This window comes from Longivirga aurantiaca (assembly GCF_042660085.1).
Classification (GTDB): domain Bacteria; phylum Actinomycetota; class Actinomycetes; order S36-B12; family CAIYMF01; genus Longivirga; species Longivirga aurantiaca.
Genome location: NZ_JBHSTI010000008.1, coordinates 1206725 through 1262914 on the forward strand (window position 1 = coordinate 1206725; position 56190 = coordinate 1262914).

The 56190-nt window shown below is 72.1% G+C and carries 51 protein-coding genes and 2 pseudogenes (2 of these 53 only partly in view); 28 read left to right on the forward strand and 25 right to left on the reverse strand.

The annotated features are described in order from the left end of the window. Window positions 1-295, reverse strand: partial view of a lysophospholipid acyltransferase family protein gene (locus tag ACFQGU_RS09565; protein WP_386766060.1) — the 5' end (the start) only. 470 nt of this gene lie to the left of the window's left edge; 295 of the gene's 765 nt are visible here — the first part of the coding sequence; it begins with the start codon at window positions 293-295; the stop codon falls past the left edge of the window. 22 nt (window positions 296-317) lie between these two features. Here ACFQGU_RS09565 and ACFQGU_RS09570 point away from each other — a divergent pair, with 22 nt between their 5' ends. The 3 genes from ACFQGU_RS09570 to ACFQGU_RS09580 all read left to right on the forward strand — a co-directional run bounded on the left by ACFQGU_RS09570 (window position 318) and on the right by ACFQGU_RS09580 (window position 2377). Then, window positions 318-827: a DinB family protein gene (locus ACFQGU_RS09570; RefSeq protein ID WP_386766062.1), complete on the forward strand. Its 510-nt coding sequence runs from the start codon at window positions 318-320 to the stop codon at window positions 825-827. Between the two features lie 40 nt (window positions 828-867). Next, complete coding sequence (locus ACFQGU_RS09575; RefSeq protein WP_386766064.1) at window positions 868-1140, forward strand: hypothetical protein; 273 nt, start codon at window positions 868-870, stop codon at window positions 1138-1140. Between the two features lie 100 nt (window positions 1141-1240). Beyond that, window positions 1241-2377 carry a DUF4192 domain-containing protein gene (locus ACFQGU_RS09580; RefSeq protein WP_386766066.1) on the forward strand — a complete coding sequence of 379 codons (1137 nt, stop codon included), beginning with the start codon at window positions 1241-1243 and terminating at the stop codon, window positions 2375-2377. On the opposite strand, the gene ACFQGU_RS09585 is transcribed toward ACFQGU_RS09580, so the two are convergent. Next, complete coding sequence (locus ACFQGU_RS09585) at window positions 2319-3464, reverse strand: 1-acyl-sn-glycerol-3-phosphate acyltransferase (RefSeq protein ID WP_386768219.1); 1146 nt, start codon at window positions 3462-3464, stop codon at window positions 2319-2321. The genes ACFQGU_RS09580 and ACFQGU_RS09585 overlap by 59 nt on opposite strands. Window positions 3465-3476: 12 nt before the next feature. Continuing rightward, entirely contained in the window at window positions 3477-4358 is an 882-nt protein-coding gene (locus tag ACFQGU_RS09590) for a patatin-like phospholipase family protein (RefSeq protein WP_386766068.1), read from the reverse strand. Between the two features lie 134 nt (window positions 4359-4492). Between ACFQGU_RS09590 and ACFQGU_RS09595 the strand changes: the two genes are divergently transcribed. Further along, window positions 4493-5368 (forward strand): hypothetical protein, encoded by an 876-nt coding sequence (locus ACFQGU_RS09595; protein ID WP_386766070.1) that lies wholly within the window; start codon window positions 4493-4495, stop codon window positions 5366-5368. Between the two features lie 6 nt (window positions 5369-5374). Here the strand turns inward: ACFQGU_RS09595 and ACFQGU_RS09600 are convergent, their stop codons facing one another. Then, the gene (locus ACFQGU_RS09600; protein WP_386766072.1) at window positions 5375-6214 is read right to left on the reverse strand and encodes a hypothetical protein; all 840 of its coding nucleotides are present in this window, start codon (window positions 6212-6214) and stop codon (window positions 5375-5377) included. A gap of 118 nt (window positions 6215-6332) precedes the next feature. Here ACFQGU_RS09600 and ACFQGU_RS09605 point away from each other — a divergent pair, with 118 nt between their 5' ends. The 5 genes and pseudogenes from ACFQGU_RS09605 (at window position 6333) to ACFQGU_RS09625 (ending at window position 11502) form a co-directional block, all read left to right on the forward strand. After that, window positions 6333-6743, forward strand: a complete 411-nt coding sequence (locus tag ACFQGU_RS09605; RefSeq protein ID WP_386766074.1) for a universal stress protein — start codon at window positions 6333-6335, stop codon at window positions 6741-6743. 78 nt (window positions 6744-6821) lie between these two features. Further along, entirely contained in the window at window positions 6822-7424 is a 603-nt protein-coding gene (locus ACFQGU_RS09610) for an HhH-GPD-type base excision DNA repair protein (protein ID WP_386766076.1), read from the forward strand. Between the two features lie 77 nt (window positions 7425-7501). Beyond that, window positions 7502-9079 (forward strand): RNA polymerase sigma factor, encoded by a 1578-nt coding sequence (locus ACFQGU_RS09615; RefSeq protein WP_386766078.1) that lies wholly within the window; start codon window positions 7502-7504, stop codon window positions 9077-9079. 333 nt (window positions 9080-9412) lie between these two features. Next, a pseudogene (locus tag ACFQGU_RS09620) lies at window positions 9413-9835 on the forward strand (WS/DGAT domain-containing protein); the annotation flags it as partial. Window positions 9836-9936: 101 nt separating this feature from the next. Next, window positions 9937-11502 (forward strand): flavin monoamine oxidase family protein, encoded by a 1566-nt coding sequence (locus tag ACFQGU_RS09625; RefSeq protein ID WP_386766080.1) that lies wholly within the window; start codon window positions 9937-9939, stop codon window positions 11500-11502. A 751-nt stretch (window positions 11503-12253) separates the two neighbouring features. Here ACFQGU_RS09625 and ACFQGU_RS09630 read toward each other — a convergent pair. Together ACFQGU_RS09630 and ACFQGU_RS09635 are read right to left on the reverse strand one after the other, a co-directional pair. Next, the gene (locus tag ACFQGU_RS09630; protein ID WP_386766082.1) at window positions 12254-13873 is read right to left on the reverse strand and encodes a cyclic nucleotide-binding domain-containing protein; all 1620 of its coding nucleotides are present in this window, start codon (window positions 13871-13873) and stop codon (window positions 12254-12256) included. Window positions 13874-14265: 392 nt separating this feature from the next. After that, on the reverse strand, window positions 14266-14718 hold the full coding sequence (locus ACFQGU_RS09635; protein WP_386766084.1) for a hypothetical protein: 453 nt from the start codon (window positions 14716-14718) through the stop codon (window positions 14266-14268). 564 nt (window positions 14719-15282) lie between these two features. On the opposite strand from ACFQGU_RS09635, the gene ACFQGU_RS09640 reads away from it, so the two are divergent. The 7 genes and pseudogenes from ACFQGU_RS09640 (at window position 15283) to ACFQGU_RS09670 (ending at window position 21958) form a co-directional block, all read left to right on the forward strand. After that, the gene (locus ACFQGU_RS09640) at window positions 15283-16638 is read left to right on the forward strand and encodes an FAD-binding oxidoreductase (RefSeq protein ID WP_386766086.1); all 1356 of its coding nucleotides are present in this window, start codon (window positions 15283-15285) and stop codon (window positions 16636-16638) included. Between the two features lie 161 nt (window positions 16639-16799). Next, window positions 16800-17768, forward strand: a complete 969-nt coding sequence (locus tag ACFQGU_RS09645; protein WP_386766088.1) for a hypothetical protein — start codon at window positions 16800-16802, stop codon at window positions 17766-17768. Between the two features lie 87 nt (window positions 17769-17855). Beyond that, complete coding sequence (locus ACFQGU_RS09650) at window positions 17856-19169, forward strand: ABC1 kinase family protein (protein WP_386766090.1); 1314 nt, start codon at window positions 17856-17858, stop codon at window positions 19167-19169. Between the two features lie 240 nt (window positions 19170-19409). Further along, entirely contained in the window at window positions 19410-19907 is a 498-nt protein-coding gene (locus ACFQGU_RS09655) for a hypothetical protein (RefSeq protein WP_386766092.1), read from the forward strand. 304 nt (window positions 19908-20211) lie between these two features. After that, window positions 20212-20349: pseudogene (locus ACFQGU_RS09660) on the forward strand (sigma factor-like helix-turn-helix DNA-binding protein); the annotation flags it as partial. Window positions 20350-20401: 52 nt separating this feature from the next. Continuing rightward, window positions 20402-20779 (forward strand): nuclear transport factor 2 family protein, encoded by a 378-nt coding sequence (locus ACFQGU_RS09665; protein WP_386766094.1) that lies wholly within the window; start codon window positions 20402-20404, stop codon window positions 20777-20779. Window positions 20780-21010: 231 nt separating this feature from the next. Next, window positions 21011-21958, forward strand: coding sequence for a carbon-nitrogen hydrolase family protein (locus ACFQGU_RS09670; RefSeq protein ID WP_386766096.1), 948 nt, complete (start codon window positions 21011-21013; stop codon window positions 21956-21958). A 25-nt stretch (window positions 21959-21983) separates the two neighbouring features. Here the strand turns inward: ACFQGU_RS09670 and ACFQGU_RS09675 are convergent, their stop codons facing one another. After that, a complete protein-coding gene (locus tag ACFQGU_RS09675; RefSeq protein WP_386766098.1) occupies window positions 21984-23246 on the reverse strand; it encodes a ferritin-like domain-containing protein in 1263 nt (420 codons plus the stop codon). A 393-nt stretch (window positions 23247-23639) separates the two neighbouring features. On the opposite strand from ACFQGU_RS09675, the gene ACFQGU_RS09680 reads away from it, so the two are divergent. From ACFQGU_RS09680 to ACFQGU_RS09715, 8 genes are all read left to right on the forward strand, one after another. Continuing rightward, window positions 23640-24647 (forward strand): LLM class flavin-dependent oxidoreductase, encoded by a 1008-nt coding sequence (locus ACFQGU_RS09680; protein WP_386766100.1) that lies wholly within the window; start codon window positions 23640-23642, stop codon window positions 24645-24647. Between the two features lie 129 nt (window positions 24648-24776). Beyond that, the gene (locus ACFQGU_RS09685) at window positions 24777-26105 is read left to right on the forward strand and encodes a C69 family dipeptidase (protein ID WP_386766102.1); all 1329 of its coding nucleotides are present in this window, start codon (window positions 24777-24779) and stop codon (window positions 26103-26105) included. Window positions 26106-26136: 31 nt separating this feature from the next. Beyond that, window positions 26137-27405, forward strand: a complete 1269-nt coding sequence (locus ACFQGU_RS09690) for a class-III pyridoxal-phosphate-dependent aminotransferase (RefSeq protein WP_386766104.1) — start codon at window positions 26137-26139, stop codon at window positions 27403-27405. Continuing rightward, window positions 27402-28346, forward strand: a complete 945-nt coding sequence (locus tag ACFQGU_RS09695) for a DUF6206 family protein (protein ID WP_386766106.1) — start codon at window positions 27402-27404, stop codon at window positions 28344-28346. The genes ACFQGU_RS09690 and ACFQGU_RS09695 overlap by 4 nt, the downstream gene beginning before the upstream one ends. A gap of 142 nt (window positions 28347-28488) precedes the next feature. After that, complete coding sequence (locus ACFQGU_RS09700; protein WP_386766108.1) at window positions 28489-29136, forward strand: 4Fe-4S dicluster domain-containing protein; 648 nt, start codon at window positions 28489-28491, stop codon at window positions 29134-29136. Further along, window positions 29133-31061 carry an anaerobic carbon-monoxide dehydrogenase catalytic subunit gene (gene cooS / locus ACFQGU_RS09705; RefSeq protein WP_386766110.1) on the forward strand — a complete coding sequence of 643 codons (1929 nt, stop codon included), beginning with the start codon at window positions 29133-29135 and terminating at the stop codon, window positions 31059-31061. Before ACFQGU_RS09700 ends, cooS begins: the two co-directional genes overlap by 4 nt. Continuing rightward, window positions 31058-31888, forward strand: a complete 831-nt coding sequence (locus ACFQGU_RS09710) for an ATP-binding protein (protein WP_386766112.1) — start codon at window positions 31058-31060, stop codon at window positions 31886-31888. Before cooS ends, ACFQGU_RS09710 begins: the two co-directional genes overlap by 4 nt. Next, the gene (locus tag ACFQGU_RS09715; RefSeq protein ID WP_386766114.1) at window positions 31885-33135 is read left to right on the forward strand and encodes an NAD(P)/FAD-dependent oxidoreductase; all 1251 of its coding nucleotides are present in this window, start codon (window positions 31885-31887) and stop codon (window positions 33133-33135) included. Before ACFQGU_RS09710 ends, ACFQGU_RS09715 begins: the two co-directional genes overlap by 4 nt. A 23-nt stretch (window positions 33136-33158) precedes the next feature. Here the strand turns inward: ACFQGU_RS09715 and ACFQGU_RS09720 are convergent, their stop codons facing one another. The 10 genes from ACFQGU_RS09720 to ACFQGU_RS09765 form a co-directional block, all read right to left on the reverse strand. Continuing rightward, window positions 33159-33917 carry a DUF6390 family protein gene (locus tag ACFQGU_RS09720; protein WP_386766116.1) on the reverse strand — a complete coding sequence of 253 codons (759 nt, stop codon included), beginning with the start codon at window positions 33915-33917 and terminating at the stop codon, window positions 33159-33161. Further along, on the reverse strand, window positions 33914-34834 hold the full coding sequence (locus tag ACFQGU_RS09725; protein WP_386766118.1) for a DMT family transporter: 921 nt from the start codon (window positions 34832-34834) through the stop codon (window positions 33914-33916). The genes ACFQGU_RS09720 and ACFQGU_RS09725 overlap by 4 nt, the downstream gene beginning before the upstream one ends. Continuing rightward, the gene (locus ACFQGU_RS09730; RefSeq protein ID WP_386766121.1) at window positions 34831-35052 is read right to left on the reverse strand and encodes a HypC/HybG/HupF family hydrogenase formation chaperone; all 222 of its coding nucleotides are present in this window, start codon (window positions 35050-35052) and stop codon (window positions 34831-34833) included. Before ACFQGU_RS09730 ends, ACFQGU_RS09725 begins: the two co-directional genes overlap by 4 nt. Next, entirely contained in the window at window positions 35052-35510 is a 459-nt protein-coding gene (locus ACFQGU_RS09735; protein ID WP_386766123.1) for a hydrogenase maturation protease, read from the reverse strand. The genes ACFQGU_RS09730 and ACFQGU_RS09735 overlap by 1 nt, the downstream gene beginning before the upstream one ends. Further along, a complete protein-coding gene (locus ACFQGU_RS09740) occupies window positions 35507-36814 on the reverse strand; it encodes a Ni/Fe hydrogenase subunit alpha (protein WP_386766125.1) in 1308 nt (435 codons plus the stop codon). Before ACFQGU_RS09740 ends, ACFQGU_RS09735 begins: the two co-directional genes overlap by 4 nt. Continuing rightward, entirely contained in the window at window positions 36811-37608 is a 798-nt protein-coding gene (locus tag ACFQGU_RS09745) for an NADH-quinone oxidoreductase subunit B family protein (RefSeq protein WP_386766127.1), read from the reverse strand. Before ACFQGU_RS09745 ends, ACFQGU_RS09740 begins: the two co-directional genes overlap by 4 nt. A gap of 1 nt (window position 37609) precedes the next feature. Continuing rightward, window positions 37610-38416 carry an FAD/NAD(P)-binding protein gene (locus ACFQGU_RS09750; protein WP_386766129.1) on the reverse strand — a complete coding sequence of 269 codons (807 nt, stop codon included), beginning with the start codon at window positions 38414-38416 and terminating at the stop codon, window positions 37610-37612. Between the two features lie 40 nt (window positions 38417-38456). Further along, window positions 38457-38930: a cyclic nucleotide-binding domain-containing protein gene (locus ACFQGU_RS09755; protein WP_386766131.1), complete on the reverse strand. Its 474-nt coding sequence runs from the start codon at window positions 38928-38930 to the stop codon at window positions 38457-38459. Window position 38931: 1 nt separating this feature from the next. Beyond that, window positions 38932-40104, reverse strand: a complete 1173-nt coding sequence (locus ACFQGU_RS09760) for a 4Fe-4S dicluster domain-containing protein (RefSeq protein WP_386766133.1) — start codon at window positions 40102-40104, stop codon at window positions 38932-38934. A gap of 204 nt (window positions 40105-40308) precedes the next feature. Continuing rightward, entirely contained in the window at window positions 40309-40872 is a 564-nt protein-coding gene (locus tag ACFQGU_RS09765) for a hypothetical protein (protein WP_386766135.1), read from the reverse strand. Window positions 40873-40987: 115 nt separating this feature from the next. Here ACFQGU_RS09765 and ACFQGU_RS09770 point away from each other — a divergent pair, with 115 nt between their 5' ends. Then, window positions 40988-42262, forward strand: a complete 1275-nt coding sequence (locus ACFQGU_RS09770) for a wax ester/triacylglycerol synthase domain-containing protein (protein WP_386766137.1) — start codon at window positions 40988-40990, stop codon at window positions 42260-42262. 318 nt (window positions 42263-42580) lie between these two features. Continuing rightward, window positions 42581-43366: an LLM class F420-dependent oxidoreductase gene (locus tag ACFQGU_RS09775; RefSeq protein WP_386766139.1), complete on the forward strand. Its 786-nt coding sequence runs from the start codon at window positions 42581-42583 to the stop codon at window positions 43364-43366. A 127-nt stretch (window positions 43367-43493) separates the two neighbouring features. Here ACFQGU_RS09775 and ACFQGU_RS09780 read toward each other — a convergent pair whose 3' ends face one another. The 3 genes from ACFQGU_RS09780 to ACFQGU_RS09790 all read right to left on the reverse strand — a co-directional run bounded on the left by ACFQGU_RS09780 (window position 43494) and on the right by ACFQGU_RS09790 (window position 46116). Then, complete coding sequence (locus tag ACFQGU_RS09780) at window positions 43494-44111, reverse strand: DUF2510 domain-containing protein (RefSeq protein ID WP_386766141.1); 618 nt, start codon at window positions 44109-44111, stop codon at window positions 43494-43496. Between the two features lie 188 nt (window positions 44112-44299). Further along, on the reverse strand, window positions 44300-45283 hold the full coding sequence (locus tag ACFQGU_RS09785) for a DUF2510 domain-containing protein (RefSeq protein ID WP_386766143.1): 984 nt from the start codon (window positions 45281-45283) through the stop codon (window positions 44300-44302). Window positions 45284-45606: 323 nt separating this feature from the next. Then, the gene (locus ACFQGU_RS09790) at window positions 45607-46116 is read right to left on the reverse strand and encodes a DUF3224 domain-containing protein (protein WP_386766145.1); all 510 of its coding nucleotides are present in this window, start codon (window positions 46114-46116) and stop codon (window positions 45607-45609) included. Between the two features lie 299 nt (window positions 46117-46415). On the opposite strand from ACFQGU_RS09790, the gene ACFQGU_RS09795 reads away from it, so the two are divergent. Next, window positions 46416-49187, forward strand: a complete 2772-nt coding sequence (locus ACFQGU_RS09795) for an AAA family ATPase (RefSeq protein ID WP_386766146.1) — start codon at window positions 46416-46418, stop codon at window positions 49185-49187. 47 nt (window positions 49188-49234) lie between these two features. Here the strand turns inward: ACFQGU_RS09795 and ACFQGU_RS09800 are convergent, their stop codons facing one another. Next, window positions 49235-49885, reverse strand: coding sequence for a hypothetical protein (locus tag ACFQGU_RS09800; protein WP_386766148.1), 651 nt, complete (start codon window positions 49883-49885; stop codon window positions 49235-49237). A gap of 90 nt (window positions 49886-49975) precedes the next feature. Here ACFQGU_RS09800 and ACFQGU_RS09805 point away from each other — a divergent pair, with 90 nt between their 5' ends. Next, window positions 49976-50368 (forward strand): hypothetical protein, encoded by a 393-nt coding sequence (locus tag ACFQGU_RS09805; RefSeq protein ID WP_386766150.1) that lies wholly within the window; start codon window positions 49976-49978, stop codon window positions 50366-50368. Between the two features lie 299 nt (window positions 50369-50667). Here ACFQGU_RS09805 and ACFQGU_RS09810 read toward each other — a convergent pair whose 3' ends face one another. The 4 genes from ACFQGU_RS09810 to ACFQGU_RS09825 form a co-directional block, all read right to left on the reverse strand. Beyond that, window positions 50668-50865 carry a hypothetical protein gene (locus tag ACFQGU_RS09810; protein ID WP_386766152.1) on the reverse strand — a complete coding sequence of 66 codons (198 nt, stop codon included), beginning with the start codon at window positions 50863-50865 and terminating at the stop codon, window positions 50668-50670. Window positions 50866-50886: 21 nt separating this feature from the next. Beyond that, window positions 50887-53046: an aryl-sulfate sulfotransferase gene (locus tag ACFQGU_RS09815; protein WP_386766154.1), complete on the reverse strand. Its 2160-nt coding sequence runs from the start codon at window positions 53044-53046 to the stop codon at window positions 50887-50889. An 86-nt stretch (window positions 53047-53132) separates the two neighbouring features. Further along, window positions 53133-55490, reverse strand: a complete 2358-nt coding sequence (locus ACFQGU_RS09820) for a putative bifunctional diguanylate cyclase/phosphodiesterase (RefSeq protein WP_386766156.1) — start codon at window positions 55488-55490, stop codon at window positions 53133-53135. Window positions 55491-55674: 184 nt separating this feature from the next. Further along, on the reverse strand, window positions 55675-56190 hold the 3' portion of the coding sequence (locus ACFQGU_RS09825; RefSeq protein ID WP_386766158.1) for a helix-turn-helix domain-containing protein. The gene runs 234 nt beyond the window's last position; the window shows 516 of its 750 coding nt (coding positions 235-750); its start codon lies beyond the right edge, outside the window; the stop codon is at window positions 55675-55677.

Below are 56190 nucleotides of genomic sequence, written 5' to 3' on the forward strand. Positions count from 1 at the left end.
AGGACTCGGCGCCGGCGGTGCGGTCGACCGGGATGTGCTTCATCCCGCGCATGAGGGGGCCGGCCACCGGGTTCTTCCAGATCGAGTCCTTGGCCATGAAGCGCACGTAGCGCCCGGCAGGGTTCGCGCCGAGTCCGGCGAAGATGAAGTCCATGTAGCCGATGTGGTTGCTGGCCAGCACCGCGCCGCCGGACCTCGGGATGTGCTCCGTCCCGCTCAGGTCGATGTGCAGGCCGAGGCCCTTGAACAGCGCCTTCGCGGTGATAACGACGGGGGCGTAGACCGGCTCGACCATGCGGTGACACTACCCTCGCGGCATGGCCGACGACCTGCACGTCACAGTGTTCGCGGACGACTCACGCATCGAGGCGCTGTCGGCGTACACCGACAGCATCGAGGAGCTCGCGGCGGTGTTCGCCGACGCGAACGTCGGCGACGGCGAGCTGCTCGACCGCCGGCCCGCCCCGGACTCCTGGTCGGTGGGAGAGGTCCTGCACCACCTGGCCGACGCCGAGCTGCACCAGGCCGTGCGCCTGCGCCGCATGCTGGCCGAGGACCGGCCGGTCTGGGAGCCGTGGGACGAGGAGGAGTACGCCGCCTCGCTCGGCTACGACATCCGTCCTGCCGCGGACGCCCTCACGCTGGTGCTCTCGCTCCGGCACGTGAACGCCCGGCTGCTCGCGTCGCTCTCGCCGGAGCAATGGGCGCGGACGGCGGTGCACCCGAGCGAGGGCGAGATCGACGTCGCCGGATGGGTGACGGTGGCTGCGGACCACCTCAAGCTGCACGTGCTGCAGGCGCGACGCGCCGTCGTGGGGATGATCTGAGCGCGCGGTTCGTCGGTCGGTCGTCTGGAAGGGTAGGGACATGCAGCAGGACGAGGCGGAGAAGGTCGTCGCAGCTCTCAGCGAGCTGCGCCTGTTCGCCCACCTCTACCGCGGTGGGGTCAACCGGTTCGGCGTGCGCGTCGTGCTCTCGGACGGCCGCGAGGCCCTCTGGGACGTCGACGGCGCGGCCGGGCTCGAGGCGCAGGTCATGGCCAACGGGGTGCTCGTCGGCTTCGTGCCGAGGATCCCGGGATCGGAGACCTTCACGATCGAGCAGACCGTCGCGGCCATCGCGACGGCGACGTACACGTAGGGGCCCGGCAGCCGTCCACAGGGCGGCCGGGCGGCGAGTCGTCCCCAGGCGGCGGGTGCCGCTGAGCGAGCCCACGGGTGGTGCGATCGACGGTGGCGCCATGACGCCACCTGCCGATCCTTACGTCCCGCCCCAGCCTGACGACGCGCCGGACCTCGTCGCGCGCGGCCCCGAGTCGCTCCCGATCGTGGTGCCGCACCTCGTCGGATTCGTCCCCGAGCACTCGTTCGTCGTGCTCGGGCTCGACGACGCCAGCAACCGTGCGGCCGTCACGCTGCGCTTCGACATCCCTCCCGCCGGGCTCTCCGACGACGAGCTCCTGCGGGCGCTCGAGGCCTGGACGTACGCGTTCGAGGCGCTGAGCCGGTCGGGGGCGGCCGCCGCCACAGTCGTGATCTACCCCGCCGACGCGGGGGAGCAGTGGTCCGACGTCATCGTCGACGAGCTGCCCTACCGCGAGCTGGCCGAGCTGCTCGAGGAGATGCTGACCGCCGCGGAGCACGACGTCCGTGAGGTGGTCTGCGTGGTCGGGGACCGCACGAGGTCGTACCTCTGCGAGAACCTCGGGTGCTGCCCCGTCGAGGGCCGTGCCCTCGACCCGTCCGAGGCACTGCGCATCAGGGCCTCGCTCGTCGAGCGCGGGTCGGCGCCGATGAGCCGTCGGCAGTCGCTGGTGGACGCCCTCGACGCCCGGCCGGACGACGACCCGGTTCGCGCCGCTGTCCTGCACGCGCGCCCGGGGGCGCTCGCCCGTCAGTCGGGCGAGGTCGTGGCGGACGTCGAGGCGTTCCTGCACGCGGTGGCGCACTGGGGGCACAACCGCGACGGCGCCGCGAGGCGGTTCACCCGGCTCGTCGCCACCGCGGGTCTGCTGGTGCTCGACATCCCGCCGCGCGACTACCTGCTGCGCGAGCTCGCGGTGGAGTGCGACCGGCCGATCCTCGAGGCCGTGCGCACGGTGCTGTCCGAGGCGGTCCGGTGCGCACGGGACGACGAGGTGGCAGCGCTCGCCGCTGTGCTGGGGGTATCCGCCTGGCTCTCGGGGGACGGCGCCGCGGCACGCATCGCGCTGGACCGGTCGCTCGCGGCGGACCCGTCGTACTCGCTCGCCCACCTCATGTCGGCGGCGCTCGACGCCGGCATCCCCCCGTGGTCGTGGCGGGAGTCGATGCGCGACCTCACCGCCGAGGCGATCCTCGCCGCCGCCCGACCCGGCCAGGCGCGTTCGCCGGCGTGATCTCGCCGAACGGCGGCACGTCGTCGACCTCGACCCGGGTGGCATCGACGCCCAGCGCCTCGACGGCGTCGATCCAGGCGTCGACCTCCTCCCAGCGGTCGAACAGCCACGTCGACAGCTCGGGGACGGTCGTGGGGACGGAGGGCCCGGCATGCACCTGCCACCCGACGTAGAGCGTCTTGTCGGTGGGGATCTCGCGCCAGATGGTGCGCACGTCCGTGAGCCGGTCGAGCCCGGTGTGCGCGACCACCACGACGTCGGCGCCGGGCTGCGCGAGGAGCACGCGGCGCACGCCGCCCGGCCGGGGTGCCAGCACGTGCTGCATGCGCTCCGCCCGGTCGGCGGCCTCGTCGTGGCCCGCCGTGCGCAGCCGGTCGATCCGTGTGGACCGGCGTCCCTCGGTGAAGTTGCCGCCCTCGGGGAAGATCAGCAGCGCGTCGTCCGGGCCCATGCCCGCGGCGAGCTCCTCGATCGCACGGGTGGCCGCCTCGGGATCGGCGGGGTTGGGGTCGATGAACGCCACCGGCAGCCGGCCGAGCAGGACGTCGATGATCGGGTCGATCTGCAGGGTGTCCTTGAGCACGATGCGCGGACGGCGCCCCGTCCAGCTGAGGATCTCGCGGACGAGCAGGAACGAGTCGCCCGGGCCGGCATGGCGGCTGAGCACGAGCCTGGGCCGGTCGTCGCGGGCGCCGTCGCCGTCGAGGTCGTCCATGTCCATGGACCCCGCGCGGACCACGGTGAGGCAGAAGAAGCGACGACCGAAGACGAACAGCGTCTCGAGGAGCCCACGCAGCAGGCCGTAGTGCAGGCGGGTGAAGAACTCGTTGCGGATCTTCCAGCCGAACCCGCTCGCCACCCAGGTGAGGAACAGGATCGTCAGGCCGACGACCTCGAGGCCGAGGTAGACGATCGCGAAGCCCAGCACGCGCAGCGGCTTGAACCACGGGGGGAGCGCGAACGACACGAGCACCAGCAGCAGGAGGATCCAGGGGATCGCGAACAGGATGAGCCACACCCCGAAGAACCACACGAGCGGCGCGACCACGATCCGACGGAGCCAGTACGGCGGCAGCCAGAGGTTCATCACGTCCCCCAGTCAGCCGGTGATTCCGAGGTCGGCGAGGTAGGCGGTCGACGCGTTGCGCGCGGCCGCGATCCGCTCCGGGATCCGGCTGGTGTCGCGGTACCCGAGCGAGGCGCGCTCGTTGTAGCGCGGCGCCGTGCCCCCCGTGGGCAGCACGTGCACCTCGAGCTCGCCCTGGCTGCGTGCGAGCGAGGCGGTGAAACGGGCGCGCCGCGCGACCTCGAAGGCGACCAGGCCGACCTCGAGCGGGTTGGTGGCGGGGGAGAGCGGCTGCTCGACCCGGCCCACCTGCAGCACGAACACCCGCTCGGCCCCCGCCTTGCGGGCACGGTCGAGCGGGATCGAGTTGACGATGCCGCCGTCGATGAAGTGCTCGCCGTCGATCTCGTACGCCGGGAAGAGCCCGGGCACCGCCGAGGACGCCAGCACCGCCGGCACGATCGGCCCGGAGGTGAACCAGTGCTCGGCCGCCCGCTCGATCGACGCAGCGCAGCACATGAACGGCACCTGGAGGTCCTCGATGAGCGTCACGGTCAGGTGCCGCTCGACCAGCACCTGCAGCGCCTTGTGGCCGTAGAGGGCGGTGCGGGTGCGCCACGCGGTCCGGGTGACGGTCTGGGCCCGCTCGAGCCACGAGCCCGAGAACGGGCCCTCGTCGGCGTCGGACCAGAGCGCCTCGAGCCGGTCGACACCCGCCATCGTCGGGTCGTCGGCGACGAGCGCGCCGTTGGCGGCCCCGATCGACGTGCCGATCACGAGGTCGGGCCGCACGCCCGCCTCGACGAGCGCCCGCAGCATCCCGACCTCGGCGGCGCCGAGCAGTCCGCCTCCACCGAGGACGAACGCCGTCCGCGGCCGCTGCGTCGGCGGCTGCGCGTGGGGCTCCGAGGTCACCCCGGCATCGTGGCACGCCGTACCCCGTGTGGCGCGTGTGACGCCGGAGCCCAGCGGGGCGCAGGTGGGGGAGGTTCCTCCACAGGCGCTCACGACGGGTGGCACAGGGCGGGTCCGATCCCTACCGTCGTGTCGTGCGGTCCCCGTCACGGGCCTCGGCAGGACGCCGTCGCCGTCACATCCGGCCCCTCACCCGCATCGCGGCTCTCGCCCTGGCCGCCCTGACCTGCACGACCGCACCGGCCCTCGTCACGACGGGCCCGGCGCACGCCGTCGACGTGATCGGCGACGACGGCTCCGACATCTACACCGGCACCGGCGGGGTGGTCTTCCCGTCGTCCACCTGGCGCGGCGACGAGACCGGTCGGTCGGACGCCGCGGCCTGCGACGGCTGCACCTGGAGCATCACCGCGTTCTGCACCCGAGCCGACTTCGACCTCGGCAGTTGCACGGCGAGCCACCTCGACTGCCCGGCCGACCTCATCCGGGTGCGCGTCTGGCTGGCACAGCCGGGGGAGCCGCGCCGGTTCGTCGGCGCAGCGTGCATCGGGGGTACGCCGCCGCCCACCAGGACGGAGATCGGGGCCGCCGTCCGCGAGGCGGCGTCGCAGGCGCTGCCTGCCCTCCGTGCGGGGGCGCAGCCGGCCGACGGCGCTCTGATCGGGGTGCCGGCCGTGTTCCGCACCGGTCAGCCCGTCGGAGGGCTCGTCGGCGCCGATCTCTCGCTGCTCGGCCTCGACGTGCGCCTCGACGCCCGCCCGCGCTGGTGGTGGGCCTGGGGCGACGGCGGCAGCAGCTGGACGGCATCGCCGGGCGGCCGGTGGCCCGACGCCTCGGTCGCCCACACCTACCGCGCGCTCGGGGCCCAGACGGTCCGGGTCACGGCGGTGTGGCGCGGCAGCTACGTCGTGGAGGGGCTCGGGCCGTTCCCGGTGCCCGGAGACCCGCTCACGCAGGACGACGTGATCACCGTCGACGTGCGCGAGGCGCGCGCGCTGCTCGTGGGCTGAGCCGGGTCAGCGGGGCACGGAGGACACGGCGCCGACGAGAGGCCCGCGGGCGGTGGTCGCGCCGAGCTCGAGCGCGAGGTCGAGGTCGGCCTGGGTCGAGACGCCGACGGCGAGGACGGCGGCACCGGCGTCGCGTCCGGCGTCCAGGAGGCGGCGCGAGGCCACCTCGTCCCGGTGCGGGCGCGACACGTCGACCTGGACGTACGCCGGACGCAGCGTTCCCATCATCGATTCGGCCGTCGCCGACGCGTTCGTGCCGGAGACGTCGGCCACGACGAGGTGCCAGCCCCAGCCGGTCATCTCCTCGGCGGCCGCCTGCAGCCGGGTGAGGTCGGCGAAGGCGTCCTCGTGCAGCTCCGCGCAGATGTTGAGGGCCCGCCGGCCGCGCAGCCAGGCTACGGCCAGCCGCGGGGGGCACGCGCCCCCGAAGGTCTCCGGCTCGGGCGTCAGGTGCAGCTCGCCGGTGAGGCCGGCGTCCATCGCGACGTCGAAGGCGTGGCAGCGGAACGCCCAGTCGAGCCGCTCGACGAGGCCGAGGCTGCTCGCCTGCTCCAGGAGGCTGAGGGTGTCCGCCACATCCGTGCCGGGAGCACCGCGGCCGACTGCCTTCCAGCCCACGAGCGGGCCGGACGCCGGCGTCGGGCCGTCGAGCCGGCGGACGGGGGAGAAGTCGGGACCGAGCAGGGAGGGCTCGGCGATCAGCTGCTCCACCTGCTCGCGCACGCGCCTGTTGCGGTCCAGCCCCGCGGACAGGATCTCCGAGGGCCGGGGATGCGGTGCGGGGGCCCCGGCACGTCCGCTCGCGGGCAGGCCGGAGGAGGCGCGCGCGGGCGGAATGAGCGTCACCTACAAGTCGTCGGCACCATCGGCGTCGTCTTGAGCGCATCCCGCCTCCGGGCGTACTACGTTCCGGGTGCGGGCGGCGATGGAGCCGCCGGCACGTGCACGCGCCGAGGAGGAACGCATGGGTGGCATCGGGAGCCCGATCGTGGTCGGGTACGTCGAGACGCCGGAGGGCCAGGCAGCCCTGGATCGCGCGGTCACCGAGGCGCAGCAGCGCAGCGCCAAGCTCGTGGTCATCAACTCGCAGAAGGGCGGCCGGAGCCTCAGCCCCGAGCACGCCGTCGAGGTGGACGACGAGATGAACGCCCTCCACTCCCGGCTGCACGAGATCGGCGTCGAGCACGAGGTGCGCCAGCTCGTCCGGGGCAGCGACCCGGCGGAGGACCTCATCGCCGTCGCCGACGAGGTGGACGCCGACATGATCGTGATCGGCCTGCGCCGCCGGACGCCAGTCGGCAAGCTGATCATGGGCAGCAACAGCCAGACGATCCTGCTCGACGCGAGCTGCCCGGTCCTCGCCGTCAAGGCGTAGCCGCACTCCTGGTCGAACCGGTCACATCCGCATCACCGCGAGGTCGGTGACGGGCGCGCGGAGACGTACCGTGGGCGGGTGACGACGTCGACGACCGGCCCCGCACCCCGCTCGCTCTCCCTGTGCTTCGACGTCCGGGGCGATGCCCTCCTCGCGCGCGACCCGTTCGCGCTCGTGACGGGCATGCTGCTCGATCAGCAGATGCCGATGGAGCGGGCGTTCCTCGGGCCGTGGAAGCTGGCCGAGCGGATGGGCACGACCGAGCGGCTCGACGTCGCGCGGATCGCGGCGTACGACCCCGAGGAGTTCGCGGCGCTCGTGTCGGCACCGCCTGCCGTGCACCGGTTCCCGGGCTCCATGGCCGGCCGCATCCAGGGCCTCGCCCGCCACGTGGTGGTCGAGTACGCCGGCGACACCGCGGCCATCTGGCGCTCGGTGCCGTCGGGCGACGCTCTCTACCACCGGCTCCTCGACCTGCCGGGGTACGGCGACCAGAAGGCGCGCATCCTCCTCGCCCTCCTCGGCAAGCAGTTCGAGGTGCGCCCGCGCGGCTGGCGCGAGGCGGCGGGCGCCTACGGCGAGGCCGGCTCGACCCGGTCCGTCGCCGACGTGACCGACGCCGTGAGCCTGGCCGCGGTCCGGTCGTCCAAGCAGGCGGCCAAGGCGGCCGCTGCGCGCTGAGCGGACACCGGGAACGCCCCCACCCCCGCGGCTCGTCCCACCACCGCCGCGCGGAGCGCCCCCGCCGGTCGGGGGGAATGTCCGGGCCGTGTCACAATGTTCACCGGACGCCCCTTGCGCTCCGCCTCACCTCGCACGCCCCGGTGACCCCTGGATGCGTGCCCGCCCGCCCGACGAGAGGTTTGTTCGTGCCCTCGAAGCCGACCACGGCCACCAAGAAGACCGCTCCGGCCAAGGCTGCTGCGCCCGCGAAGAAGACCCCCGCGAAGGCTGCGCCCACCCCGGCTGCGAAGGCCGCTCCGGCGAAGAAGGCCGCGCCCGCCAAGAAGGCGGCCCCGGCCAAGGCTGCCGCTCCCGTCAAGGCCGCACCGGCCAAGAAGACCGCCCCGGCCAAGGCCGAGGCTCCCGCGAAGAAGGCGTCGCCGGCCAAGGCCGCCACCACGGCCGCCCCCGCCAAGGGTGCCGCCGTCGCCGAGGGCGACGAGGAGGACGTCGAGATCGATGTCGCCGAGCTCGAGGGCGACGTCGTCATCGACCCCGAGGCCGACGTCGCCGAGCCCGACCTCGCCGAGGCCGCGGTGCTCGAGGTCGAGCTGGAGGCCGAGCTGGCCGTCGACCTCGAGGAGGTCACGGGCGACGAGCCCAAGAAGGAGGGCGAGCCCGCCGCCGAGGAGGAGTCCGAGGCGTTCGTCATCTCCGACGTCGACGACACCGACGAGCCCGTCCAGACCGTCACGGTCGCGGGTGCGACCGCCGACCCGGTCAAGGACTACCTCAAGCAGATCGGCAAGGTCCCGCTGCTCAACGCCGAGCAGGAGGTCGAGCTCGCCAAGCGCATCGAGGCCGGCCTGTTCGCGGAGGAGAAGCTCAACTCCGGGATCAAGCTCTCGAACACCGCCCGCGGCGACCTCGAGTGGATCGCCGAGGACGGCCGTCGCGCCAAGAACCACCTGCTCGAGGCCAACCTCCGCCTGGTCGTCTCGCTCGCCAAGCGCTACACCGGCCGCGGCATGCTGTTCCTGGACCTGATCCAGGAGGGCAACCTCGGTCTGATCCGCGCGGTCGAGAAGTTCGACTACACCAAGGGCTGCAAGTTCTCGACGTACGCCACCTGGTGGATCCGTCAGGCGATCACCCGCGCGATGGCCGACCAGGCCCGCACCATCCGCATCCCGGTGCACATGGTCGAGGTCATCAACAAGCTCGCGCGCGTGCAGCGCCAAATGCTCCAGGACCTGGGCCGTGAGCCCACGCCGGAGGAGCTGGCCAAGGAGCTCGACATGACGCCCGAGAAGGTCGTCGAGGTCCAGAAGTACGGCCGCGAGCCCATCTCGCTGCACACCCCGCTCGGCGAGGACGGCGACAGCGAGTTCGGCGACCTGATCGAGGACTCCGAGGCGATCGTGCCGGCCGACGCCGTGTCGTTCACGCTGCTGCAGGAGCAGCTCGACTCGGTGCTCGACACCCTGTCCGAGCGCGAGGCCGGCGTCGTGAAGATGCGCTTCGGTCTCACCGACGGCCAGCCCAAGACGCTGGACGAGATCGGCAAGGTCTACGGCGTGACGCGCGAGCGCATCCGCCAGATCGAGTCCAAGACGATGTCCAAGCTGCGTCATCCCAGCCGTTCCCAGGTACTGCGCGACTACCTGGACTGATCCAGCGCCGTTCGCTGCTGAGACCCGTTGCTGCGCAGCGGGTCTCAGCGCTTGAGCCCGCGAACCGGACGGGTCGGTTCCGGCTGGATGGTCGATCTGCGAGCCCTCCGACCCGACCTCCCGCCCACCGTGCTCAACGGCCCGCTGGGAGCGCACCGCACCGCGGACTGGTTCACAGCCGACCTGGGCGACCTCTCCCGGGTCGCGGACCGAGCCGGGTGCCGGATCAACGACGTCTACCTCGCTGTCATGGCCGGCTGCCTGCGGAATGTCCTGATCGACAGGTCGGAGCTCGAGGCGACCACCCGCGTACGGGTCCTGGTGCCGGTGTCCATGCGCCGGAGCGCGTCCGACCTGCGCGCCGGCAACCTCGACGCGGCGTTCTTCATCGATCTCCCGGTGCACCTCGAGTCGCCGCGGGCGATTCTCGACGACATCGCACGGCAGACGAGCGGAGCCAAGGCAGCCGGCGACCCGCTCGCGACGGAGCAGCTCCTGCGCGCCGGTGACCTCGTACCCGTGCCGCTGCTCGATCGCGGCCCGGGCCTACGTGCGCCCGGCCAGGCACGGGTGAACTTCGTGGCGTCGGACGTCCGCGGGCCGAGCGAGCCGCTGGAGCTGTGCGGTCGACCGATCCGCGACATCGTGCAGTGCCTGCCGCTGGCGCTCGACGTGCGGGTCACGAGTGCGCTCGTGTCGTACGCCGGCCGCGCGGTCGTCTCGGTGACTGTCGACCACGCGGTCTCGCCCGATGCCTCGACCCTGACCCCGCCGGTCGGTGACAACCGCTATCGGTCGTGCCCTTCCACGGCTAGCATCCGTCGTCATCCAGCGACGTTCGCTGGCCAGGAGGCCCCATGCCGGAGTCCATCAGTCGTCGACGATTCCTCTCAGGAGCGGCGGCGGTCGCTGCGGGGGTCGCCCTGTCGGGTCCGCTGCCCGCGGCCTCCGCTGCGCGCCGCCGGAGCCGCGTCGTGGTCCTGGGCGCCGGGCTCGCCGGCCTGGCAGCGGCGTACGAGATCAAGAAGGCCGACCGCTCCGTCGACGTGGTCGTGCTGGAAGGACAGAACCGCGTCGGCGGTCGCGTCCTCACTGCCCGGACCGACAGCGACGGCGTCCCGTTCGCCGACGGCCTCCACGTCGAGCTGGGCGCGCATCGCATCCCGAGCAACCACGACCGGACCCTCGGCTACATCAGGGAGCTGGGCCTGGACTCTCAGGTCGTGCCCTTCCAGGACGTGCTGCCGGACGGTTCGCCGAGTCGCCGGAAGTTCGTCCTGCGCGATACGGCGTTCTACTCCGACGAGCCCTTCCCGGACGTCCTCGAGCTGACGCCCGACGAGCGTGCCGACGTCTACGCCGGGTACTGGTACTACGAGACGCGCTTCGTGAGCGGTCAGCGACCGCCCTCGGGGAGCAACATGCTCGGCAGGATCGTCGTGCCGCGCTTCGCCGCGACCGACTGGCCCTACGGCCGCAGCGACCGTGCCTCGGTCGACGCGTGGAACAGCATCACCCTCGAGCAGTTCCTGGCGGGCAACGGCGCCAGCGCCGACTGGATCCGCTTCTACAAGGCGGAGAACGGCTCGGAGCCGTCTGAGATCGCGGCGCTCCCGTGGCTCGCCCAGGACGTGCTGCATGCCAAGTGGTTCGACACCTTGTACCTGCAAGGTGGTCTGGACCAGATCGCTGACGGGCTGGCGGCACGGTTGACCGCGGCCGGGGTGCCCATCCGGCTGGAGCACGAGATCCTCTCCGTCACAGCCGGCCCATCGTCGACGAGCGTGCTCTACCGCGAGCCCTCGGGCGCACTGCGCAGCATCGAGGCTGCGCGCGTCGTGTGCGCGCTGCCGTTCTCCGCCCTGCGCTACCGCGGCGTCGACCTGTCCGGCGCAGGTCTCACGGCACAGAAGCGGTATTGGATCGACAACCTCCCCATGGTCGCCTCGGCGCGGGTCGCCCTGCAGTCAAGCACCCGGTTCTGGAACAGCGAAGGTCTCGAGGGTCTGCACCTGGTCGGTACGGACACCGCTCTCGAGCGGATCTGGCACTCCACCAGCACGCAGCCGGCGGGCAGCGGCATCCTTCAGGCCTACCTCCAGTCCGAGAGCGCGCGCAACGCCCCGGCCACGGGGACCATCGACTGGTTCGCGCAGCAGCTGGCCGGCGTGCTCCCGCAGGTGGCGGGAGGCGGAGGCTGGAACGGCCAGGGCGCCGCAAAGCTGTGGCACCTCGATCCGTGGGTTCGCGGTGCGTGGGCGTCGCCCGGCCCCGGCGACCTGGTCGAGGGCTTCCATGTCTGGGGTCGCCCCGAGGGCCGAATCCACTTCGCCGGGGAGCACACGTCGTTGTTCATGGGCTGGATGCAGGGTGCGCTCGAGTCCGGGCAGCGGGCATCGGCCGAGGTGTTGGCCGCCCTCTGACGGAGTCGATACTGTCGGCCGCGCCTGCAGGATCAGCCCGCCAGGGTTGGCCACTCACCTCTGCTCGACAGTTCGACGCAGCCACCATCGCTGCTCTCCGTCGCGACCCTGTGACGCACCGTCGATGCTGGCGTCGACAGAGCAGGGCGCAGCGCCATGCCGCACGGGAGGCGGGCCACAAGCCGGCGCACCTTCCTCCCCGAAAGCCACCGTCGCCCAGGAGCCGGTCCGTGATCCGTCCGACCCGTCGTGCCCGTCGTCCGCTTCTTTATCGAGAGCCGTAACCGGCGGATCGCTGATTAAGCAGCCAACCTAGGGCCGTAGCAGCGAGGCGTGACGCGCCTACTAGCTGGGCCTGTGCAAGCCCTTCCGCGGACACGCATCGAATAGCTCCGTCGATTGCTGTAACTGAAGTCCGTGACCTTCTTGATGGAATCGGCCCACACTGAGGTCAAGAGGATGACCGCGGACTCAGTCCAGGATAGTGACGCGCACAGCGCGGCCCACGCCTGCGTGATCCGTTGCCGCGCACAGCGTTCAGCCGTTCCTGGTGCGCGACTACCTGGACTAGGAGACAGGAACGAAATCAGTCGAACCCCTTGCGTAGCAGGAGGTTTCGTCGTTTCATCACATCAGGGTTGCCTCGCACAGCGCTCTCTCCCTGCACATGTAGGTTGAGGCGCAGCTTTCCGAGCCGGCTGGGTCGCGAGCCGGAGAGTCTTCCGAGCCCGCCAACTCCGGGTCGGCACGGCTAGCGCGACCCGCGCCGCTCGTCGGCCAACGCCCGTTCTTGGGCCACGTGCGCGACTGCCGCCGCCGCGGATGGGTGCCCAGCCACGAAGACCGTGAAGTCCAGTCGGGAGATCGCGAAGGTGGTCAGCTCGCCCACGGCGGTGACCGTTGCGGTGCGTGGGACCTGGCGCAACAGGGCCATCTCGCCGAAGCCGCTTCCCGGCCCGAGTTCGGCGACCATCGTGCCGTTCCGGCTGACCCGAGCACGACCCGACATCACCACGTGGAAATCGTCGCCGACGGCCCCCTGCACCATCACGTCCTCGCCATCGGCGAACGTCCGCTCGACCCCGACGGCCGCGAGGTGGTCCACCGCGGCCAGCGGAAGGGAGTCCAGTTGGCGACACTCGCGGAGGGCAGAGACGTTGTCGCCGGGAATGAGCCGGGTGTCGAGCCGGCGGGCCCACGGAATGCTGCCCGCGGCAAGCGTCACGAGCACGCATCCCGTGAGCCCCAACGAGGGACCGACGCCGAACTTCGGGACCGCCAGGCCGGCGACCAGGGAACCGATGGTGACACCCAGGACGAGGATCACTTCGAACGCGGCGAATGCTCGTCCGAGGATGGTGGGAGGGATCACCCTGGCGACCAGGGTGAATGCCCCGACGTCAAGCACCGCGTTGCCTACTCCGATGATGGCGAATCCGAGGTAGCCGACAGCCGGCACGGTCAAGAAGCCGAGGGCAACCATCGGAAGCCCCCAGAGAGCCACGCCCACTGCAACGGCTCGGCTGATGCGCGTCGAGGTGACAAGTGCGGCCGCGGCCGCACTGCCTGCCAGGCCTCCCACACCCATCATCGCCGTCAACCAACCGACGCCTGGGTCGCCCTGTCCGAATGTGTCGACCGCGAGGACGACCACGGCGATGAGGAGCACCCCGCGGGCGAATGTCTGCACGAACACCAGCGCGATGAGAGGTGGCTCCTGGAGCAGGGCGCGCAGGCCCACGCCGAACTCCCTGATCGCGGAAGCCAGCGTCATAGCGCTGCCGGGGTCACCGGGGGAAGTGACGTCGTGGATGCGGCGGACAGCAACCGCGGCTGCCCCCACCACGACCGCCGCCAGCGCCAGGCCCAGTGGTGGCGGGCCAACCACGAGTAGCACTCCGGCGAGCACGGGTCCTGCCAATGTACCGGCGCTCTCAGCGAACGCCGAGGCGGCGTTGGCCGCTGTCAGCTGCGCCGGGCTGGTGGCCAGGTGCGGAAGCAGTGCACCGCTCATGGGCCGGTGCGTACTGAACAGGACCGAAGCGAGCCCTCCGACGAGCAATACCGCCATCGGCGCTCCTGCGACCAGGAAGGCCGCGGCCAGAGCCAACAGGCCGGACCGCGTCGCGAGGACGGCTGTCAGCCAGCTCTCCCGCCGACCCCGATCGGACCACCCGATGACGACAGGCGTGACGATGAGGGCCGGCACAGCTCGCAGGATCGAGAAGCCGGCGAGCAGCCCGGGACCGCCGACCTCGTAGGCCACGACCAGCAGCACGACCAGCGACGCAGTCTCGGCGATGACCGACAAGCCCCAGGCCAGCACCGACCATCGGAGACTCGGCACCGCCATCACGGCGCGCAGCCTCACGCCGCGACCCAAGCACGGTCCGTCGATGTGGTGGGCCCCATCCGGCAGAGCCTGCCCTACCGCGGCGCGCTGCGCGGCCTATGGCCTGAGACGCGCCGCAGGCACGAGACCGGGTGGTGGCCTGACAGGGCACGCTCGGCTAGCAGCTGGGCTCCAACCGCCCGGTGCAACCTGATGCTGGAGACCCTGGGCTACCCGGATGCGCCTGGGGGCGATCGAGGCGGCCGGTGTCCCTTCTAGGTATTGCACCGCACAGCTCTCGCTGATCCCGTGAGGCACAATCCCTTTCGCACTGCGCTCAGGCGTCCGGAGTGCGCGACCAGTTGGGCTGAGCACCTCAGCCGATCACCCTGCAGCAGTCACGCTGAAGCCCGCTGCCCCGGCAGCGGGCTTCAGCCGTCTGCGAGACGGGCCAGGGAGTCGATGACGAAGGCGCGGTAGTCCGCCACCGCGACGAACGGCGCGCCGTCGGCTTCCGCGCGGGCGAGGACCTCGTCCGCTGCTGCGCCGGCGCGGAGCCCCGCATAGAGGTAGGCGACAGCCGAGGCGCGCGGCCCGGAGCGGCAGGTGATCAGGACCGGGCGTGGAAGTTCGTCCAGCGCTGCAACCTGTTGACGGGCCAGGTCGAGGTCGAGCACCCGCGGCGGATCCGAGATGACGTTCGCCGAGCTCCCCACCACGGCGACGACGTCGTCGTCGTAGCTCATGCCGCCCTCCATCCTGGCGAACTCGTCCCCGCACAGGAAGAGCCAGAACCGTGCGCCGAGGGACTCGACGAGCCCTTCAGGATCCGTCACCGCCCCGTGGTCGTATGCGATGTGGTCGGGGAGTGGGAAGTCGCTCACGTGGGCACCGCTCTCGCCCCGCGGGCTCACCAGGGCTCGCGGCTTCCACGAAGATGGGGGCGGCCGGCGGCGGGGGCCACAGTCTCGACGGGCAACGCGTCCTGGTGCACTGTGCCGACGACCGCGTGAGCCACGCCGACTCGGCGTTGATCACCGTGCCGGTCGGTCCACCGCGTGGGGATCGGCGTCGCAGTACCTCGCCGGCACAGCGATGGCGTACGCCACGTGCCCCGATTCGCGCTCGCCTTGGTGGCGCTCTGGTGCCCCGCGCAGCGTTCCCCAGGGTCCGGGTCGTGGTGCCGCGAACGCCTTCCCTCATGGTTCGAGCCGGGAGTAGCGTCGCGCCACTGCCATGGGCCGAGGCGTTGGGGCCATCGTGGGGCGGTGGTCACTCCTGACAGCGGGGGTTGTTCTGTCGCTGACAGTCTGCGCGCCGTGGTGGGAACCACCAGCCTGCAGGCTGATCAGCAGCACATCGACCGTACGTGCGTGTCGGCGCACAAGTCGGCCTCGATCACGGCCCTGACTCCAGATCTATCGCGTTTCACCACGTAAGGAGCGTCCATGCTGCAGGAAGCGATTCAGGACCTTCGAGGCCGGACGCGCGGTGAGGTCATCGAGCCTGCTGGCGGCGGGTACGAGGCGGCTCGCGAGGCCTACAACGCGATGGCGTCGGGACGCCCGGTGGTCATCTTCCGGCCCGCGGACCTGACCGACATCGTGACCGCGGTGAGGTGGGCAGCTGGTTCGGATCTCCCGATCGGTGTCCGCGGCGGTGGCCACAGCGTCGCCGGCCACTCGTCCCCGGACGGGGCGCTCCTCGTCGACCTGTCCCGGTGGCGGGGGGCGACGGTCGATCCCGCCACGAGGACGGCGGATGCGCTCGCGGGTTCGCGCTTGATGGATCTCGACGCCGCGACCTTCGCGTACGGCCTGGCCGCGCCGTCCGGCACGTTCATCGACACCGGTATCGGCGGCCTGACCCTGAGCGGCGGGATCAGCTGGCTCCTGTCGTCGGAGGGGTACGCGTGCGACGCGCTGATCGGCGCCCAGCTCGTGACGGCGGACGGCGACGTCCTCGAGGTCGACGAGGAGCACGAGCCCGAGCTGCTCTGGGGCCTTCGAGGCGGTGGCGGCAACTTCGGGGTGGTGACCCGCCTGAGGTACGCACTGACGGAGGTCCCCGCGATGTTCGGCGGTCGCCTCCGCTTCCGGGGCAGCTCCCTGCGCGATTCCATCCTTCGGACCTTCGAGGTCGAGGCCTCTGCGCCGGACGAGCTCGTGCTGGCGATGGTCGCCTGGCGCGCCGAGGATGGCTCGCCGTCGATCTCGGTGAACGTCGGGTGGCGCGGCGACCCGGAGAGCGGCATGGCTGCCGTTAGTGCGCTCGCGACACATCCGGCCTGCTACGAGTCCGATCTCAAGCCGATGAACTGGCTCCAGCAGCAGACGCTGTACCAGCCGATCCCCTTCGGGCTCCGGCAGTACTGGAAGGGCCATCTCATCGGGCAGCTGGACGAAACCCTGGCCGACGCCCTGATCGCGTCCGCCTCGGAGGCGAGCGACGAGTCGTTCGCGCTCGTCGAGCTCATCCATGGCAGGGCTCATCGCATTCCCGAGTCGCACGCCGCTTTCGGAGGGCGCAGCGCGGTCGCGAACGTGACGGCGCTCGCGATCTGGGAGGACGCGGCCGACGACGCGGCCGAGATCGCCTGGGCGCGCCGGTTCGCCGATCGCGTCTCGCCGCTCTCGTTGCGAGGAGGGGGCTACCTCAACTACCCCGAGATCGACCAGACGGCGAGCCGGGTCGCAGCCGCGTATCCACCGGACTCGTGGGCTCGACTTCGAGGGCTCAAGCGGCGCCTCGATCCGCACAACCGCTTCCGCTTCAACGCGAACATCCCGCCCGCGGACGCCTGAGGCATACGACCGCCTCCGACGGCAGCCACGCCGCGAGCAGCTGGGTCGCGTGCGTCTGCCGGCGCGCGACGTGACAACCTCCGTGGCTAGCCTGATGGCGGAGTGACTGGCTGCAGGCGAGTCTCCGGTGGGCGGTTGGCCGCTCCACGGGGAGGCGTGCCATGCGATACAGCATCCGTACCTGTCTTGCCGTTCTTGCCACGGCTCTGGTGATGTCAGCGTGCGGCTCAGCCACGTCGGACGGGAGCAGGAGCCCGTCCGCAGAAGCGGACATCTCCTTCTCCAACCCGACGGCGGGCCCGCTGCCGACCTACGCGACCATCGAAGAGCTGACGACCGCGCTGTCGCCCGACTGCCGATGGGTCATCCAGCACAACGACACCTCGACGCCGGACAGCGCCTGGTGCGAGCCCGAGTCGCTCGACGTCGCGCTGTCCCGCGATGGGGACGTGATGACGGTCGAGAGGGTCGCCACATTCCTCGGCGAGCCGAACGAGGTCTGCGAATGGTGGGGGATGCTCGTGCTCGGCTACTCGCTCACCCGCACAGGCGGGAGCGAGCTGTACTCAGCCGCCGGCGTCACCCCGACCGACCTGCCCGAGGTCACGTCGTCGGTGGAGACTCCGGGCGGCATCGTGTACGGCGGCAACTGGTGGACGACGTACGGCACCGCGGCTGACGGGCAGCGCCTCAGCGGCGCAACCGGCGGATTCCTCATCCCGGCTCCGTCGGGCTGCTCCAGCGAGTCGGCGGCCCCCGCCACCAGCAGCGCCGCTCAGCCGGCCGACTGCTCGAGCGGGTCGATCGAGTTCCTGGAGGCGCTGGTGACGCACGGGCTGTCGGGCGTGTCCGTCGAGACGGTCGAGGGCCGCGGGCCCCGGATGATGGACAGCGCCACGTGCATGTCCGACTACATCGCCCTCGCGGATGCAGCGTCGGTGGAGTCCGCCCTCACGGCGTATCTCACGTCCCTCGGTTACACCCTCGCCCAGGACCTGACCAAGGCCGACTACATCACGATCGTGGTCGGCACGGCCAAGGACAGGCCCAGGGTCGAGCTCCAGCTCCCTGTCGCGGCCGAGGGGTCCTCGGATCACACACCGTTCGAGGTCCTGGTGGCCGACGGGTGACCGTGCCCTCGAGGACGACCTCGGGTCGGGCCCCCCGCGGTCCGCCGGAGGGTCGCCGAGCGCCACCGCGCGGACGAGGATGGGGGCATGGCACCCGCCACGACCTCGGTGATCCGCTCGGCCCGGATTGCGGCGCTTGTCGCGGCCCTGACCGCGCGTTCCGCCGTGACTGCCGTCCGCGCCCGGGTGGATCCCGACCCGGCCCGGCTGCGGCGCGAGGCACGCGCTGCCAACGCCGAGGCCCTGCGCTCCACGCTGGGCGGCATGAAAGGCGGCGCGCTCAAGGCGGGCCAGCTGCTCTCCACCGTCGACTCGCTGTTCCCGCCCGATCCCGACCGCACGTGGACCGAGGCGCTCACCTCCCTGCAGGAGTCCAACCCGCCCCTGGCGTGGAACGAGGTCGAGCCGCTGCTGCACCAGGGCCTGGGAGGGCGCTGGCGCGAGCGGCTCGTCGAGGTCGACGAGGACGCGGCGGCCGCGGCTTCGCTCGGCCAGGTGCACAGAGGGACGTGGTGCGACGGTCGCGCGGTCGCGGTGAAGGTGCAGTACCCGTTCGCGAGGCAGGCGCTCATGAGCGACCTCGGCGCTCTGTCGATGTCGTTGCGGGTGGCCGGCGCGGTGCTGCCCGGCCTCGTGGCGGCACCGCTCGTCGACGAGCTGCGCGTGCGCGCGGCCGAGGAGCTCGACTACGTGCACGAGGCGACGGCGCAGCGGGCGGTCGCCACGGCGTTCGCCGGGTCGGAGGAGTTCGCCGTGCCCGACGTCGTGGAGGTCGGCGGCGGTGTGCTGGTGAGCGAGTGGCTCGAAGGCCGTCCGCTGGTGTCGGCGGTGGACGACGCCGACCTCGACCGGGCGCGCATCGCTGAGCGCTACCAGCGCTTCGCGCTGCTCGCCCCGGCGCTGAGCGGGTGGCTGCACGCCGACCCGCACCCCGGGAACTTCCGGATCACGCCCGACGGCCGGCTCGGTGTCCTGGACTTCGGCGCGGTGGTGCCGATGCCCGACGGTCTCCCCACGGCGTTCGGGCGGCTGGTGCACACGTTCGCCGACGAGACCGACGACGCATCGGCGCTCGACGCGCTGCGCGAGTTCGGGCTCGTCCGCGCCGGGCGCACGGTCGACGTCGCGAGCCTGCGCTCGGTCATGTCGCCGTTCGGCGAGCCCGCGCGCCACGACACCTTCCACTTCTCGCCGGAGTGGCTGCGCGCCTGCTTCGCCCGCGACGACGCCGCACGCGACCCCGACTACACCGCGGCGCTCGGCCTCGACGTGCCCGCCGAGCACCTCATGACCCAGCGCGTCTGGCTCGGTCTGATCGGCGTGCTGTGCCGTCTCGACGTGACGGTGCCCGTGCGGCCGGTCCTCGCCGAGCTCCTCCCCGGCTTTCAAGCAGCTCGGTGATCAGCCGCACGCAGGTCCTGCGCGACGGACACGGTGCTCGACGCCGACCCGCCGCGGTTCCGGGACGGCGTCGCCGTGCGCCGCACGGGCCGACGGGACAAGGTCGTCGGCGGCCTCCTCCCGCAGCCGCGCATCGCCCGTAGCGTCGGCGAGACTCGCGGCTGCCTGGCGGTCACGCTGGAGGTGGGCCACGAGCGTGCGGCTCCGGACGCTCGACCCCGTCACCGCCGGAGGTGCGCCATGAGTGACGTCCCCAACGGACCCGTGCTTCACCAGGACCACCCGACGCTGCGGGTGATCGGGCACGCCGCAGCCGTGATCGGCGGGGGCATCGTCCTGATCTACGCGGCCCTCGGCCTCTACACGGGTGTCCTCCTTGCGATCAGCCACACACTCGGCGCCGGGAGTGTGACCCAGCTTCCCGGGCTGCTCTTGAGCATCGTCATGCTGGGCTGGCTGATGATCGTCGGGCTGCTGACCGTGCTGGCGCTACGCCGCTGGCCGCGCAGCCTGGGCACGGCCGCGTGGCTCGCCGTACCGACGGCCAGCATCCTGCCGCCGATCACGATCGCCCTCGCCGAGCAGCCTGCGTGGCTGCTGCTCGCGGTCTGCGCCGTCATCGTCGCTCCGGTCCTCTGGCTCATGCATCGCAGGAACCAGCCGTGGGAGCAGCTGCTCTCTGTGGCCTGGGTGGCTGTCGCGCTGGGCGCGTTGGTGCTGCTCGGCGTCGACGTCTGACGGCGCTGACGGGATCGTCGATCGGCCCACGGCACCGGAGGGCCGACCGCAGCGTGGGTCAGCCGCGATTCGCAGTGAGGCTGATGCACCGTTCGTGGCCGGCCACCGCCGTGCTGCAGGGACCACCGCGGGTCGGCTTCCAGATCTTCCGCCGCCTCGGCGACGGGTGAATCGAGTCCATGGTGGAGGTCTGGACTCACCTGCAGTCCTCCTTCGACCCGGACGAGATCCGCATCGGCTGACGAGGCATCACACGGGACGGTTAGTTGCGCCACCGGAGTGGACTCGAGTGGCGAGCGCAGTTGGCCTCGCCGACGGCCAGCCCGAGACCCTCGACGAGATCGGCACGGTCTACGGCGTGACGCGCGAGCGCATCCATCAGATCGAGTCCAACACGATGTCCACGCTGCGTCATCCCAGCCGTTCCCAGGGACCGCGCGACGCAGTGGTCTGCTTCATCTCTGGCTGGGATGCCTGCGTCGTAGTCTGCGGTCATGAAGCACCCCGTACGCGCTGCGATCGAGGCCCGTGACATCGACGCGCTCGTGGCGCTCCTCGCTGACGACATCGTGTTCAACAGCCCCGTGGCCTTCCACCCCTTCACCGGCCGGGCCACCGTCGCGGAGGTGCTGACCAACGCGATGGAGGTCTTCACCGACTTCGTCTACGTCGACGAGCTCGCCGGCGACGACACGCACGGCCTCGTCTTCACCGCCCGCGTCAACGGCCGAGCCGTTGAGGGGCTTGACCACCTCCGCTTCGACGAGGCCGGTCTCGTCTCCGAGTTCACGGTGATGGTGCGGCCGCTGTCCGGCGTCATCGCCCTTGCCGAGGCGATGGCCCCGCGGGTGGCCCACCTCGCGAAGGGCTGATCACCCACGGGTGACGCCGCGGATGCACAGCGATCCTGGGCGGCGACGGCCTCAGCGGGGGACCGGACGAAGGCCGTCCTGGGAGAGGGGCGTCGGTGCCGCACCGGCCGTGAGCACCTCATCCCTGCAACGGCTCGGGATCCTGGAAGTCGCGCGCGACGTGGTGGTCGGGGGCCACACTCGAGGTGGCTCGTTGAGTCGCGGTCCCGTGATCGTCCCGAAGGAGTGCTCATGATCAGACAGCCTGTGAAGGTGGCGGTCGTGCAACGGCCGCCCGTCCTGCTGGATCGAGACTCCACCATGAAGGCCGCTGTCGAGGCGGTGCACGAGGCCGCTGACGCCGGAGCCGGCCTGGTGGTCTTCCCCGAGACCTACATCCCGGGATACCCGGTCTGGATCTGGTCGTTGCGTCCCGGAGGCGACTTCGGGCTCAGCCAGGGCATCCATGCCCAGCTGCTGGCCAACAGCATCGACCTGTCCACCGACGACCTCGCATCGCTGCAGCAGGTGGCGGCCGAGCGGAGCGTCGTCGTCGTCTGCGGAGTCCATGAGCGGGAGGGCTCGTTCAGCCGGGCGACGATCTACAACACGTTGGTCACCATCGATGCTGACGGCACGATTCTCAACCGGCACCGCAAGCTCGTGCCCACCAACCCGGAGCGGATGGTGTGGGGGCAGGGCGACGCCTCCGGGCTGCGCGTCGTCGACACGCCGTTCGGACGGCTGGGCGGCTTGATCTGCTGGGAGAACTACATGCCCCTGGCCCGGTACACGTTGTACGCCGAGGGCATCCAGATCTACATCGCCTCCACCTGGGACAGCGGAGACGCCTGGCTCGCCTCCATGCGCCACATCGCTTCCGAGGGCCGCTGCTGGGTCATCGGATCCGGCTGCGCCCTCGCGACCCGTGACATACCCGAGAGCTTCCCGTCGCGAGAGATGCTCTTCGAGGGCCAGGACGACTGGCTCAACCCGGGTGACTCGGTGATCGTCGCCCCCACTGGACACGTCGTTGCCGGACCGCTCCACCAGGAGTACGGGATCCTGTACGCCGACATCGACGTCGCCACGGCGAGCACCGAGCACCGCACCCTCGACGTGGCCGGGCACTACGGACGACCCGACATCTTCTCGCTCACGGTGGACCGCTCGCCGCAACTGCCCATTCATATCCAGTAGAGCCGATCGGTCGACGGGCTGCCGGTCAGGCTCGCTCGAGGTCGGACAGCAGACGGGCTGCCACGGCGCGCAGGTCGTCACTCACCTGGAGCAGCGCGTCCTCGCCGCACGCGGGGTGCTGCTCGGCGGCGTACGTCGCGAGGTCCTCGAGCCGTTCGGCGAAGCGGATCCAGGCGGCACGACGGTGCGGGAGGAGGAAGCTCGCGCGGTAGGGGAGCTGGAAGTTGGCCCCCGCCGTGGCACCCGGATGCTCGGGTCCTACAGGCAGACGGGCGAGCAGCAGGCCGAGCGGCTTGATCGCCTTGAACATCAGGTCCACCGCGGAGTCGGCGAGCGTCGCCCGCTGCTCGGCAGTCTCGTGCCCGAACGCGAAGTACCGCGCGATCATCTGCAGCAGCAGCTCGTAGACCGCGTTGAACAGGTCCGAGCAGGCGCCCGTGGCCGGGTCCGTGATGAAGAAGTCCGGCTCGATCCCTTCGACCGCCCGCATGCCCGCCGCAAGGACCGGGTGCACCGGGTCGAACCCGGGGTCGGCCGCGGTCATGAGGAGGTACTCCTCGCGAACGGCGAGGAAGCGACCGAAGTGGGCGTCGCTCCAGTCGCCGGTAGCGCCCTCTCCCTGCTCGACGATGCGCTCGAGCGCGGCCTGCGCCTCCTTCAGGTTCGTGATCGGGCCCAGGCTCGGCCAGCCGAACGCGGACTCGTCGGCCTGATGGAACCCCGGGCCGATGAAGAGCCGGTCCTCGCCGAGCTTGCTCGCGAGGTTCGCGAGACCTGCTGCGCACGACCTGTAGAGGTGCCCGACGGTCGCGAACTCCTGACCACGGGGCACGATCTCGTCCGCTCGCATCTGCTCGAGCGGCTCCCCAGCAGGCTCGAACCCCTCGGCGTCGGCGTGCTCCACGCCATCGGGACGCTCGAGGTAGACGAAGTGGTCCAGGGCACGCGTGCCGAACGGCAGCAGCCGCAGCTGCACGCCGGGCGGATACCCCTGTGCCTGGTGCGGGAGGTGCGGGCGGCTTACGAACGGTGCCGAGCCGACGGCGGCGAGAAGGTTCTGGACCACCGCCCAGTGCAGCATCTCCTCGCCAGCGATCCTGAGGATCACCGAGCGCCATCGCTCCACGGCTTCCGCCTGCGCGTCGTCGAGCCCGTCCTCGGCGGACTTCAAGCTGAATGCGGCGTAGAGGTACTGGCACATGAGGGCGTGCTCGAGCTCGGCACCCTGCGAAAGCAGGTACGTGAGCTCCTTGCGGTTCTCGACCGTGATCTCGGGCAAAGCCTCCACGAGGCCGAAGGTAGACCCCTCGCCCAGCCCGCGGAAGGTAGTCGCGCGCACGACGCTTGCCAGCCGCGTGCGCGATCCGATGCGAGGTGCCGCGCTCGGACGTTCCTGATGCGCGACGGCCTCGACCGGCAGGCACGCCCGACGACCGGCGCGACCCGGTGCACTGCCACGGGCAGTGCGCTGTGCGGATGTCGGTATCGAGCTCGCACGGCGGTCCAGGCCGAGAGGTCGCCGTGGCGTCGGCGTCGCGCCCGAGCCTCCCCTGTGCCGTCCCGGAGACCGCTCGGGGTGAGCAGGCGTTGGCTGCCGAGAGTGCCGGCGGTGTGGAACGATGCGGGCTTCGCGGTTGCGGTCTGGAGGTGCGGACCAGTGGTGGGAGCGGCCTCTGCAGACGTGCCCATCGGGATCGGCTTCACGCCGTTCGAAGACCGCCTCGATGTCATCGAGCGTGTCACGCGGCACGCCGAGGAACGCGGCCTGGCGTTCGTCTCCGTCGCGGAGGCCATGAGTCTGGCGGCACCGCTCGTGCTTGCCCGACTTGCGGCCGTCACGAGCCGGATCGGTCTGACAACAGGCGTGCTGTCGGTGTGGGGGCGTACGCCGGCCACCTTGGCCATGACCGCGGCGGAGCTGCAGCGGCAGTCGGACGGACGCTTCGTCCTCGGTCTGGGAGCCGGGACGGCCCCCATCGCCGAGGGCTTCCACGGGAATCGATGGGAATCGCCGCTGGGACGCTTGCGCTCGACGTGCCTCGCCGTGTCAGCGCTGCTGCGCGGGGAGCGGCTTCCAGACCCTCCGAGCCACGCGCGACCGCTGGCGCTCGCCAAGCCGCCTGACACGAAGGTGCCGCTTGCGCTCGCCGCCATCACCGATCCCAGCATCCGACTTGCGGGCGAGCTTGCCGACCAGTGGCTGCCCTTCCTGCTGCCACCTTCGGCGCTGGACCGAGGCGGAGAGCAGTTGAGGGCGTCCGCTGTTCGGCATGAGCGATCGACCGTGCCGACGGTGACGGCCGCTATCCCTGTCGCCATCGCGGAGGACGAGGCGACCGCATCGACCATCGCCGCCCGATGGCTCGTGACGTACTGCACGCGCATGGGGCCCGTCTATCCTCGCGTTCTGCGCGAGAACGGCTACGGCTCCGAGATCGACGCGCTGCTGGAGGCGAGCAGCGATCCTCGCACTCCCGTTCTGCCTGCCGCTGCCGAACGGCTGGCACGCGACGTGCTCGTCTTCGGCGCCCACGGCGACATGCGCGAGGTCCTCGCCCGCTGGCAGCAGCACGCCGACCAGATCACCCTGGTGGTTCCGTTCGCCAGCCAGCTCGACGATCTGCTGGTTCTCGTCGACCACGCGGTGACGCCGAGACCGCCCACGCGTCGCGGAGGTCTCTGCGGGTGAGCCGCATCTGAGCTGCTCCTTGCTGCGTGTCGGCCGCGCGGGGACTGCACGAGCCTGGACGCGCCGGAGGCGTCCGCGATTCTCGGTGACACCTGCCCTTCCGCGGCCGTGCTGGAGGACGATGCAGGTGTGTGCGACACCTTTGCTGCCATGGCCGACGCCACGGCCGACGGGTCGGTGATCCTGGCCAAGAACAGCGACCGCGAGCCGAACGAGGCGCACGAGGTGATGCTCGTGCCCGCGGCCGAGCACGCGGACGGCGCGCGCCTGCGCTGCACCTACCTCGAGATCCCGCAGGTGCGCCGCACCCACGCCGTGCTGCTCGCCAAGCCGTACTGGATCTGGGGCGCCGAGATGGGCGCGAACGAGCACGGCGTCGTCATCGGCAACGAGGCGGTGTTCACCAAGGTCCCGCACGAGGACGCCGACGGGCTCGTCGGCATGGACCTGCTGCGGCTCGGCCTCGAGCGGGCCGAGAGCGCCGAGGAGGCCGTGCAGGTCATCACGTCCCTGCTCGAGGCGCACGGGCAGGGCGGAAGGTGCGGGCACACGTCCGACATGCGCTACGACAACGGGTTCCTCGTCGCCGATCCCCGCGAGGCGTGGGTGCTCGAGACCGCGGGACGCGAATGGGGCGCGCAGCGCGTGGCGACCACCCGCTCGATCTCCAACGCGATCACCCTCGGACGCGACGCCGACCTGGTGTCGAGCGGGCTGGTGAGTCGAGCCGTCGAGCGGGGCTGGTCGCGCAGTCCCACCCAGTTCGACTTCGGCCGCGACTACTCCGACTTCCTCTACACGCGCTTCAGCGACGCGAAGGCACGGCAGTGCCGCACGTCGGATCGTCTCCGGGAACAGAGGGGGCGCATCGACGTCGCCTCGGCGGTCGCCCTCCTGCGCGACCACGGCGACGTCGGACCCGGCTGGTCGCCGGCGGGCCGCCTGCTCGGCCAGACGGTGTGCGCCCATGCGGGGTCCGGGCCGGTGCGCGTGAGCCAGTCGACCGGCTCGTGGGTCTCCCACCTCGCCGCCGACGGCACCTTCACGCACTGGGTCACGGCAACGTCCGCGCCGTGCACCTCGGTCTTCAAGCCGGTGTGGTTCGACGGCGGGCCGCCCAGCACCGGCCCTCAGCCGCAGAGGCGGTACGACCGCAGCACCCTCTGGTGGCGGCACGAGGACCTGCACCGCGCCACCCTCGCCGACTACCCGACCCTGCATCCGCTCTACGCGGACGAGATCCTCGCGCTCGAGGCACGCCTGCGTGACGAGGCGGCCACTGCCGCGACACCTGACCAGCGCGCCGACGTCTCGCGCTCGGCCTTCGCCGAGGCCGCCTCCGCCGAGGAGCGCTGGACAGCGTCCGTCCGTGCCCGCGCCCGTCGCGCGTCGCCCCCCGGGCTCTACGGCCGAGCGTGGCGAGGCTTCGACCGCGCGGCGTCCCGCCCTGTCCCGTGAACCGCCGCACCGACCCGCTGGGAGCGCCCCGATGAGCACGCGCGACGACTCTGACCGGCCGACCCGCGCCGAGGTCCTCGACCTGGCGGAGCGCTACGCGTGCCCGAACCGGGTTCGCACGCTCAGGGCCCTCGGTGTCGACCTCGTCGTCGGGGCGCGTGAGGGGTACCGGCTCTGGGACCTCGACGGACGCGAGTTCCTCGACCTTCACCTCAACGGCGGCGTGTTCAACCTGGGGCACCGCAACCACGAGCTGGTGGCCACGCTCGTCGACGCGCTGCAGACGCTGGACATCGGCAACCACCACTTCCCGAGCGTCGAGCGGGCCCTGCTGGCCCGCGACCTCGTCGAGCTGACTCCGGGGATGAGGTACGCCGTGTTCGCCAGCGGCGGCGGCGAGGCGGTCGAGGTCGCGCTCAAGAGCGCCCGTCGCGCCACCGGTCGACGACGCATCGTGTCCGTGAGCGGCGCCTACCACGGTCACACGGGGCTCGCGCTCGCGGCGGGCGATGAGCGCGCCGCCGCGTCCTTCCTGTCCGAGGGGGCGCCCGGCGAGTTCGCCCACGTGGGCTTCGACGACCTCGCCGCGATCGAGCGCGAGCTGGCGTCGGGCGACGTCGCGGCCGTCGTGCTGGAGACCGTCCCCGCCACGATCGGCTTCCCGCTCCCGTCGCCGGGCTACCTCGCCGGCGTGCGGGACCTCTGCGACGCAGCCGGGGCCCTCTACGTCGCCGACGAGGTGCAGACGGGGCTCGGCCGCACGGGGGAGCTCTGGGGCGTGCAGCGCGAGGGCGTCGTCCCCGACGTGCTGGTGTGCGGCAAGGGGCTCTCCGGCGGGCTGTATCCCATCGCCGCCGCTCTGCTCTCCGAACGTGCGGGCGCCTGGCTCGAGGAGGACGGCTGGGCGCACATCTCGACGTTCGGCGGCGCTGAGGTCGGGTGCCGCGTGGCGCGCGAGGTGCTCGCCATCACCGACCACCCGGCGACCCGCGGCCATGTGCGCGGGCTCGTCGACCGGTTCGCCGACGGGCTGGCGGGCATCCGCGACCGATACCCCGACCGGCTGGTCGAGGTGCGCCAGACGGGCCTGGTGATCGGCCTGAGGCTCTCGCACCCTCAGGGCGGCATGCTGCTCACCAAGGCGCTCTACGACCGTGGGGTGTGGGCGATGTTCGCCGGCTTCGATCCCTCCGTCCTGCAGGTCAAGCCGGGCCTGCTGCTCGACGCCGCGACGGCCGAGCTCGCCCTGGAACGGCTGGACGACGCCGTCTCGTCCCTGCCTGCGGGGACCGCGGCGTGAGAGGGGCGCCCGCGGAGGCCGAGGAGGTGCTGCGCTCCCTGGAGAACCGGCTCGATCCGGCGCAGCCCGAGAAGGCGGGCGGGCTCCAGGTGCTCGGCTACGGCGAGGTGTCGGCGTGCCTGCGCCTCGACGGTCTCGACGGGTGGATCGTCAAGCGGATGTCGGGATTCGCCGACGAGCCGGCTGCGCGCGCGTACGCCTCGCTCGTGGACGACTACCTCGTCAGGCTCACCGCGCGCGGCGTGAGCGTCGTCGAGACGCACGCCCTGCTGGTGCCCCGCCCCGGCCGACCGCCTGTCGTCGCCCTGCTGCAGCCGATGCTGCCCAGCGAGTCCCTCGGGCACCGGCTGCTCGTGCGTGCTGACGACGCCGTTGTCGCCGACGCCGTCCACCGGGTGCTCGCGACCGTCCTCGCCCTCCACCTCGCCGGTACGGAGGACGCCGACGGGCTCGAGGCCGCCGTCGACGGGCAGCTGTCGAACTGGTCGTTCGCGGAGGCCGAGGCGCCCGTCCTCGTCGACGTGGGAACGCCGTTCATGCGGCGGGCCGGCCGGCACCTGGTCGACATCGCGTGGCTCGAGCGGCCCATCCCGCCGGGGCTGCGCGCGTACTACCACCGAAGGGCCCTCGTGGGCGCCTACCTCGACGACTACTACGACCCCCGCACGGTCGCGCTGGACCTGCTGGGCAACTTCCACAAGGAGGGCCGGCCCGACCGGATCCCGCTCGGCATCGACATCGTGAACCGATGGCTGGTCGACCACCGCGACGCTCTCGGCGAGCGGGCGCCGTTGAGCGGGGTCGAGGTCGAGTCCTACTACCGCTCCGATGCCGACCTGCTCGCCCTGTACCTCCGGCTCCGGCGCGCTGACCGGTTCCTGCGCACCCGGGTCCTCCGCCGGCCCTACGACTTCATCCTCCCCGGCCACGTCCGACGCTGACGGCCGCGAAAAAACTGCCCGTCCAGGGAAGTCCTCGGCGCGCGATCTCGTCGGTCGCGGGTCTACCGTGGCAGATGTACGAGGTGCTCCGCCGCTCCTCTGCAGGCCGGGGCACGTGCCGCGACCGGCGAGAGGCGGCGTCATGGAACTGGTCTACGTCAATCCTGAGAAGTGCATCGGCTGCCTCCAGTGCGAGCTCGCCTGCGCGGTCGAGCACTCGACATCCCGCAACGTCGCCTCCGCATGGGCGGAGCAGCCCGTCCCACGGACGCGGATCCACGTCGTGCCCGGCCCGGTGGCCGGATCCGCGTATCCGGCCCGGTGCCGTCACTGCGACCCGGCGCCCTGCGTGCAGGTCTGCCCCACCGGGTCCATGGCACGCGACGAGAGCCACGACGTGGTCGTCGTCGACGTCGAGACGTGCATCGACTGCGCCATGTGCGCGATGGTCTGCCCGTTCGATGCGCTGACCTACCACCCCGTGGCGGCCTCGGACGGTGAGCGCACCGTCGCGGTGAAGTGCGACGGCTGCATCGAGCGGCTGCGTCGGGGCGAGCAGCCGGCGTGCGTCGAGGCCTGCAAGGTGGGCGCGCTCGTGTACGGCGACATCAACGATCTGGCTGCGCAGGGTCGGCTGCGCCAGTCCGGACTGGTCCTCGCCGCGGTGACGGCGGCCGAGGCCGAGGAGGACGCGCGTAGTGGGGGGCCGGTCGCCGCGTGGCGCGCCTGGGGCGCGTCGGCGGCGAACGTCGTCGCAGCAGCAGCACGAGCCGAAGGAGCCGCACGATGAGCACGATGCAGCGCAGGGACCCGCGGACGATGAGCATCGCCTCGGACGCCCAGCAGATGATCGAGGTCGCGAGGTCCGAAGGCATCGAGACCGTGTGGGACCGCCTGGAGGCCCAGCAGCCGCAGTGCGGCTTCTGCGTCCTGGGCGTGAGCTGCCGCAACTGCGCCATGGGGCCGTGCCGAGTCGACCCGTTCGGCGCGGGCCCGCAGAAGGGTGTGTGCGGGGCCGGAGCCGACGTGATCGTCGCCCGCAACCTCGGCCGCACCATCGCCGCCGGCTCCTCGTCGCACTCCGACCACGGGCGCGACATCCTCGAGGTGTTCGCCGCGACGGCCCACGGAGAGACGACGGGCTACCGCATCCAGGACGTGGGCAAGCTGACGCGGCTGGCGGCCGAGCTCGGAATCCCGACCGAGGACCGGACGACGACACAGGTCGCCGTCGACCTAGCGGACCGGCTCATGGATGACTTCGGCACCCGGCGCGCATCGTTGTCCTTCGTGGAGAGGTCGCCGAAGCCCCGCCAGGAGCTGTGGGACCGGCTCGGCGTGACACCGCGCGGCATCGACCGGGAGAACGTGGAGATGCTGCACCGCACTCACATGGGCGTGGACAACGACCCCGTCAACATCCTGCTGCACGGGCTCCGCACGAGCCTGGCGGACGGCTGGGGCGGATCGATGATCGCCACAGAGCTCTCCGACATCATGTTCGGCACCCCGTCGCCGGTGATGTCGACGGTGAACCTGGGCACGCTGAAGCCCGGCTGGGTGAACATCGCCCTCCACGGGCACAACCCGATGCTCTCCGACGTGATCGTGCAGGCGGCGGAGGACCCGGCGCTGGTCGACCGCGCACGGGAGCTCGGTGCCGAAGGCATCAACCTCGTGGGCCTGTGCTGCACCGGGAACGAGCTGCTCATGCGGCGCGGCGTCCCGATGGCGGGCAACCACCTCATGCAGGAGCTGGCCATCATGACCGGCGCCCTGGAGGCGATGGTCGTCGACTACCAGTGCATCATGCCGTCCGTCACGGACGTGGCGCGGTGCTACCACACGGTCGTCATCTCGACCGCGGACAAGGCCAGGTTCCCGGGCGCGGTCCACGTGTCCTTCGACCCTGGCCGGGGCCTGGAGATCGGGCGGGACATCGTGTCCCGGGGCGTCGAGGCGTTCGCCAACCGCAACCCCGACCGGGTCCGCATCCCCGACGAGCCCGTGGAGATCATGGCCGGCTTCTCGGTCGAAGCCATCCTCGGCGCGCTCGGCGGCACGCCGGCGCCTCTGGTCGAGGCGATCGCCGATGGACGCATCCGCGGGGCCGTGGGAGTCGTGGGCTGCAACAACCCCAAGATCACCCAGGACTACGGACACGTCACCCTCACCCGTCGGCTGATCGAGAACGACATCCTCGTCCTCGTCACCGGGTGCGCAGCGGTCGCCAACGGAAAGGCCGGTCAGATGGTGCCCGCGGCTGCGTCCCTGGCCGGGCCCGGCCTGCGCGCCACCTGCGAGGCGCTGGGGATCCCGCCCGTCCTGCACATGGGCTCGTGCGTCGACAACACCCGCATCCTGGTGCTGGCCGCGGCGCTCGCAGACCACCTGGGCGTCGACATGAGCCAGCTGCCGCTGGCCGGTGCCGCCCCCGAGTGGTACTCGGAGAAGGCCGTGGCCATCGGTGCGTACGTGGTGGCGAGCGGCATCACGACGGTGCTCGGCGTCGACCCGCCCATCCTCGGGAGCGCAGCCGTCACGGGGCTGCTCACGAGCGGGCTCGACGACGTGGTCGGTGCCAAGTTCGCGGTCGAGGCGGACCCGGAGAAGGCCGCGGTGCTGATCCGCCGCCACATCGAGGGGAAGCGTGCCGCGCTCGGTCTCCCTGCGCACGACCTCGACCAGATCAGGGAGCCGGTGGCGACGGCATGACCGAAATGCGGCCAGCGCCACTGCGCGTCGTGGTCACCGGCAAGGGCGGCGTCGGCAAGACGACCCTCACCGCTCTCGTCGGGCGACAGCTCGCGCGGTCGGGTCAGAGGGTGCTCCTGGTGGACGCCGACGAGCAGATGAACCTCGGCCGCACCCTCGGGCTGCCGCCGGCCGCATGCCGCGCCGTCGTGCCGCTCTCGCGCCAGGACGACTACATAGCGGAGACGGTCGGCGCGCGGCCCGGCGAGAGCGGCGCCATGCTCCGGCTCAACCCCGACACCTCCGACGCCGTCGCGCGGTTCGGGATCGATGGACCCGACGGCGTCCGGCTCCTCGTCATGGGCGGGCTGCGCGCCGCGGGCGGCGGTTGCCTGTGCCCCGAGCACTCGTTGCTCAGCGCGGTCGTCGCAGGAGTCGGCCGTGAGCACGCGGACGTCGTGCTGATGGACACCCACGCCGGCGTCGAGCATTTCGGCCGGGCCCTTGCCCGCGGGTTCGACAGGGCCCTGGTCGTGACCGACCCGTCGGCGAACGGCGTCGCCGTCGCCCTCGAGACCGCACGCCTGGCGAGGGATCTCGGGATCCCGCGCATCATGCTCGTGGTCAACCGTGCCCGCTCGTCCGCCGACGGGGATCGGGTGGAACGGCTCCTCGCGGACGAGGGCGGATTCCGTTTCGAGTCGGTGACCGTGCTGCCCTGGGACGACTCCGTGCTCGACTCGGACCCGTCCGTCGGCGCCCTCGTCGACGGTGCGGGCCGCCTGGCCGCGTCCACGGCCCCACTGCTCGCCGGGTGGCTCACGCCCAGGAGGGAGCTCGTGACATGAGGACCGTCATCATCGGTACCGGACCCGCGGGGATCACCGCGGCCGAGGTGCTCCGGCGGCACGATCCCGACGCCGACCTCGTCCTCGTGACGACGGAGCACGAACCCCCGTACTCGCCGCCGGCGATGGCCGACCACTTCCTGACCGGGCGCCGTGCGGGCCTGTTCTGGAAGGGCGAGGACGTCTGCGAGCGATGGGGCGCCACAGAGTTGCGCGGGGTCCAGGCGGTGTCGGTCGACACGAGGGCGCACGAGGTCGCGCTGTCGGACGGCCGATCGCTCGACTACGACTCGCTGCTGATCGCGTCGGGCAGCAGGCTGCACGCGTCGCTTCCCGGCAACGAGCTCAGCGGCATCCACGACTTCAAGTCGCTGGACGCTGCACGGCGGATCCTCGGCGGCGTCCGGGACGGGAGGGTACGACGCGTCCTCGTGGTCGGGTCGGGGTTCATCGGCGTCGAGCTCGCCCTGCTGCTGAGCGATCTCGGCGTCCACGTGACCGTCCTGGGCCGGCGAGGCTGGGTGATGCCGCGGGTGCTCGACCCCGACACCGCCGCCGTCGCCGAGCGCGCGATCCGCGCTCGCGGTGTCCACCTCATGCTGGGGGTGCCCGCTTCCGCCTTCGTCGGCGACGAGACGGTCGAGGGTGTAGAGCTGGCCGACGGAACGACCCTGCGCGCGGATGCGTTCGTGGCCGCCACGGGCGTCAAGCCGCACATCGAGTTCCTCCACGACTCGGACGTCGCGACCGACTGGGGCGTCCTGGTCGACGATCGGATGCGCACCACAGCGCCCGACGTCTACGCAGCGGGGGACGTGGCCGAGGCATCCGACCGGATGACCGGCAATCGATACGTGCATGCGATCTTCCCCAACGCGGTCGCGCAGGCCACGGTCGCGGCTCTCAACATCCTCGACCGGGACACGGCCTACGCCGGAGCAGAGTCGATGAACAGCCTCAAGCACCTCGGGATCCCGCTGGTGTCCATCGGTGACATGGAGGGCGAGGACCGGCTGCAGTGGCGGTCCGGGGACGCGCTGCGGACGGTGTGGCTGACCGACGGCCGGATCGTGGGCGCACGGCTCGCGGGAGAGATCTCCGGTGCCGGCGTCTACCGATCCCTGATGCTGCGGCGCGACGACGTGCGACGGTTCGGGCGGCGACTCGTCGAACCCTCGTTCGGCAGCGGGGATCTCGCGCTGACCGCCCTCATGCCCGACCTTGCCCGGAGCGCCCGGGTGGCCTGACCCCGGGCGGCCGTGCGCATCCCTCAGGCGAGCACGGACGAGACCGCGCGGTTCGCGACCGACAGGCTCGTCCACGTCCGCAGCCGCAGCTGCCCGACCTGCGCGTCGTCGATCCGGTCGCACACCCAGTCCCAGTGCAGGGAGCACCAGTCGCCGACGGCGAGGGGACGGGCGAGCGCGGCCCCGTCGAGGGAGGTGATCACCCGCTCGACGCGCTCCGGCCCGAGCGCGAGCCGGCGACCGTCCCACACCAGCGGCTGGGACGTCACGTCGGCGCAGCCGACGCCGAGAGCCTCGACGCGTCCCCAACGGATGCGGCACCGGTCCAGCACGCGGAGCGGCGCGTCGACGACGCCCGTCCTGAGCAGCCCCACGAAGGGGTAGACGCCCAGGACGTGGAAGCTGTGGTGCGGCTGCGCACCCCGGATCGCGGCGTCGGCCAGGGGCGACCAGGCACGGCCGAGGCGAGGGCGGAAGCGCTCCTCGAGCGAGCCGGCCATGAGGTGGAGAGGCACGTGGTCCAGCAGGCTGTTGCCGATCCAGTACGCCTCCACCACATCGGCGTCGCACGGGTCTGCGATCCCGTTGGCGTGAGCGATGAGCTCGAGGTACGGCCAGGCGCCCTCGAACGTGCGCAGCGTGGCGCGCAGGTCGCCGTCGACGGCGCCCGCGGCCGTGCGCCCCAGGAGCGCGGCGGGGTCGTCGGCACCGCAGTAGCCCAGCTCGTTCGGCGGGTACGCGTACCGCGCGAACAGCAGCTCTCCGGGCACCCGACCGGTCACACGGCCACCTCGCGCGTCCGCTGCCGCGCGGGCGCCCACATCAGGGCGCCCCCGGCCAGCACGAGCAGCAGCCATCCCGTCTGCGGTGCGAGCGGGACGCCCTGGACGGCGGTGGCGAGCACGGCGGTTATCACCGCGCCGACGACGAGGATCGCCGTCACATCGACGGCCTGCGCGCGCGCCAGTGCGGCGAACCAGGTGGAGACGTAGCCGGCGAGGATCGCACCGGTGAGCAGGACCCAGCCCCACTGCGACGCCGACCACGACAGCACGGCGCCGAGCTCGCCCCGTGCGACGGACCACAGGATCAGCACGACGCTGCCGAGGCCCATCCGCGCGAGAGCGACAGTCCACGACGACAGGTCGGCCAGGAGCCGCTTGGCGAGCACGACCTCCACCGCCCAGAGCAGGGTCGCGCCGAGCACGAGCGCCTGGCCGGTGCCCACCAGGGCGGAGACGCCCCCGGCGAGACCCACCTGGCCCACGACGAGCAGCACGATGGCCAGCAGGTGCCAGACGCCGAGCCGCTCGCCCAGGATCGGGACGGCGAGCAGCGCCACCCAGATCAGCAGCGTCTTGTGGAGGAAGGCGGAGTTCGTGGAGGACGCCCGTGCCAGTCCTTCGAAGAAGAGCACGAAGGCGACCGCGCCGCCCAGGACGCCCACGGCGGCCAGTCCCCACCACTGGGCCGCGCTCGTGGGCCGGGTGAGCGGCAGCCGTCCGCGGCGTCCGGCCGCGGCCCCGATCGTCGCGGCCAGGGCGAGCAGCACGACCAGCGACACGCCGTTCTTCGCCGTGGTGTACAGGGTCGCGTCGCCGACGGCCTTGACGCCGTACCCGTTGAGGAAGACGGCGAAGCCGCTGATCACGGCGGTGGCGAGGGCGAGGAGCAGCCCGGTGCTGCGGCGTTCGGTCATGACGGCACCTCCGAGTCGCGGAGGCGGAGCGCCTCGTGCGCCTCGGACTCCGTGAGCCGCGCGAGCGCGAGCCCGCAATGGACGAGCAACCAGTCGCCGGTGGCGACCGGGTCGGTCAGCGTCAGCAGCGAGACCGACGTCTCGCGCTCCCCGCTACGGACGAGCACGGCGCCGTCGGCGGGGGGAGCCGCCACCTGGCACAGGGTCCCGAGGCACATCACCGACCACCGCCCCCGAGCGCATCGAGCGCAACTCGCGCAGCGTCGTCGGCTGCGCCCAGGACCGCGCTGGAGAGCCCGGCCCCGGCTGCCATGTCCTGCGCCTCGACGCCCACGATGACGAGCCGCGCGGGCAGCGTGCCCAGCGCCCGCGACAGCTCCACGGCGGCGGCGAGGCCGAGGGCATGGGTGCCGCCGGCGGACCAGCCGTCGCCGGGCAGGCGGTCGACCGCCACATCGAAGCACGCCACCGTGCCCGGCGATCCGTGCGAGACCATCGCGTCGACCACGACGGCGGACTCGGCACCCGCCCACAGGTCGAGGAGCCCGGTCGGGTCGTCGGTCTCGGCCACCTCGACGCCGTCGAGGCCCTGCGCTGCGATCCGCCGGGCGACCTCGACGCCGATCGCGTCGTCGCCGCGGGCGGCGTTGCCCAGGCCGATGATCAGGCCGGTCACGACTCCTCCACGGTGAGGTCGAGGAAGTGGGTGGCGCAGGAGATGCAGGGGTCGTAGTTGCGGATCGCCTGCTCGCAGCGGTGGGCCAGGTCGTGCTGCGAGAGATGCAGGTGCTGCTGGGCGAACCGGCGCAGGTCCTCCTCCATGCTGACCAGGTTCTGCGACGTCGGGGGCACGATCACGGCGTCGAGGATGGTGCCGTCGGCCGCGAGCTCGTACCGGTGGAACAGGATCCCCCGAGGGGCCTCCGTCGCGCCGTGGCCCACCCCCGCCCGCGGCGGCACGTCGACGTGGGCGGCGGGAGAGCCTTCCCAGCCGTCGATGATCCGCAGGGCCTCCTCGAGCGCCTCGACGAGCTCCACGGCCCGCACGATGATCGAGCGGAACGGGTTGCGGCACTCCGGCCCGAGGCCCGCGGCGGACGCGGCCTCCCGCGCGACCCTGCCGAGACGATCGTGGTTGAGGGTGTAGCGGGCGAGCGGTCCGACGACGTAGCTGGTCCGGCCGTCGAGCCTCGCGTGCAGGGCGTTCGAGCGCTCGACGTGCTCCTCGACCGCCGTCCCGGCGAACTCGGCGATGCCCATGGTGCGCCCACTGCTCGTGACGACCGAGCCGCCCTCGAGCGGGTAGCCGTGCGGGGAGCGCAGCGCGACGTACTCCTGGTCCTGCTCGAAGTCCGGGAACTCGAACCCGGCCACCCAGGCCACCGTGGCGAGCGCGTCGTCTCGGGCGCGCACGAGCTGCGGTCGCAGCGCACGCAGCTCGTCCCTGCCGGGCATCCGGTAGAAGCCGCCGACGCGCACGTTCACGGGGTGGACCGCGCGGCCGCCCACGAGAGCCATGAGCGCGTTGCCGGCCTTCTTCAGCGACAGGCCCCGCTCGACCAGGGCGCGATGGTCGGCCGCCATCTCGACCGCGCCGTCGTAGCCCAGGAAGTCCGGCGCGTGCAGGAGGTAGATGTGCAGGGCGTGGCTCTCGATCCACTCGCCGCAGTAGAGCAGCCGTCGCATGACGCGGATCTCGTCCGGGACCACGACGCCGCAGGCGTCCTCGATCGCCAGGCAGGAGCTCATCTGATATGCCACGGGGCAGATCCCGCAGATGCGGGCGGTGATGTCCGGGGGCTCGGTCCAGGCCCGCCCCCGCAGGAACCCTTCGAAGAACCGAGGGGGCTCGAAGATGCGCAGCTCGACGTCCAGGACGGCGCCGTCGCTCACGACGACGCGCATCGCGCCCTCGCCCTCCACGCGGGCGAGCGGATCCGCGTGCAGGACGTGGTCGCCCGAGGTCAGCTTGTGCGTCATGAGGGCACCGCCGTCCGATCCGCATCGTGCCGCCGGCTCTCGGCCTCGAACTCAGGAGCCCCCGACGCGAAGGTGCGGAAGACCCTGACCACGTCGCGCTCGGGCATCCCCAGCTCGACGAGCCGAGCCGCCAGCGGAGCCGTGTTGGCCGATTCCTGCGGGCCGAAGCATCCGTAGCAGCCGCGGAGGTACGCCGGGCAGAGCGCACCGCAGCCGGCCCGGGTCACCGGCCCCAGGCACGGGGTCCCGTGGGCCACGGCCACGCAGACGGCCCCTCGACGCTTGCACTCCACGCACACGCTGTGGGCGGCCGGGCGAGGGACCCTGCCCTGCACGAGCGCGGTCAGCACCTCGAGGAGCTGGTGGCGGTCCACCGGGCACCCGTGCAGCTCGAAGTCCACCGGGACGTGGTCGGCGATGGGGGTCGAGCGCTCGAGGGTGTCGATGTACTCGGGGTGCGCGTACACGATGGAGCGGTACTCGCGCACGTCCGCGAAGTTGCGCAGCGCCTGGATGCCGCCGCTCGTCGCGCAGGCGCCGAGGGTCACCAGCACGCGCGAGGCCTGCCGGATCTCCTGGATCCGCAGCGCATCCGACGGGGTGGTGACGGAGCCCTCGACCAGCGACACGTCGTACGGGCCGGCCACGGTGCCGCGCGTGGCCTCGGGGAAGTACGCGATCCGGACCGCCCCGGCGAGGGGGAGCAGCTCGTCCTCGCAGTTGAGGATCGTGAGCTGGCATCCATCGCACGACGCGAACTTCCACACGGCGAGGGTCGGAGCGTCGACCGGCATCTCACACCTCCCTGATCGCGATGAGGGGTGCGACGGCCGAGTAGGGCAGCACCGGGCCGTCGGTGCACACGAACAGCCCGCGCAGCTGGCAGTGACCGCACAGGCCCACGCCGCACTTCATGTTGCGCTCCATCGACACGCGGATGCGGTCGGGCGCGACGCCGAGGTCGACGAGCGACCGCGACACGTAGCGGATCATCACCTCGGGGCCGCAGACGAGCGCGAGCGTGGACGCCGGGTCCACCGGCGCACCGGCCAACAGCGACGTCACGAGGCCGACGCGGCCGGGCCAGTCGGGCGTGCCGTGGTCGACGATGGACTGGACGTCCACGCCCCGGGACGACCACGCCTCGAGCTCGTCGGGGTAGAGCCGGTCGGTCGGGCTGCGTGCGCCGTACAGCACCACGGCGGAGCGGTAGTCGTCGCGGTGCGCGAGCAGGTCGAGCACCGCCGGCCGCAGTGGCGCGAGCCCGATGCCGCCGGCCACGACGAGTACGTCCCCGCCCCGGCCGTCCCCGACCCGCCACCCGGTGCCGTAGGGGCCGCGCACCTCGAGCACGTCGCCGACCTGCGCCTGAAGCAGCAGGTGGGTGGCCCCGCCGACGTCGCGCACCGTGTGCACCAGGAGGGGGGAGGCGGGGTCGCCGCTGATCGAGATGGGCACCTCGCCCGTGCCCAACCTGCCCAGCATCGTGAACTGGCCGGGCGTGAACAGGAGCGGGCGGCCGTCGAGCGGCTCGAGCACGTAGGTCGCGGTGTCGGAGGTGTCCTGACGGCGCTGGCGCACGACGAACCGGCGCGGCTGCATGGGATCCGGGCCTCGAGCCGCGCGCGAGGCCTGAGCGGCATCAGCGACGGGAGGCATCGGGTGTCCCGTACAGGTCGAGCAGCCGGACCCGGGCGGCCTGCAGCCGCGTGTGCAGCACCTGGGCGACGCGCAGCGTGAGCTCGTAGCCCAGGCGCGGATCCTCGTCGCAGGACCGCCGCAGGCAGGCGCCGTCGAACACCACGACCCCCGTGGGTGTCACCGCGCGCGCGTCGAACTGCCAGCGGTGCGGAGGGACGAGCCACGACGAGCCGAGCACCTCGCCCTCCTCGACGGTCTCGACGACGACGGTGGCGCCAGCGGGCCGATGCGCCTCGATGGCCACGCGCCCATGGCGCACGACGTAGAACGTGGTTGCGGCGTCGTCCTCGCGGAAGAGGTACTCGCCCGGGGCGAAGCGCCGGTTGGCCGCGCAGCCGGCCATGAGGGCGAGCGTCGCGTCGTCGAGGCCGACGAAGAACGGGTGCTCGGTGAGCAGCTGGTCGATGCCGCGCATGTCACTCCTCCGGATCGGGGTCGTCGACGCCGGGCGTCGCACGGATGGCAGCGACTTCCGCCGTGATGTCGATGGCCGCGGGGCACCAGGTGATGCAGCGACCGCACCCGACGCAGCCCGACGATCCGAACTGGTCCCACCAGGCGGCAAGCTTGTGCGTGGCCCACTGGCGGTAGCGGGACTTCGTCGACTCGCGGACGTTGCCGGATTCGAGGTGGGTGAACTCGCCGGTGAAGCACGAGTCCCACACCCGCCAGCGCTCGCTGGAGCCGTCGACCAGCGAGGTGGAGTCGGTCACGGTGGTGCAGAAGCAGGTGGGGCAGACGAGCGTGCAGTTGCCGCAGGCGAAGCAGCGCTGCGCGACGTCCTCCCACCTGCTGTGGTCGGCGTTGGCGTAGAGGAGATCGCGCAGATCTGTCGTGTCGAGCTGCCTCCCCATCCGGGCGACGGCCTGGTCGACCACGGCGGCTGCGGCCGCGGCATCGGTGGCGGAGGCCTCGTTGGCGGGGCAGCGCTCGAGCAGCTCGGCGCCCCGGGCCGTGCCGACCCGCACCAGGAAGCGGTGGCCCGAGGCGTCGTCGATCTCGGTCAGCGCCAGGTCGAAGCCGGAGTCCGGGTCGGGCCCGGTCCCCATCGAGCTGCAGAAGCACGTCCCGCCCGGGTCCGAGCACGTCACTGCGACGACCAGGATCTGCTCCCGGCGCGCCGCGTAGTGGACGTCGACGGCGCTCCTGCCGAGTAGCACGGCGTCGTGCAACCCGATGGCGTGCAGGTCGCACGAGCGGACACCGACGAGGGCCAGCCGCGGCGCATCGATCACCGGCTGCGGCTCCGCTGCCCCGCCATCGTGTCCGGCCTGGGCGGCGTCCCCGGCGTCGGTCGAGCGGCGCAGGAGCTCGCGGGACGGGTAGAGCCACGGCTTCCACGACTGCGGTCCGACGGCGTAGCCGAAGACCGCGTCGTCGTCGCGGCGGGCGAGACGGTAGTGCGCCGGCTGCTGGTCGTCGGTGGTGCCGCGGGGCAGGTCGTCCAGGGAGCTGATCGGCGCGTGCACCACGACGTCGTCCACCAGCCGTGGGCCCAGAACCGTCCAGCCGTCAGCGCGCAGGAGGTCGATGAGGGTCGCCAGCCCCCCCAGGTCGATCGTCATCGTCATCGTCGTCGGGGTCGTCATGACGCCTCCGCAGTACGTACACCCAGCGTAGGCGTCGAGCGGCTCGAAGACGGGTCGAGAGACGGGATGTGACGACGCTCGCTCCCGTGCGGCAGCCGCCCTCCGGCAGCGTGGCGGAGCGCCTGCGGCCTCATCGTGCCCGCGACCGCGAGCTCACCGCCGTCCACGGCGCTCGCACGGTTGCCGACTCTGACCTGGGTCGGCTCAGCTGACGGGCAGGTCGCCCCGTGCGGCAGCGGTGCCGCCGGTCGGCGAGCCGTCCGATCCGCTGGGGGTGCCGGCCTCGCTGCGCCGCAGCGGCCGGAGCACCAGGACCAGCACCACGACGAGGATCACGATGTCGAGTGCGATCGCCACGGCCGGTACCGGGATCAGCCACGCACCGCCCGCGAACCACAGCGCGTTGGCCACGAAGGCTGCCAGAGCCCACGGGCGATGCGTCGTCGGCGGCTGCTCGAGACGCGCGGAGCGCCAGGCGAGGCCGCCGAGCACCGTGCCCGCGACCAGGCCGAGGGCGACGGGCCCGATCGTGACGAGCGAGAGCCAGTTCTCCACGTCGTCCGGGACGTTCGACGAGGTGTAGCCGAGCGCCGACTGGATGGCGAGGCCCATGATCAACCCGGCGCTCAGCAATGCCGGCTGCAGGCACCACAGCGCCCAGGACATCCGCAGCTTCCAGGCGCGGGGCCGACCGGGCGGCGTAGCCGAGAGCAGGATGATGAGGGCGACGGTGAGCGACCCGAGTGCGATGGTGATGACGTACAACATGACGACCTCCTAGGCCGACGAATCCATCGTCCCACTCACCCGATCCGGAGGCTCGCCCGCGCGCCTCGCGATACGCGTGCCGTCAGACTGGTGGGACAACGGTCGGCGGGCGGTGATGACGGTGGGACGGCTCTCGGCGTTCGACGCGGGTCTCCTCGCCCTCGAGACCGACGAGGCCCCGCTCCACATCGGTGCGCTCCTGATCCTGGACGGGCCCGCGCCCGATGCCGACCTGGTGCGCGCCGAGCTCGCGCATCGTGCCGCTGCGCTCAGGGAGTGCCGCCAACGGGTCCACCGGCGCCCGGGCGATCTGCGTCGGCCCGTCTGGCGCGATGCCCCCGACGTAGTGCCCGAGGCGCAGCTGCATGCCGCCTCGCTCGAGCCTCCCGGCGACCGCGCCGCCCTGTGCAGGCTCGTGGCCCAGCTCATGCGCGTGCGGCTCGACACGTCCGGGCCGCTCTGGCAGGTATGGCGGATCGACGGGCTCGAGGACGGCAGCTGGGCCCTGCTGGTCACGGCGCACCACACCCTGATCGACGGGGTGTCGGGTGCCGGTCTCCTGACCGCCCTGCTGTCCTCGACGGACGGGAACGTACGCCGCGTCGGGTCGCGGGTGGCGCCACCCGCGGAGCCGGGTCTGCGCGAGCGGGTCCGTCGGATCCGCCAGGGCGTCCGCACCGTCGCCGTCCCGGACCTTCCGCCGAGCTTGCTCAACGGAGCGCTCGGGCGGCACCGGACCTGGGGCTGGTTCACCGCGGACCTGGCCGACCTGCGGCGGGTCGCGGAGCGCTCCGACTGCACCATCAACGACGTCTACCTCGCGGCCCTGTCCGGCGGCCTGCGCACCGTGCTCGGCAACCGCGCGGCGCTCGGCACGGAGACCCGCGTGCGGGTCCTGGTGCCCGTGTCGACGCGTCGAGGCCCGTCCGACATCCGCCCGGGCACCATGAACGCGGCGTTCTTCGTCGAGCTCCCGGTGCATCGTCGGTCGGCGCAGGAGATGCTCCTCGACGTCGCCGATCAGACCTCGCGTGCCAAGACCGACGGAGTGGCGCTCGCCACCGAGCAGCTGCTGCGCGTCGGCGACCTGGTGCCGGCGCCGCTGCTGGACCGCGCGGCGAGGGCCTACGCGCGTCGCGGTCAGGCGCGGGTCAACCTCGTGGCGTCCGACGTGCGCGGCCCGCGGACGCCGCTCTCGCTCTGCGGACGGCAGGTCCGGGAGGTCGTGCCCTGCGTTCCCCTGGCGCTGGACGTGCGAGCGACCAGCGCCCTGATGTCCTACGCGGGACGCGCGTCGCTGTCGGTGACCGTGGACTCGGCCGTCGTGCCTGACGCCGGGCTGCTGGTGACTGCGGTCGCGGCGTCCTTGGGCGAGCTCGTCCAGGGATGACCGCGGGACGCGACCAGGAGAGCGGGTCGGGCGTGCTGCCGGTGACGTCGAGACCCCGCGCTCACCCGATCCGCGCCCGCGTGCGGTCGCGCGTGTGATGCGACCGATCTCCGCCCGGCGTCGACGCGCCGCCCGACCACGGCCATTCGTCGCGTGGCGGAGTCGTCCGGTCGGATCGTTCGCAGGTCCGGACCGACCGGCGGCCGAGAGCTCGCGGGGCTGGGCCGAGACCTGGTCGGGCGCTGCCAGCGGGACGCGGGTAGCGTCGAGAACGACATCCCGGCACCGCATCCCAGATCGACTCGCGAGGAGAGCTCCGTGACCCGTCCGGTCCGCATCGGCGTGCAGATCCAGCCGCAGCACGCCGAGTACGCCGAGATCCGTCGCGCCGTCGCCGCTGCGGAGGAGGCCGGTGTCGACGTCGTGTTCAACTGGGACCACTTCTTCCCGCTGTACGGCGAGCGCGACGGCGAGCACTTCGAGTGCTGGACGATGCTGGGCGCCTGGGCCGAGGCGACGTCGCGGGTCGAGATCGGCGCGCTGGTCACCTGCAACTCGTACCGCAACCCCGAGCTGCTCGCCGACATGGCGCGCACCGTCGACCACATCAGCGGCGGCCGCCTCATCCTCGGCATCGGTGCGGGCTGGTTCGAGCGCGACTACGACGAGTACGGCTACGACTTCGGCACCGCGGGAAGCCGCCTCGCCGACCTCGAGCAGGCGCTGCCGCGGATCGAGAAGCGGTGGTCGGCGCTGAACCCCGCGCCGCTGCGCGACATCCCCGTGCTCATCGGTGGCGGCGGCGAGAAGAAGACGTTGCGCTACACCGCCCGGCACGCCGACATCTGGCACGGCTTCGGCGACCTGGGCACGGTCGTCCGCAAGTCCGCCATCCTCGACGAGTGGTGCCGCACGGAGGGTCGCGACCCGTCCGAGGTCGAGCGCTCGGTGGGCGTCGAGGGTGACCCGGGCACGAAGGGCCAGCCGCTGCTCGACGCCGGCGTCACCCTCTTCACGATCGGCCTGGGTGGGCCGTCGTACGACCTGGCCCGGCTGACCGACTGGCTGGCCTGGCGTGACGAGGTGAACGCCGCCCGAGGCTAGCCCCGCCGACACCAGCGCCTTGGCCCGTGTCGGGGTGCATGTCGTGCGTGCCGCCGTGAGCGACACCCCGACGGTGCGGGGCGGTGCGGCACGCCAGGTCCACAGCGCGACGGCGCAGCGGCTGCGCCTAGCGGGGAGCGGTGTGCAGGGTCCAGCCCGCGCCGTCCCAGTAGCGCAGCTGCTGGGAGTCGGCGGGGTCGACGTACCACAGCGGGGGAGCGGCCGGGGGTGCTGCCCGGTCGAGGTCGTCCCGTGTGGGTCCGGTGCGGCCGGACGAGGGCAATCCCGGCGCGCCGAGGAGGTCGCGACGGAAGCGGGCGTCGATCCCGGCGAAGACCGAGGTGGCCTCGACGAACACGACGACCCGCAGCGTCCGGCCGTCCAGCAGCGGAGCCCAGCGCTCGACATCGCGGTCGGAGAGCCGCCCGACGTCCAGGCGGCTCTCGGTGGCGTCGGTGTCATCGGCCGTGAGGATGCCGACCCGCCACCGCCCGTCGACGGGTGAGAGGACGCCCCACCGTGCGCCGTGCAGGAACCCACCCGACTCGGTCAGGCCGAGATGCCGGGCCAGTGCGGCCGGCGACCGCGCGAGGTCCACCAACGTGAGGGAGACGACGTCGAGCGAGGCGACGGGGAGATCGAGCTCGCCGCCGGTCGCGTCGAGGACAGCGCCGTCGGCAGACGTGAAGTCCACACGGACGGCGTCGTCGACAGCGACGACGGAGAGAGCATCGAACTCGGGCATGGGTGGAGTGTAGGCAGGGCGCCGTGAGCGAACCGAGAGGTAGCGGTGAACTCGCACCGATCGGGTGGCGGTCACCCCACTGTTCGGCTCAGGCTGCCCACGGACAGCGACACCAGCTTCACAGAGCGCAGTCTGCACAACGCTGCGCGCGACTCCTCGGCGAGGTCTCCGGTGCCAGATCGGTGCGCTCACACCTCGTCGTGCCGGGCGGCCGGACGGGGTGCCGCATCGATGGACCACCGCGTGCCATCCCACCAGCGGAGCTCGTCCGCGTCGAACGGGTCGACGTACCAGCCGGCTGAAACCCCGGGAGGCGCGAGGAGCGCCGGATCGGTCGCGACCGGCGAAAGCTCGGGTTCGACCACCGAGGCCGGCGCCTCCTCCATCGCTCGCGCAGCCCAGGTCGCGGCGGCGACCTCGTCCGCGGCGGCCCACGCGGGCTCGGGCTCCGGCTCCGGCTCGGCCTCGACCACAGCCACGATCTCGGGCTCGGGCTCGGGCTCGGAGGTCCACGCGGGCTCGGAGGTCCACGCGGGCTCGGGCTCGACCACAGCCACGATCTCGGGCTCGGCGGTCCACACGGGCTCGGGCTCGGCCACCGCCACGATCTCGGGCTCGGTGCTCCACGCGGGCTCGGGCTCGGCGGCGGAGTCGGCCACCGCAGCGGCGGTGGCAGCGGCGGCCGTCGCGGCCGCCCAGGTCGGGGTGTCGCTCTCGGACGGGTCCGCGACCGGTGCGGTCGGGGCGGGGGGCTCTGCGGGGTGGGGCAGCGCGATCGTGGGCGGATCCGCGGGCACCGACCGGTAGCGCACCTCGAGCGCGAAGCTGCCGGGCGTCGCCTCGACCAGCACGGACACGCGCGCGGCGCGGCCGGCCCACAGCTGGAGGAACCTGCGGGCGTCGCCGTCGACGATCCGACCGACCCGCACCCCGGGTCCTTCGAGATCGGCCGGGGTCCGACCCATGACGACCACGGCCGCGCCGTCGCCCTCCGGCACGAGGAGCCCCCAGCAGAAGCCGTGGCGAAAGCTGCCGCGCCACGGGATGTCGAGGGCGTCGGCCAGGACATCGACCGTCTCGACCAGGTCGATAACAGGGGCATGCACAGCGCGGGGGTCGCGGACGTCGAGCGTGAGCGCGCCGCCAGTGGCATCCGGCGCCGCCGCGAACACGGGTCCGTAGCCTCGGTCACCGTCGCTCACCAGCGCTCACCCCCTCTCGTCCCGTGGCGCAGCCTAGTGCGAGCCCGTGCGCGGCGGCGGCGCACTCTGCAGGCTCGAGGCCCGGCGGAGTGATCCCGTGCCGGGCCACCGGGGCGCGGTCCCGGTTCCTCCGCGACCAGCTCGGGACTCCGCTGGCGGGCCGTGAGCAGGTGCGCGATGGGCCGCCGCGCATCGTGCGTCGGACGACCACTCACACCAGTCGACAGTGCGTCGAGCCCGTCGCGCAGACAGAGGTCTCCGCGACGGGCTCGACGCCTGATGGTGTTGGAGCGTCAGGGCATGGACAGCGTTCCGGCGTAGGTGCCCGAGGGGCCGTTGGGGCCGGCGACGGTCCCGGTCCCCAGCACCATGCCGGTCAGACCCGCGAGGCCGCCGGTCGCCGACACGACCACGTTCTTGGAGTGCACGATGCCGTCCCTGCCGGTGTGCCCCTGCTCGAGGAGCGTCATGGTCCCCGCGACCCCGTTCACGGTGCCCACGAAGACGTCGGTGTACTGGTAGCTGGCCGTTCCGAGGAACGGGTCGCCGTCGCCGATGGGTCGCAGCACGAGTCGGCCCGTGAGGGTCGAGGTGCCCTCGAACGTTCCGGTCCAGACGACGGTCGCCGTGAGCCCGTCGAGGATGAGGTGGTCGCTGGCGGTGCGAGGCACCGGGATGCTCGCGTCGACGAACTGGTACGTGCCGGAGACGGTCGTGCGGGTCGATGCCTGTGCCGGCGACATGGGGGCGACGGCGAGGGCGACGAGCCCGGTCAGGGCGAGGGCGGAGAGGGTGCGCTTCATGGGTCTGCCTTTGCTCGGGAGGGTGATGGGACCTGCTGCGCCAACAGTCCGCGAGAGCCGTCCATCGAGGTAGACAAGGAAACCCTTCATCAGACTCGACGTGGCCGCCCGTGAGCGACGGCAGTCCGAGACCCCAGATCGAGGGTTCTCCCGGTTACGACGGGGCGACGTCGCGAGCACCGTGGGGGCATCGGTCGGGAGGAGGCGACGATGACCACGTCGACACGCAGAGCGCGGAGCCCGACGCCGCAACGGCGTACCGCGACGGCAGGGTTCGTCGGGTGAGACACACTGGCGATATGACCGACCTGGTGAGCCGCGCCGCCGAGCTCGCCGCACTGGTGGGCGCGGTCGGCCGTGGGGGTCCGGAGGCGGTCAACGTCGTGGGCTCACCAGGGATGGGCAAGACGACCCTCGTCAACGCTCTGCTCGCGGCGGTCGACGGACCTCTCGTGCTTCGGGCGCGTCCGCTCGAGAGCGAGTCGTCCCTGGCGTTCAGCGGGCTCACGGCGATCCTCGCCGGCCTGCCGGAGAGCACGTTCGCGGAGCTCCCCGCGCCGCAGGCCTCGAGCCTGCGCGCTGCGCTGCTCCTCGAGGATGTGACGGGCGACGTCGACCCGCGAGCGGTCGCGGCCGGGCTGCGCGGGGTGCTGGTCAACCTCGCGGCACGACGGCCCGTGCTCCTCGTCGTCGACGACGCCCAGTGGCTGGACCCGTCCAGCGCCCACGCTCTCAGCCAGGCGCTCCACCGCATCGGCACGGCCAGGCTCGTGCTCGTGTGCGCCAGTCGACCGGGCGGCGACGCGATGGCCTGGTTGCCGGCGTCCGGGTTCGACCCCGTCGCGGAGGTACGGCTCGGCCCGCTGTCCGCCGACGACCTCATGCGGGTCGTCCAGAGCAACCTGGGGACCATCGTGGAGCTCGGCGACCTGCGAGGCATCGAGCGAGCCTCCGGCGGTAACCCGCTGCACGCACTGGAGCTCGCCCGTCACAGGCTCGACAGCGGCACCGGGGGCACGGTCGAGGAGCTCGTTCGCGAGAGGCTCACGGTGCTTCCCCGCGAGACACGCATCGCCCTGCTCACGTCGGCGCTGGCGAGCCACCCACACCTCGAGGTGGTGGCGCGCGCCCGCGGCTGCTCGCAGCTCGAGCTCGTGGCGGTGCTCGACCCGGCCGTGCGCGCCGGCCTCGTGAGGGTGACCGACCTCGTCCTGTTCGCCCACCCGCTGTACGCCGAGGCTGCGATCTCTGCTGGATCAGCCCCCGACAGGTCGGAGGCGCATCGTCGCCTCGCTGACGCCGAGCCGAGCGAGGAGGCACGCGTCCGGCACGCCGGCCTCGGGGTGGACGGGCCCGACGCGCGGCTGGCGGCCAGCCTGGCGACGACAGCCGCGCGTACCCGGGCACGCGGCGCCTGGGACGCCGCCGTCGAGCTGCTCACCCTCGCGGTGACCCGCACGCCCGTCGAGTCGCCCGATCGCGGCGACCGTGCGCTGCTCCTGGGGCGCTGGGCGTTCCAGAGCGGGCAGCCGTCGCTGGCTGAAGGCTGGTTCGTCGACGTGCGCGAGCACCACCCGGGGTCTTCGTCCTACTGGTCCGCCACGATGGGTCTCGCCCGGCTGTGCCTGCACGCCGCCCGCACAGCGGAGATGCACGCCCTCAACCGTGAGCTCCTGGCCGCCGACCTCGACCCTCTGCTCGCCGCCGAGGCGATGGTGCGCACGGTCAACGACGAGTTCGCCGACCGGCCGTCCGAGCGGATCGAGCGCATCGCCGCTGCCAACCGCGTGCTCTCTGCTGCGGGCGCGGGCGTCGACCCGGCGCTCCTCGTCGCGGGGCTCAGCCTCGAGATCCAGGCACGGATGACAGCCGGGCAGGCGACGGACGAGCTGATGGCGCGTGCGGTGGCGCTCGACGCGCAGCATCCGGCCGACGTCGCGCTCGACGCGCCGAGCCTCGAGCTGGCGCACCTCCTCATGATGGCCGACCGCTTCGACGAGGGCCGTGCGGTGTGCCTGTCGATGCTGACCCGCTGCCGCGCCATGGGTGATGACGTATCGCTCCCGACCGTCTACTCCCACCTGGCGCACCTCGAGCAGCGCGCCGGGCAGTGGGACGCCGCGCGCGCCGCGATCGTCGAGGGCGAACGCTGGGCCCGGGGGCACGGTCCGATCGTGACGTGGCAGCTGCGCGCGCAGTCAGCGCTCCTTGATGGGCTGCAGGGCAGCCACGACGAGGCGCTCTCGACCCTGCGGCAGGCATCCGAGCTGTTCGCCGGTCCGGAGTACTACCAGTTCGGAGCGATCATCAGCCACCTGCGCGGTCGGGTGCATGCGGCGTACAGCGAGCAGGAGCAGGCGTACGCCGCCTTCGCGACCGCGATCGAGCTGGCGGCGCAGGTCGGCTGGGACGACCCGGCGAACCTCGAGTCCGATGTCCCGTTCGCGGAGGCGGCCTCCGCACTCGGTCGGTTCGCGGAGGCCGAGCGACATCTCGATCGCACCGAGCAGCGCGCCCGCCAGCTGGGGCAGACCAACCAGCTGGCGGTGTGCCGCCGGGGGCGGATCGGGCTCCTGGCTGCGCGAGGAGACCTCGACGAGGCAGCCCTCCTCGTGCCCGAGATGCTCGCGGCCTACGACTCCGAGCCGGGGCAGCCGCTCGACCGAGCCCTCGCGCTTCTCGTGGCGGGCCGTCTGCTCCGCCGCACGCGGCAGAAGAGGCAGGCTCACGACTGCTTGACCGCTGGGCTCGACATCTTCGGGGAGCTCGGCTGCCCGGCGTACGTCGAGGTCGCCCGTTCCGAGCTGAACCGGGTCGGCCTGCGTCCCAGCCGACCTGAGGCCCTCACCCCCACCGAGCTCGAGGTGGCGCGGCTCGCGGCAGACGGCCTGCGCAACGTCGAGATCGCCACGACGGCCCACCTGAGCGTGAAGACCGTCGAGGCCGTCCTGTCCCGCGTCTATCGCAAGCTCGGCATCCGGTCGCGTGCTCAGCTCTCGCGGGCCCTTGCCTCGCTGCCGGAGCGGGCTGCGGCCTCGTCGCCGTCAGGACCGGCCGCACCGCCGACGTGAGGCAGCCCCCTGCGTCGCAGGGGGCTGCCTCACATCGAGGTCGTGCGTCAGGCGTTGGCCTTCGCCGAGAAGATCGGCGCGCCGATGACGCTGCGGAACAGCGTGGTGCCGAGCTCGGCGTCGAGCGCGCCGGCGGCCACCGCCGTGAGGCGGAGCTGGGCGCCCGTCACCTGGACGTCGGTCGCGTCGACCTTGGCGTTGGCGAGGTCGATGTCGAAGAGCGCGACGCGGGCGCCGTCCGGCACCCCGCCGGGGCCGTCGGTGACGGTGCCGATGAGCTGCGGGCTGGCGGTCTGGCCGACGGCGGTGCCGCCGTTGAGATCGATCGTGAAGTCCTTGACCACGATGCGCTTGGTGAACGAGCCGAGCTTCACGAAGGCGATGCCGCCCGAGTGGGTGATCTCGTTCGGCACGTTGCCCGCGAAGGTGCCGCCCTGCAGACCGGTGATCGGGAACGAGAACTTCAGGGCGAGCGGCGAGAAGCGCACGCCGTCGAGGCGACCGGGGGAGACGGCGTAGGGGAGGACGCCCGCCTTGACGATGGCCGGCGCGATGCCGGGGAGGGTGGTGACCGACGTGCGACCCGTGGTGGGGGACGCGATGTCGGTCACGGTCAGGGCGTTCGCCGAGGGGGCGGCTACCAGTGCGGTGGTGGCTGCGAAGCCGGCGGCGGCGATGACGGAGACGAGACGGCGCATGCGGAGGGTCCTCCAGGGTCGGATGGCCGCCCCGATGCGGCCATGTGCCCCTTCTTCTGGTGCGAGCGGCCTTCTGGATGCAGACAACGCATGCGGATCCCCGCGGACGCCGTTCTGGATGCACCCTCCGCCGACGGCACGACCGTCGTCGGCACGCTCGCGTCGTCCGAGGCGCTGACCTCGGGGGCAGCGGCCTGGACGAGCCGCGCGGCCATGCCGACCGGTCGTCGGGCGACGGCGGTCCAGGTGGTCAACCCTCGCGCGTACGTCATCGGCGGGGAGATCACCGGAACGGGTGGCGCGTTCACCAGGAACGAGTCGTACGACCCGGTCGCGGACGCCTTGCGTACTGAGGCAGCGCTCTCGCCGGGACGCCACGGAGCGACCTCGACCGTGATCGGTGGTCGCGTCTGTCTGGTCGGCGGCGGCACCGGAGGAACGTCACTCAGCACGCTCACGACCGTCTTCTCCCCGCCCGCCTGACCAACCGGTACCACGATGCTGCCCCGTCCCCGATCCGCTCGGGACGGGGCACCGTCGTCCTGCGGGGTGCGGACCGTGACTCGACCACTGCTACCAGCCGTCCCCGCCCGTGGGCCGTCACGAGGTCGTCGAGCTCGTCCAGCGGCGCGAGGTCGGGGGCTGTCCGGGCGCCTTACGGCCCCCCGGACGTGACGCGGTCACCGGGGGGAGACCGTCGACACCCAGGTCGACACCGGGCGGCCGTCGTACGGCGTGACGACGAAGCGCGCGTGCGGCTGCCCCGGGTCCCCGGCGAAGAATCAGCACCGGCGCTGGTCCTGCGGGCCGTGGACGATGGCGAACTGGCCGGGTCGGAACGGGACGGGCGATCCGGTCGCCACGACGAGGTCGAACACCGCCGGTCCCACCTCGGCGATGGAGAGGACCGTCCCGTGCTCGACCCGCACGGGGCGGAGCGGGTCGGGCTGGTCGGCCACCCTCAGCGGCTTGATCGTCACGTGGGTCGTCGCGGACGACCGTCAGCGGACGGCGGCCGCCTTGACGACGACGCTGTCGCGGACGGCCGGCCGCGCGAGCGACCCGGTCACGACCCAGACCTCGCGGGCGCTCCCCACCCGCACGGTGGTGCTGGCGACGGCGACGCGCACCTTCAGCAGCGCGCTGGCACCAGGGGCGAGCGCAGCGGTCCGGTACGTGCCGGCCGTCACCGCGGCTGTGACGTTGCGGTCGCCGTACCAGTAGCTGACGGCGAATCCGCCGCCGCTCGGGGTGCCGCGGACCGTCATGGTGTCGGTGCGCTTGCCGTCGTTGACGATGCGGACGTAGGCGCTGCCCGCCTTGGTCGACCAGCTGAGCGAGATCGGCATCGTCATGCGCGTGGTCGTGTAGCTGTCGACGCCGAGCCAGGCGCCGCCGCTGACCTTGCGCACCTGGGCGTCGGGCCGGTAGGCGGCCGTCACCGTGTAGTGCAGGGTCTTGGTGGTGACGTTGCCGTCGCCGTCGGTGGCACGCACCGTGAGGGTGCGGGCGCCCGCCGTCCGGGTGTCGAGCGCGGCTCCCGACGCGACCGGTGCGGTGCAGGTGCGCAGGCCGGACCCGCCGCGGTCGGAGCAGGTGTAGTCGACCTTGACCACGGCGTCCTGCAGGAAGGTGGACCCCTCGAGCCCCGACGTGAACGCGACGGTCGGGGGCGTCGCGTCCGGCACAGGTGCGAGAGCGGCGCGGTACGTGAACCACGTGGCGGTCGGGTCGCGCAGCTCCCAGAGCAGAGTGCCGGCAGCGTTGACCTCGCTCGCCGTGGCATCGGTCTCGGACGCCCAGCCGATGAGCGTGTTCCCGTTGCTGAGGCGCAGGGCCGAGCCGGCGAACAGCGCATAGCGATCGGCCACCTCGTAGTTCCAGGCGATCGTCGCCTCGCCGGTCGCCTCGTCGATCGCCCACTCGGTGATCCGCGTGGGGATGTGTGCCACCGGTGCACCGGTGGGATCGGCCGGGTCGGTGCAGAGCTTGTTGGCCGTCCACGCGCCGTTGTCGAAGAGCAGGATGTTGCCGTTGGGCAGCTCGTCCGCCGTGTGCTGCGCACACGGTCCGCCGTCCGGGTCGCCCGCCAGGTCGGTGAACGTGAAGTCGCTCAGCTTCCCGCCGAGCCGCCACACCACGTCGCCCACGCTGAAGCCGTCGTGCGCCGTGCGCGCGACCTTGAAGACCGAGCTGAGGTGCCGGAACGACATCAGGAGGTCGCCGTCGGCCATGACGTCGAACGAGTTGATGTGCGCGTAGTCGGTGGGGAACTGCGTGTTGGCTGCAACCGACTCGATTGCCGGGTTCACGTGGTCGGCGGAGTTCCACTCGAAGAGCACGTCGCCGTCGCTCGAGATGTGCTGCACCACGGAGTCGATGAGGCCGCTCACCGCGTTCGGCTCGTACGCCATGAGATAGCGGCTTCCGTCGGGCATGAGCAGCGAGTCGTGGCTGTCGGTGTCGACGAGGCCGACGGTTCGGTATCGGTTGACCTCGCGGAACTGGGAGTCGAGCTCGACCACGTCGGTGCCGGTGCGGCCTTCGCCGTTCGTCGTGCGGCTGACCGTCCAGCCGCCGCCGGGCTGCGCCTTGAGGTCCAGGGACTGCGTCGTCGTCTTCACGTACGACGGGACGCCGTTGCGGTCGACCGCAGCCTCGAAGAACGGCCCGGGCGTGAGCCACTTGCCCAGGGTGAGCAGCACGTCGCCGGTGGCGAGGGCCGTGCTCGGCGTGATGTCGATCCGCTCCAGCGCCGGGAACTGCGCGGGCAGGTAGACGAGGGAGTGGCGTGCGGTGCCGGCGGCGTCGACGAAGAAGACGGCGATCTCGGCGCCCTCGGTGAGCCCTGTGACGGTCGTGCTGGCGCCCGTGAGCTTGCGGCCGTTGACGTACACGCTGCCGGCGGGGTCGCTGGTCGAGGCCGCGACGACCACGGTGCCCGCGGTGTCGGCGGTAGTGGTGATGCCGTAGCGCGCGATGGCCGGATCGAACGCAGGGTAGGAGCCAACCCCGGTGCCGCTGACGGCGAGGGTGCGCACGGGCGTCGGATCGGCGGTGACGCCCACGGCTCCGGCGGTGCCGGTAGAGACCACCGCGGGGAGGGGGAGGGCGACGACTGCGGCGAGGAGGGCGGCGATGCGCTTCACGGCTCGGGACACGCGGGCAGCCTAAGTGCGTCCCGGCCCTGACGACGGCGTGTCACGCGACGGATCCAGGATGTGACCAGCTTGAGACCAGGGTGCGGTCAGCGACCTACCACGGAGGTCCGCTCGGATCGGGACAGCGCGAGGTCGAAGGGCCCCGCCGGGGCGAGGTCGAACGGCCCGGCGGCCGCGAGGTCGGCCGCAGCGGCCAGGGGGAGCGGGCGGCTGAACAGGTAGCCCTGGGCGAAGTCGCAGCCGAGGTCACGGACGGCGGTCGCGCTCGGCCAGTCCTCGACGCCTTCGGCGATGACCGAGAGGTCCATCGCGTGGGCCATGGCCACCACACCGGCGACCAGTGCGCGCGAGCGCGGGTCGTGCAGCTCGGCGACGAACATCTTGTCGATCTTCAGGACGTCCACCGGGAGGCGGTGGAGGTAGCCGACGGACGAGTAGCCGATGCCGAAGTCGTCGATCGCGAGTCGCACACCGCCCTGCTTGAGACCGGTGAGCGCGGCGACGGTCGGCAGGTCGTGGCCGAGGAGCATGCCCTCGGTCAGCTCGAGCACGAGCGGCACCTCGGGGTCGAGGTCGCGCAGCTCGCGCACCCGCTCGGCGAGGGTCTCGTCCGTGACCTGCATGGGGGAGAGGTTGACGCCGAGAGCGATGGGGCGGCCGGCACGCGCCGCCAGCGTGCGCCCGCCCGCGTGCGCCTGCTCGAGGATCTGCCGGCCGAGCTGACGGATCAGGCCCGTGCGCTCGGCCGCGGGGATGAAGCGGTCGGGACCGATGTGGCCGAGTGTCGGGTGCGTCCAGCGGGCCAGCGCCTCGAAGCCGTCGATCAGCCCGGTGCGCAGGTCGACCACGGGCTGGAAGTGCACGGTGATCTGCTCGTCCCGGACCGCGAGCCGCAGCGCGTCCTCGAGCTCGAGCCGGTCGATCTCCTCGCTGCGCATCGACGGCTCGAACCGGGCGACGGTGCCCTTGCCGCGCGACTTGGCGGCGTACATCGCGGTGTCGGCGTTGTTGATCAGGTCCGACGCCGTCGTCGGGCCGGCGCCCGTGAACGTGATGCCGATGCTCACCTGCACCATCAGCTCCTGGCCGGCGGTGTCGAACGGCGCCTCGAGGGCGGCGGTCAGCCGCTCGGCGATGAGGAAGGCCTGGGACTCATCGGTGAGGTCGTCGAGCAGCACCCCGAACTCGTCGCCGCCGAGGCGGGCAGCGACGTCGCCCGGGCGCAGGCACTCGAGGATCCGGTGCGCCACCAGCAGCAGCAGGTCGTCGCCGACCCGGTGGCCGAGCCTGTCGTTGATGCCCTTGAAGCCGTCGAGGTCGCAGTAGAGGACGGCGAGCAGCCCCGACGGGTGCCGACCGTCGATGGCGGCGGTCAGCCGGTCGCTGAACACCGCGCGGTTGTGCAGGCCGGTGAGCGCGTCGTGGCGGGCGAGGAAGGTGGTCTCGTCCGAGAGCCGGCGTCGCTGGAACGCCGACGTGCCGACTGCGGTGAGCGTCTCGAGCGCGGCGCGGTCCTGCTCGGTGAACTCCCGGCCGGACGACTGCGCGCGGACGACGAGATGGCGCGTCGTCCCGTCGTCGAAGGTGATGGGGGAGCCGATCTCCTCGTCGGACGGCGGCTCCACGCGCAGGGTCGCGGTCGTCGAGCGCAGGGTGCGCTCGGCCTGCTGCACGAGCGAGTGCTCGATCTGGTCGTCGGTCAGCCAGTCCGGGGCCTGGGTCGCGGCCTCGAGCAGCCCGGTGAGCCGGCGCTGGGCGAGGCGGTTCTCGCTGACCGAGCGGACCGCGACAAGGATCGTCGCGACGGGCACGAGCAGCAGGATCAGCGTCCACGTCGGGTGGTCCTCGACGAGGATCGCCGCGAGGTAGCCGAGCGTGTCGACGCTGACGAAGCAGGCGAGTCCGAGCGGCACCGAGCCCCAGCGCAGCACCGTGCTGATGGAGCAGCCGTCCTCGATCGCGATCGAGACGGCCGTGACGACCAGGTCGAAGGTGAAGTAGACGGCGCACGCGACCATCACCGACGCGAGCTGCCACGCGGGGTACTCGGGCCCGGGATCGGTGACCGCGACGATCAGCACGAACAGCGCGCCGCCGAGGATCGTCAGGCCGACGTTGAAGATGCGCGCGCGCCAGGACTTCTGCTGGGTGAGCATCGCGAGCGCTGTCGCGATCGACCACAGCGACAGCGCGTGCATCGGCGACTCGGTGAGCACGAGGTACACGAGGACGCAGGTCTCGAAGCCGATGACGATGTCGCCCGACTGGTGCGTCAGCGTCAGGGGGAAGCGGGACATCACGAAGACGAGGAGCACCGCGATGACACCGGTGGGCGCGAGGTCGATGCCCTCGCCGGCCCAGATCAGGACGCTGGAGACGGCGACGAGTACGCCCACGACGAAGATGGCCACGTCGAGGGCAGCCGCTACCGCGGTGCGGCTCATGCGTGGGCTGGCCACGGTCACCCCCGTCACCGTTCGGTGGACAGTCGTCATCGGTGATGTCGACCTGTACGGCGGAGACCTTGAGCAGCGCCCGGACGGGCGGACCGGCCCCGATGGTCCGGGACCAGGGTGCCCGGGCGTGTGGCGGGTTGCCTGCCGAGCGGCGAACCGACCGGTGAGCGGACTAGGAGCCGCGGACGACCGTGGCACGGGGCGCGGCGGACACGGCCGCGGCCGCGAGGCCCTCCGCGCCCGCGGCGAGGGCGGCAGGGGCGGCGCCGGCGCTGGCGCTGGCGGCGGCCTCGCGCAGGATCACCCAGACGGCGCGGACGTCCTCCGTGCCGCGGTTCTCGAGCCGGTGCGGCTCGGAGGCGTCGAACGTGACGGTGTCGCCCGGGTGCAGGGTCCAGGTGTCGAACATGTGGTGGAAGGTGAGCTCGCCGGACTCGATGTAGGCGCACTCGAAGCCCTGGTGCTGCGAGAACTTCCCGGACTTGCCCGAGCTGCTCCCGGGCGCGTACGTCACGAGGATGAACTCGAGGCCGGCCGGGGCGGCGTTGGAGAGCTTCTCCCAGGTGACGCCGGACTCGAGCTCGATCGTCACGCGCTCGCCGGGCACGAGCACGGGCCCGCGGGGCGCCGCCGACGCGGGCCTGCTGGAGGCGGCCCGGGGGCCAGGCGTGGGCTGACCGGACCCGGA

What these genes read in the sequence shown, in the direction of transcription:
- ACFQGU_RS09745 (WP_386766127.1), bottom strand. Translation starts at nt 37,608, where the DNA reads ATGCCGGTCGACGCTCCGACCCTCGCCGTGTGGAAGTTCGCGTCGTGC.
- ACFQGU_RS09700 (WP_386766108.1), top strand. Translation starts at nt 28,489, where the DNA reads ATGGAACTGGTCTACGTCAATCCTGAGAAGTGCATCGGCTGCCTCCAG.
- ACFQGU_RS09570 (WP_386766062.1), top strand. Translation starts at nt 318, where the DNA reads ATGGCCGACGACCTGCACGTCACAGTGTTCGCGGACGACTCACGCATC.
- ACFQGU_RS09755 (WP_386766131.1), bottom strand. Translation starts at nt 38,930, where the DNA reads ATGCGCGGCATCGACCAGCTGCTCACCGAGCACCCGTTCTTCGTCGGC.
- ACFQGU_RS09715 (WP_386766114.1), top strand. Translation starts at nt 31,885, where the DNA reads ATGAGGACCGTCATCATCGGTACCGGACCCGCGGGGATCACCGCGGCC.
- ACFQGU_RS09790 (WP_386766145.1), bottom strand. Translation starts at nt 46,116, where the DNA reads ATGAAGCGCACCCTCTCCGCCCTCGCCCTGACCGGGCTCGTCGCCCTC.
- ACFQGU_RS09740 (WP_386766125.1), bottom strand. Translation starts at nt 36,814, where the DNA reads ATGACGCACAAGCTGACCTCGGGCGACCACGTCCTGCACGCGGATCCG.
- ACFQGU_RS09640 (WP_386766086.1), top strand. Translation starts at nt 15,283, where the DNA reads ATGCTGCAGGAAGCGATTCAGGACCTTCGAGGCCGGACGCGCGGTGAG.
- ACFQGU_RS09780 (WP_386766141.1), bottom strand. Translation starts at nt 44,111, where the DNA reads ATGCCCGAGTTCGATGCTCTCTCCGTCGTCGCTGTCGACGACGCCGTC.
- ACFQGU_RS09645 (WP_386766088.1), top strand. Translation starts at nt 16,800, where the DNA reads ATGCGATACAGCATCCGTACCTGTCTTGCCGTTCTTGCCACGGCTCTG.
- ACFQGU_RS09655 (WP_386766092.1), top strand. Translation starts at nt 19,410, where the DNA reads ATGAGTGACGTCCCCAACGGACCCGTGCTTCACCAGGACCACCCGACG.
- ACFQGU_RS09805 (WP_386766150.1), top strand. Translation starts at nt 49,976, where the DNA reads ATGCGGATCCCCGCGGACGCCGTTCTGGATGCACCCTCCGCCGACGGC.
- ACFQGU_RS09725 (WP_386766118.1), bottom strand. Translation starts at nt 34,834, where the DNA reads ATGACCGAACGCCGCAGCACCGGGCTGCTCCTCGCCCTCGCCACCGCC.
- ACFQGU_RS09585 (WP_386768219.1), bottom strand. Translation starts at nt 3,464, where the DNA reads ATGAACCTCTGGCTGCCGCCGTACTGGCTCCGTCGGATCGTGGTCGCG.
- ACFQGU_RS09820 (WP_386766156.1), bottom strand. Translation starts at nt 55,490, where the DNA reads ATGAGCCGCACCGCGGTAGCGGCTGCCCTCGACGTGGCCATCTTCGTC.
- ACFQGU_RS09760 (WP_386766133.1), bottom strand. Translation starts at nt 40,104, where the DNA reads ATGACGACCCCGACGACGATGACGATGACGATCGACCTGGGGGGGCTG.
- cooS (WP_386766110.1), top strand. Translation starts at nt 29,133, where the DNA reads ATGAGCACGATGCAGCGCAGGGACCCGCGGACGATGAGCATCGCCTCG.
- ACFQGU_RS09795 (WP_386766146.1), top strand. Translation starts at nt 46,416, where the DNA reads ATGACCGACCTGGTGAGCCGCGCCGCCGAGCTCGCCGCACTGGTGGGC.
- ACFQGU_RS09765 (WP_386766135.1), bottom strand. Translation starts at nt 40,872, where the DNA reads ATGTTGTACGTCATCACCATCGCACTCGGGTCGCTCACCGTCGCCCTC.
- ACFQGU_RS09800 (WP_386766148.1), bottom strand. Translation starts at nt 49,885, where the DNA reads ATGCGCCGTCTCGTCTCCGTCATCGCCGCCGCCGGCTTCGCAGCCACC.
- ACFQGU_RS09670 (WP_386766096.1), top strand. Translation starts at nt 21,011, where the DNA reads ATGATCAGACAGCCTGTGAAGGTGGCGGTCGTGCAACGGCCGCCCGTC.
- ACFQGU_RS09575 (WP_386766064.1), top strand. Translation starts at nt 868, where the DNA reads ATGCAGCAGGACGAGGCGGAGAAGGTCGTCGCAGCTCTCAGCGAGCTG.
- ACFQGU_RS09690 (WP_386766104.1), top strand. Translation starts at nt 26,137, where the DNA reads ATGAGCACGCGCGACGACTCTGACCGGCCGACCCGCGCCGAGGTCCTC.
- ACFQGU_RS09665 (WP_386766094.1), top strand. Translation starts at nt 20,402, where the DNA reads ATGAAGCACCCCGTACGCGCTGCGATCGAGGCCCGTGACATCGACGCG.
- ACFQGU_RS09650 (WP_386766090.1), top strand. Translation starts at nt 17,856, where the DNA reads ATGGCACCCGCCACGACCTCGGTGATCCGCTCGGCCCGGATTGCGGCG.
- ACFQGU_RS09770 (WP_386766137.1), top strand. Translation starts at nt 40,988, where the DNA reads ATGACGGTGGGACGGCTCTCGGCGTTCGACGCGGGTCTCCTCGCCCTC.
- ACFQGU_RS09730 (WP_386766121.1), bottom strand. Translation starts at nt 35,052, where the DNA reads ATGTGCCTCGGGACCCTGTGCCAGGTGGCGGCTCCCCCCGCCGACGGC.
- ACFQGU_RS09750 (WP_386766129.1), bottom strand. Translation starts at nt 38,416, where the DNA reads ATGCAGCCGCGCCGGTTCGTCGTGCGCCAGCGCCGTCAGGACACCTCC.
- ACFQGU_RS09625 (WP_386766080.1), top strand. Translation starts at nt 9,937, where the DNA reads ATGCCGGAGTCCATCAGTCGTCGACGATTCCTCTCAGGAGCGGCGGCG.
- ACFQGU_RS09615 (WP_386766078.1), top strand. Translation starts at nt 7,502, where the DNA reads ATGTCCGGGCCGTGTCACAATGTTCACCGGACGCCCCTTGCGCTCCGC.
- ACFQGU_RS09605 (WP_386766074.1), top strand. Translation starts at nt 6,333, where the DNA reads ATGGGTGGCATCGGGAGCCCGATCGTGGTCGGGTACGTCGAGACGCCG.
- ACFQGU_RS09580 (WP_386766066.1), top strand. Translation starts at nt 1,241, where the DNA reads ATGACGCCACCTGCCGATCCTTACGTCCCGCCCCAGCCTGACGACGCG.
- ACFQGU_RS09710 (WP_386766112.1), top strand. Translation starts at nt 31,058, where the DNA reads ATGACCGAAATGCGGCCAGCGCCACTGCGCGTCGTGGTCACCGGCAAG.